This window comes from Ramlibacter sp., from assembly GCF_035627355.1.
Taxonomy (GTDB): domain Bacteria; phylum Pseudomonadota; class Gammaproteobacteria; order Burkholderiales; family Burkholderiaceae_C; genus Ramlibacter.
Map to the genome: position 1 here is coordinate 1 of NZ_DASPLW010000025.1, position 53786 is coordinate 53786.

Annotated in this window: 59 protein-coding genes and 1 pseudogene (1 of these 60 running past the window's edge); 36 read left to right on the forward strand and 24 right to left on the reverse strand. The window is 70.8% G+C overall.

The annotated features are described in order from the left end of the window. Window positions 1-207 (forward strand): annotated as a pseudogene (locus VEC03_RS06845) (tripartite tricarboxylate transporter substrate-binding protein); the annotation flags it as partial. 55 nt (window positions 208-262) lie between these two features. Beyond that, window positions 263-1144, forward strand: coding sequence for a site-specific tyrosine recombinase XerD (xerD, locus tag VEC03_RS06850; RefSeq protein ID WP_324913853.1), 882 nt, complete (start codon window positions 263-265; stop codon window positions 1142-1144). Between the two features lie 7 nt (window positions 1145-1151). Here the strand turns inward: xerD and VEC03_RS06855 are convergent, their stop codons facing one another. After that, entirely contained in the window at window positions 1152-1742 is a 591-nt protein-coding gene (locus VEC03_RS06855) for an NAD(P)H-dependent oxidoreductase (RefSeq protein WP_324913855.1), read from the reverse strand. A 114-nt stretch (window positions 1743-1856) separates the two neighbouring features. Here VEC03_RS06855 and VEC03_RS06860 point away from each other — a divergent pair, with 114 nt between their 5' ends. Beyond that, on the forward strand, window positions 1857-3029 hold the full coding sequence (locus tag VEC03_RS06860; protein ID WP_414708467.1) for an MFS transporter: 1173 nt from the start codon (window positions 1857-1859) through the stop codon (window positions 3027-3029). On the opposite strand, the gene VEC03_RS06865 is transcribed toward VEC03_RS06860, so the two are convergent. Both VEC03_RS06865 and VEC03_RS06870 read right to left on the reverse strand, forming a co-directional pair. Beyond that, window positions 3004-3462, reverse strand: coding sequence for a DUF7673 family protein (locus VEC03_RS06865; RefSeq protein ID WP_324913859.1), 459 nt, complete (start codon window positions 3460-3462; stop codon window positions 3004-3006). The two genes, VEC03_RS06860 and VEC03_RS06865, sit on opposite strands and share 26 nt — an antisense overlap. Window positions 3463-3775: 313 nt before the next feature. Continuing rightward, the gene (locus tag VEC03_RS06870) at window positions 3776-4555 is read right to left on the reverse strand and encodes a ferritin-like domain-containing protein (RefSeq protein ID WP_324913861.1); all 780 of its coding nucleotides are present in this window, start codon (window positions 4553-4555) and stop codon (window positions 3776-3778) included. Window positions 4556-4593: 38 nt separating this feature from the next. Here VEC03_RS06870 and VEC03_RS06875 point away from each other — a divergent pair, with 38 nt between their 5' ends. Then, complete coding sequence (locus VEC03_RS06875) at window positions 4594-5118, forward strand: gamma carbonic anhydrase family protein (RefSeq protein ID WP_324913863.1); 525 nt, start codon at window positions 4594-4596, stop codon at window positions 5116-5118. A gap of 34 nt (window positions 5119-5152) precedes the next feature. Continuing rightward, window positions 5153-6130 (forward strand): Hsp33 family molecular chaperone HslO, encoded by a 978-nt coding sequence (locus VEC03_RS06880; RefSeq protein ID WP_324913865.1) that lies wholly within the window; start codon window positions 5153-5155, stop codon window positions 6128-6130. A gap of 3 nt (window positions 6131-6133) precedes the next feature. On the opposite strand, the gene VEC03_RS06885 is transcribed toward VEC03_RS06880, so the two are convergent. From VEC03_RS06885 to VEC03_RS06915, 7 genes are read right to left on the reverse strand one after another with little or no spacing between them, the layout of a single operon-like run. Further along, entirely contained in the window at window positions 6134-6784 is a 651-nt protein-coding gene (locus VEC03_RS06885) for an ATP-binding protein (RefSeq protein WP_324913868.1), read from the reverse strand. Next, window positions 6781-7392, reverse strand: a complete 612-nt coding sequence (gene pnuC / locus VEC03_RS06890) for a nicotinamide riboside transporter PnuC (RefSeq protein WP_324913870.1) — start codon at window positions 7390-7392, stop codon at window positions 6781-6783. Before pnuC ends, VEC03_RS06885 begins: the two co-directional genes overlap by 4 nt. A gap of 49 nt (window positions 7393-7441) precedes the next feature. Continuing rightward, window positions 7442-7723, reverse strand: a complete 282-nt coding sequence (ftsB, locus tag VEC03_RS06895; protein ID WP_324913872.1) for a cell division protein FtsB — start codon at window positions 7721-7723, stop codon at window positions 7442-7444. A gap of 26 nt (window positions 7724-7749) precedes the next feature. Then, window positions 7750-9033: a phosphopyruvate hydratase gene (gene eno / locus VEC03_RS06900; protein WP_324913874.1), complete on the reverse strand. Its 1284-nt coding sequence runs from the start codon at window positions 9031-9033 to the stop codon at window positions 7750-7752. Window positions 9034-9067: 34 nt separating this feature from the next. Continuing rightward, on the reverse strand, window positions 9068-9373 hold the full coding sequence (locus VEC03_RS06905; RefSeq protein ID WP_324913876.1) for a DUF1330 domain-containing protein: 306 nt from the start codon (window positions 9371-9373) through the stop codon (window positions 9068-9070). Between the two features lie 17 nt (window positions 9374-9390). Beyond that, the gene (gene kdsA, locus VEC03_RS06910; protein WP_324913878.1) at window positions 9391-10248 is read right to left on the reverse strand and encodes a 3-deoxy-8-phosphooctulonate synthase; all 858 of its coding nucleotides are present in this window, start codon (window positions 10246-10248) and stop codon (window positions 9391-9393) included. A 1-nt stretch (window position 10249) separates the two neighbouring features. Further along, entirely contained in the window at window positions 10250-11929 is a 1680-nt protein-coding gene (locus tag VEC03_RS06915) for a CTP synthase (protein ID WP_324913880.1), read from the reverse strand. A 76-nt stretch (window positions 11930-12005) separates the two neighbouring features. Here VEC03_RS06915 and coaBC point away from each other — a divergent pair, with 76 nt between their 5' ends. The 3 genes from coaBC (at window position 12006) to VEC03_RS06930 (ending at window position 14386) form a co-directional block, all read left to right on the forward strand. Next, a complete protein-coding gene (coaBC, locus tag VEC03_RS06920) occupies window positions 12006-13232 on the forward strand; it encodes a bifunctional phosphopantothenoylcysteine decarboxylase/phosphopantothenate--cysteine ligase CoaBC (RefSeq protein ID WP_324913882.1) in 1227 nt (408 codons plus the stop codon). Next, window positions 13229-13675, forward strand: a complete 447-nt coding sequence (gene dut, locus VEC03_RS06925; RefSeq protein WP_324913884.1) for a dUTP diphosphatase — start codon at window positions 13229-13231, stop codon at window positions 13673-13675. Before coaBC ends, dut begins: the two co-directional genes overlap by 4 nt. A gap of 156 nt (window positions 13676-13831) precedes the next feature. Further along, on the forward strand, window positions 13832-14386 hold the full coding sequence (locus VEC03_RS06930) for a glycine zipper 2TM domain-containing protein (RefSeq protein ID WP_324913886.1): 555 nt from the start codon (window positions 13832-13834) through the stop codon (window positions 14384-14386). A gap of 108 nt (window positions 14387-14494) precedes the next feature. Here VEC03_RS06930 and VEC03_RS06935 read toward each other — a convergent pair whose 3' ends face one another. Beyond that, on the reverse strand, window positions 14495-14983 hold the full coding sequence (locus VEC03_RS06935) for a peptidylprolyl isomerase (protein WP_324913888.1): 489 nt from the start codon (window positions 14981-14983) through the stop codon (window positions 14495-14497). A gap of 32 nt (window positions 14984-15015) precedes the next feature. Between VEC03_RS06935 and VEC03_RS06940 the strand changes: the two genes are divergently transcribed. The 3 genes from VEC03_RS06940 (at window position 15016) to VEC03_RS06950 (ending at window position 17056) form a co-directional block, all read left to right on the forward strand. After that, a complete protein-coding gene (locus tag VEC03_RS06940) occupies window positions 15016-16143 on the forward strand; it encodes a JmjC domain-containing protein (protein ID WP_324913890.1) in 1128 nt (375 codons plus the stop codon). After that, complete coding sequence (locus VEC03_RS06945; RefSeq protein ID WP_324913892.1) at window positions 16140-16634, forward strand: hypothetical protein; 495 nt, start codon at window positions 16140-16142, stop codon at window positions 16632-16634. Before VEC03_RS06940 ends, VEC03_RS06945 begins: the two co-directional genes overlap by 4 nt. Before the next feature lie 155 nt (window positions 16635-16789). Then, window positions 16790-17056 (forward strand): hypothetical protein, encoded by a 267-nt coding sequence (locus tag VEC03_RS06950; protein ID WP_324913894.1) that lies wholly within the window; start codon window positions 16790-16792, stop codon window positions 17054-17056. Between the two features lie 103 nt (window positions 17057-17159). Here VEC03_RS06950 and VEC03_RS06955 read toward each other — a convergent pair whose 3' ends face one another. The 6 genes from VEC03_RS06955 to VEC03_RS06980 form a co-directional block, all read right to left on the reverse strand. Continuing rightward, a complete protein-coding gene (locus tag VEC03_RS06955) occupies window positions 17160-17933 on the reverse strand; it encodes an MBL fold metallo-hydrolase (protein ID WP_324913897.1) in 774 nt (257 codons plus the stop codon). Window positions 17934-17995: 62 nt separating this feature from the next. Further along, window positions 17996-19081, reverse strand: a complete 1086-nt coding sequence (bamC, locus tag VEC03_RS06960) for an outer membrane protein assembly factor BamC (RefSeq protein ID WP_324913899.1) — start codon at window positions 19079-19081, stop codon at window positions 17996-17998. A 25-nt stretch (window positions 19082-19106) separates the two neighbouring features. Further along, complete coding sequence (gene dapA / locus VEC03_RS06965) at window positions 19107-19994, reverse strand: 4-hydroxy-tetrahydrodipicolinate synthase (protein WP_324913901.1); 888 nt, start codon at window positions 19992-19994, stop codon at window positions 19107-19109. Window positions 19995-20002: 8 nt separating this feature from the next. Then, window positions 20003-20602, reverse strand: coding sequence for a class I SAM-dependent methyltransferase (locus VEC03_RS06970; RefSeq protein ID WP_324913903.1), 600 nt, complete (start codon window positions 20600-20602; stop codon window positions 20003-20005). A 214-nt stretch (window positions 20603-20816) separates the two neighbouring features. After that, window positions 20817-20954 carry a hypothetical protein gene (locus VEC03_RS06975; protein ID WP_324914067.1) on the reverse strand — a complete coding sequence of 46 codons (138 nt, stop codon included), beginning with the start codon at window positions 20952-20954 and terminating at the stop codon, window positions 20817-20819. Further along, window positions 20951-22168 (reverse strand): MFS transporter, encoded by a 1218-nt coding sequence (locus tag VEC03_RS06980; protein ID WP_324913905.1) that lies wholly within the window; start codon window positions 22166-22168, stop codon window positions 20951-20953. The genes VEC03_RS06975 and VEC03_RS06980 overlap by 4 nt, the downstream gene beginning before the upstream one ends. A 157-nt stretch (window positions 22169-22325) precedes the next feature. Between VEC03_RS06980 and VEC03_RS06985 the strand changes: the two genes are divergently transcribed. From VEC03_RS06985 to VEC03_RS07005, 5 genes are all read left to right on the forward strand, one after another. Next, window positions 22326-24299 (forward strand): DNA topoisomerase IV subunit B, encoded by a 1974-nt coding sequence (locus VEC03_RS06985; protein ID WP_324913907.1) that lies wholly within the window; start codon window positions 22326-22328, stop codon window positions 24297-24299. A gap of 22 nt (window positions 24300-24321) precedes the next feature. Beyond that, a complete protein-coding gene (locus VEC03_RS06990) occupies window positions 24322-24876 on the forward strand; it encodes a GNAT family protein (RefSeq protein WP_324913909.1) in 555 nt (184 codons plus the stop codon). 101 nt (window positions 24877-24977) lie between these two features. Beyond that, entirely contained in the window at window positions 24978-25814 is an 837-nt protein-coding gene (locus tag VEC03_RS06995) for a lytic transglycosylase domain-containing protein (protein ID WP_324913911.1), read from the forward strand. Window positions 25815-25869: 55 nt separating this feature from the next. Continuing rightward, window positions 25870-28230, forward strand: a complete 2361-nt coding sequence (parC, locus tag VEC03_RS07000) for a DNA topoisomerase IV subunit A (RefSeq protein WP_324913913.1) — start codon at window positions 25870-25872, stop codon at window positions 28228-28230. Beyond that, window positions 28227-28661 (forward strand): PaaI family thioesterase, encoded by a 435-nt coding sequence (locus VEC03_RS07005; protein ID WP_324913915.1) that lies wholly within the window; start codon window positions 28227-28229, stop codon window positions 28659-28661. Before parC ends, VEC03_RS07005 begins: the two co-directional genes overlap by 4 nt. Window positions 28662-28743: 82 nt before the next feature. Here the strand turns inward: VEC03_RS07005 and VEC03_RS07010 are convergent, their stop codons facing one another. Further along, a complete protein-coding gene (locus VEC03_RS07010) occupies window positions 28744-29199 on the reverse strand; it encodes a RidA family protein (RefSeq protein ID WP_324913917.1) in 456 nt (151 codons plus the stop codon). 127 nt (window positions 29200-29326) lie between these two features. Here VEC03_RS07010 and VEC03_RS07015 point away from each other — a divergent pair, with 127 nt between their 5' ends. Beyond that, the gene (locus VEC03_RS07015; RefSeq protein WP_324913918.1) at window positions 29327-29800 is read left to right on the forward strand and encodes an AAC(3)-I family aminoglycoside N-acetyltransferase; all 474 of its coding nucleotides are present in this window, start codon (window positions 29327-29329) and stop codon (window positions 29798-29800) included. Window positions 29801-29812: 12 nt separating this feature from the next. Here VEC03_RS07015 and VEC03_RS07020 read toward each other — a convergent pair whose 3' ends face one another. Both VEC03_RS07020 and VEC03_RS07025 read right to left on the reverse strand, forming a co-directional pair. Continuing rightward, window positions 29813-30697, reverse strand: a complete 885-nt coding sequence (locus VEC03_RS07020) for a c-type cytochrome (protein ID WP_324913920.1) — start codon at window positions 30695-30697, stop codon at window positions 29813-29815. Then, complete coding sequence (locus tag VEC03_RS07025; protein WP_324913922.1) at window positions 30694-31062, reverse strand: c-type cytochrome; 369 nt, start codon at window positions 31060-31062, stop codon at window positions 30694-30696. Before VEC03_RS07025 ends, VEC03_RS07020 begins: the two co-directional genes overlap by 4 nt. 289 nt (window positions 31063-31351) lie before the next feature. Here VEC03_RS07025 and VEC03_RS07030 point away from each other — a divergent pair, with 289 nt between their 5' ends. From VEC03_RS07030 to VEC03_RS07055, 6 genes are read left to right on the forward strand one after another with little or no spacing between them, the layout of a single operon-like run. Then, window positions 31352-32296: a cytochrome c oxidase subunit II gene (locus VEC03_RS07030; RefSeq protein ID WP_324913924.1), complete on the forward strand. Its 945-nt coding sequence runs from the start codon at window positions 31352-31354 to the stop codon at window positions 32294-32296. Further along, window positions 32296-33366, forward strand: a complete 1071-nt coding sequence (locus tag VEC03_RS07035; protein WP_324913926.1) for a hypothetical protein — start codon at window positions 32296-32298, stop codon at window positions 33364-33366. The genes VEC03_RS07030 and VEC03_RS07035 overlap by 1 nt, the downstream gene beginning before the upstream one ends. Then, the gene (locus VEC03_RS07040) at window positions 33363-35909 is read left to right on the forward strand and encodes a cbb3-type cytochrome c oxidase subunit I (protein WP_324913928.1); all 2547 of its coding nucleotides are present in this window, start codon (window positions 33363-33365) and stop codon (window positions 35907-35909) included. Before VEC03_RS07035 ends, VEC03_RS07040 begins: the two co-directional genes overlap by 4 nt. 3 nt (window positions 35910-35912) lie before the next feature. Next, window positions 35913-36260 carry a hypothetical protein gene (locus tag VEC03_RS07045; protein ID WP_324913930.1) on the forward strand — a complete coding sequence of 116 codons (348 nt, stop codon included), beginning with the start codon at window positions 35913-35915 and terminating at the stop codon, window positions 36258-36260. Window positions 36261-36285: 25 nt separating this feature from the next. Further along, complete coding sequence (locus VEC03_RS07050) at window positions 36286-38142, forward strand: glycoside hydrolase family 15 protein (RefSeq protein ID WP_324913932.1); 1857 nt, start codon at window positions 36286-36288, stop codon at window positions 38140-38142. Between the two features lie 14 nt (window positions 38143-38156). Next, entirely contained in the window at window positions 38157-39185 is a 1029-nt protein-coding gene (locus VEC03_RS07055) for an SDR family oxidoreductase (RefSeq protein ID WP_324913934.1), read from the forward strand. 29 nt (window positions 39186-39214) lie between these two features. On the opposite strand, the gene VEC03_RS07060 is transcribed toward VEC03_RS07055, so the two are convergent. Next, the gene (locus tag VEC03_RS07060) at window positions 39215-42802 is read right to left on the reverse strand and encodes an indolepyruvate ferredoxin oxidoreductase family protein (protein ID WP_324913936.1); all 3588 of its coding nucleotides are present in this window, start codon (window positions 42800-42802) and stop codon (window positions 39215-39217) included. Window positions 42803-42972: 170 nt separating this feature from the next. On the opposite strand from VEC03_RS07060, the gene VEC03_RS07065 reads away from it, so the two are divergent. Both VEC03_RS07065 and VEC03_RS07070 read left to right on the forward strand, forming a co-directional pair. Continuing rightward, window positions 42973-43473, forward strand: a complete 501-nt coding sequence (locus VEC03_RS07065) for an Lrp/AsnC family transcriptional regulator (RefSeq protein ID WP_324913938.1) — start codon at window positions 42973-42975, stop codon at window positions 43471-43473. Beyond that, window positions 43470-43859: a YchJ family protein gene (locus tag VEC03_RS07070; RefSeq protein WP_324913940.1), complete on the forward strand. Its 390-nt coding sequence runs from the start codon at window positions 43470-43472 to the stop codon at window positions 43857-43859. Before VEC03_RS07065 ends, VEC03_RS07070 begins: the two co-directional genes overlap by 4 nt. A gap of 19 nt (window positions 43860-43878) precedes the next feature. Here VEC03_RS07070 and VEC03_RS07075 read toward each other — a convergent pair whose 3' ends face one another. After that, complete coding sequence (locus VEC03_RS07075; protein ID WP_324913942.1) at window positions 43879-44235, reverse strand: hypothetical protein; 357 nt, start codon at window positions 44233-44235, stop codon at window positions 43879-43881. 132 nt (window positions 44236-44367) lie between these two features. Here VEC03_RS07075 and VEC03_RS07080 point away from each other — a divergent pair, with 132 nt between their 5' ends. The 3 genes from VEC03_RS07080 (at window position 44368) to VEC03_RS07090 (ending at window position 45756) form a co-directional block, all read left to right on the forward strand. Continuing rightward, window positions 44368-45060 carry a glutathione S-transferase gene (locus tag VEC03_RS07080; protein ID WP_324913944.1) on the forward strand — a complete coding sequence of 231 codons (693 nt, stop codon included), beginning with the start codon at window positions 44368-44370 and terminating at the stop codon, window positions 45058-45060. A gap of 97 nt (window positions 45061-45157) precedes the next feature. Beyond that, a complete protein-coding gene (locus tag VEC03_RS07085) occupies window positions 45158-45538 on the forward strand; it encodes a hypothetical protein (RefSeq protein ID WP_324913945.1) in 381 nt (126 codons plus the stop codon). After that, window positions 45535-45756, forward strand: coding sequence for a hypothetical protein (locus tag VEC03_RS07090; protein WP_324913947.1), 222 nt, complete (start codon window positions 45535-45537; stop codon window positions 45754-45756). The genes VEC03_RS07085 and VEC03_RS07090 overlap by 4 nt, the downstream gene beginning before the upstream one ends. A 50-nt stretch (window positions 45757-45806) precedes the next feature. Here VEC03_RS07090 and VEC03_RS07095 read toward each other — a convergent pair whose 3' ends face one another. After that, on the reverse strand, window positions 45807-46115 hold the full coding sequence (locus VEC03_RS07095; RefSeq protein ID WP_324913950.1) for a hypothetical protein: 309 nt from the start codon (window positions 46113-46115) through the stop codon (window positions 45807-45809). Here VEC03_RS07095 and VEC03_RS07100 point away from each other — a divergent pair. Then, window positions 46114-47391 (forward strand): PHB depolymerase family esterase, encoded by a 1278-nt coding sequence (locus VEC03_RS07100; RefSeq protein ID WP_324913951.1) that lies wholly within the window; start codon window positions 46114-46116, stop codon window positions 47389-47391. The genes VEC03_RS07095 and VEC03_RS07100 overlap by 2 nt on opposite strands. 46 nt (window positions 47392-47437) lie before the next feature. On the opposite strand, the gene VEC03_RS07105 is transcribed toward VEC03_RS07100, so the two are convergent. Further along, window positions 47438-48364 carry a LysR substrate-binding domain-containing protein gene (locus VEC03_RS07105; protein ID WP_324913953.1) on the reverse strand — a complete coding sequence of 309 codons (927 nt, stop codon included), beginning with the start codon at window positions 48362-48364 and terminating at the stop codon, window positions 47438-47440. Between the two features lie 152 nt (window positions 48365-48516). Between VEC03_RS07105 and VEC03_RS07110 the strand changes: the two genes are divergently transcribed. The 7 genes from VEC03_RS07110 to VEC03_RS07140 form a co-directional block, all read left to right on the forward strand. Further along, window positions 48517-49398, forward strand: a complete 882-nt coding sequence (locus tag VEC03_RS07110) for a polysaccharide deacetylase (protein ID WP_324913955.1) — start codon at window positions 48517-48519, stop codon at window positions 49396-49398. 3 nt (window positions 49399-49401) lie between these two features. Beyond that, window positions 49402-49731: a hypothetical protein gene (locus tag VEC03_RS07115; protein WP_324913956.1), complete on the forward strand. Its 330-nt coding sequence runs from the start codon at window positions 49402-49404 to the stop codon at window positions 49729-49731. Continuing rightward, window positions 49728-50816: a GTP-binding protein gene (locus tag VEC03_RS07120; protein ID WP_324913958.1), complete on the forward strand. Its 1089-nt coding sequence runs from the start codon at window positions 49728-49730 to the stop codon at window positions 50814-50816. Before VEC03_RS07115 ends, VEC03_RS07120 begins: the two co-directional genes overlap by 4 nt. Then, window positions 50813-51709 (forward strand): polysaccharide deacetylase family protein, encoded by an 897-nt coding sequence (locus tag VEC03_RS07125; RefSeq protein ID WP_324913960.1) that lies wholly within the window; start codon window positions 50813-50815, stop codon window positions 51707-51709. Before VEC03_RS07120 ends, VEC03_RS07125 begins: the two co-directional genes overlap by 4 nt. A gap of 8 nt (window positions 51710-51717) precedes the next feature. Then, window positions 51718-51918 carry a hypothetical protein gene (locus VEC03_RS07130; protein WP_324913962.1) on the forward strand — a complete coding sequence of 67 codons (201 nt, stop codon included), beginning with the start codon at window positions 51718-51720 and terminating at the stop codon, window positions 51916-51918. Beyond that, window positions 51911-53332, forward strand: a complete 1422-nt coding sequence (locus VEC03_RS07135) for an amidase (protein ID WP_324913964.1) — start codon at window positions 51911-51913, stop codon at window positions 53330-53332. Before VEC03_RS07130 ends, VEC03_RS07135 begins: the two co-directional genes overlap by 8 nt. A gap of 87 nt (window positions 53333-53419) precedes the next feature. Continuing rightward, window positions 53420-53786, forward strand: partial view of an ABC transporter substrate-binding protein gene (locus VEC03_RS07140; RefSeq protein WP_324913966.1) — the beginning only. 845 nt of this gene lie beyond the right edge of the window; the window shows 367 of its 1212 coding nt (coding positions 1-367); the start codon lies at window positions 53420-53422; its stop codon lies beyond the right edge, outside the window.

Consider the following 53786-nt stretch of genomic DNA (forward strand, 5'->3'; position numbering starts at 1 on the left):
GGCCCCAAGGGCCTGCCGAAGGACGTCGTCGACAAGGTGCATGCCGCCACCGTCAAGGCGCTGCAGGAACCGGCGGTGCGCAAGCGCATCGAGGACACCGGCTCGCTGATCATCGCCAACACGCCCGAGCAGTTCGCCGAGCAGATCAAGGCCGAGTTCGCCGTGTACCGCAAGGTGGTCGACAGCGCCAAGCTGCGCCTCGACTGACCCCGCTGCAGTGGCTGCCCAGGCCGCGCCCCGCAACAGGCCGCCCCCGGGCGGCTTGTTCGCTTCCGTCGACGAGTTCATCGACGCGCTCTGGCTGGAGGAAGGCCTGGCGCGCAACACGCTGGCCGCCTACCGGCGCGACCTGACGCTGTACGCGCAGTGGCTGCGGGGGCGCGGCGGCACGCTGGAGCGCACCACCGAGGCCGACCTGCTGGCCTACTTCGCGGCCCGCCACGACCGCACCCGGGCCAGCTCGGCCAACCGGCGGCTGGCCGTGTTCAGGCGTTATTTCCGCTGGGCGCTGCGCCAGCGGCTGGTCGATGCCGATCCCACGCTGAAGCTGCAGCCGGCCAAGCGCCCGCAGCGCATCCCGCGCACGCTGACCGAGGCGCAGGTGGAGGCGCTGCTGGCGGCGCCGGAGGTGGACACTCCGCTGGGCCTGCGCGACCGTGCCATGCTGGAGCTGATGTACGCCAGCGGCCTGCGCGTGAGCGAGCTGGTGACGCTCAAGGTGATCCACCTGGGCATGGCCGAGCACGTGGTCCGGGTGATGGGCAAGGGCAGCAAGGAGCGGCTGGTGCCCTTCGGCCAGGTGGCGCGCGACTGGATCGTGCGCTACCTCGGGCAGGCGCGCGCCGGGATCCTCGGCGGCCAGCAGAGCGAGGACCTGTTCGTCACCGCGCGCGGCAAGGGCATGACGAGGACCATGTTCTGGATGCTGGTGCGCAAGCACGCGCAGGCGGCCGGCATCACGGCGCCGCTGTCGCCGCACACGCTGCGCCATGCCTTCGCCACCCACCTGCTGAACCACGGCGCCGACCTGCGCGCGGTGCAGATGCTGCTGGGCCACGCGGACATCTCCACCACCACCATCTACACCCACGTGGCGCGCGAGCGGCTCAAGGTGCTGCATGCGCAGCACCATCCGCGCGGGTGATCGCTGGCTACGCCGCCTTCTCCCCCAGCCGCCTCAGCTTCTGCATCCACTTCGCGGCGTCCCCGGCCTCGAGGTTGCCGACGCCGCCGATCAGCGTCTCGTGGATGGGCGCCATGCCGACGAAGCCGAGGATGTTGCGTTCCAGCGAGCGGATGCTGTGGGCGCGGAAGTACCAGCGGTAGACCAGCGCCGGCATCCCCATGGTGCAGACCACCCGGGCCGAGCGGCCGGTGAGGCCCTTGCGGGTGAAGGCGGTGCCGCGCTCCGCGTACTCGAAGGCGAACCCGGGCCGCGCGACCTGTTCCAGGAAGGCCTTGACCAGCGCCGGCATGTCGCCCAGCCAGAGCGGGAAGACCAGCACCAGGTGCTCGGCCCAGCGGATGTCCTGCTGCGCGGGCGCCAGCGAGGGCGGCACCTGGCCGTGCTCCCAGTCGTGCTGGCTGCGCAGCAGCGGGACGTCGAGGCGGGCGATGTCCAGCGTGCGCACCTCGTGGCCGGCCTCTCGGGCGCCGGCCGCGTAGCTGTCGGCGAGCGCATGGCACAGGTGCGGCGCGCTCGCGTCGGGATGGCCTTGCAGGATCAGGATCTTGCGCTTCATGCAGCCATGCTAGCCAGCCCGCCGCGTGCGGCGCCTGCCCTGCCTCAAGTACAGTTGCTGTCCTTGGACCCGCACGCCACCTCAACGGAAGCCGGCCGCCGCACCGCCTGGGCCATGCTCATGGCACTGACCTGCGGCTTCGCGCTCAGCCAGGCCTACCGCACCGTCGCCGCCATCATCGCGCCGCCGCTGCAGCAGGAGTTCGGGCTCACGCCGGAACAGCTCGGCCTGTTCGCCGGCGCCTTCCATTTCTCGTTTGGCGCGCTGCAGCTGTTCATGGGCATAGGCATCGACGTGTGGGGGCCGCGCCGAACGGTGCTGGTGGCCTCGCCGCTGACCGTCATCGGCGCGTTGATGGCGGCCGGCGCCGACGGCTTCGCCCAGCTGCTGCTGGCACAGGTGGTGATCGGCATCGGCTGCGCCCCGGCCTTCCTGGTCTGCACGGTCTTCATCGCGCGCCGCTTCGAGGGCGACCGCTTCGCCGCCGTCTCGGGCGCGGTGCTGGGCATAGGCTCGGTCGGCCTGCTGCTCACCGGCACGCCGCTGGCCTGGCTGGTGGAGCTGGCATCGTGGCGGGCCGGCTACCTGGCCCTGGGCGCCTGTTCGGTCGCGGCGTGGCTGGGGATCTGGTGGCTGGTCGAGGAGGCGCCGGCGCCCGCGGGCTCGCCGGCGCCGCCCGGCGTGCTGGCGGCCCTGCGCGGCTACGGCGAGCTGTTCTCGCTGCGGCACACCTGGGGCATCCTGGTGCTGGCGACCTTCACCTATGCGTCCGTGCTGACGCTGCGGGGGCTCTGGCTGGGGCCGCTGCTGGTGGAGCGGCATGGCTTCTCGCTGGTGCAGGCCGGGCACGTGGCGCTGGCGGTCTCGGTCATGGGCATGCTGGGCCCGCCGCTGTTCGGCCGGCGCGATCCCGGCGGCGCGCGGCGGCGCCGCTGGCTGGTCGGCTACACGCTGGTCGTGGCCGCCATGTACGCGGCCATGGCGTTCAACCGGGCTGCCACGGTGGACGTGGTGGTGAGCATCGTCATGAGCCTGGTCTCCGGCTACATCGTGCTGCAGTACGCCGACGTGCGCTCGGCCTACCCGCCGCCCATGATCGGGCGCGCGATGGCGGTGTTCACCATGGCGCTGTTCCTGGGCGTGGCGCTGGTTCAGTGGCTCACCGGCTTGGTGGCCGCGGCGGCGCCGGCCTGGGGCCTGGAGACCTACGAGGCCGTGCTCGGCGCCATCGCGCTGATGCTGGCGCTGGCGGCCGTCGCCTTCAGGGTGCTGCCGGGGCCGCGCTGAGGCGGGGCTGCCACTTGCCCAGCACGCGCGCCACGCGCCGCGGGCCGCCCTCGACGTGCTCGAGCAGGTCGAGGCGGGCGAAGCGCCAGGCATCCAGCACCGCCAGCATGTCGTCGCCGGTCCCTATGTCCCGCCCACGCAGCGTGCCGATCGGCAGCGGCTGCTTGCCCCACAGCGAGGCAAGGAAGGCCGCCACCTCCCGCGCATGCGGCGAGCCGCATTCGTCGGCGACGTGCAGCAGGCGGTCGAGGGCCGCCAGCCCGGCCTCGGTGGCCTGGTGCGACCGGTACTCCTCGGCCACCAGGCGGGCCCGCTCCAGCAGCGTGCCTTCGTGGTCGACGCGCAGGCAGTCGCCACGGCCGACGACTTTCTGGATGCGGTTGATGCGTTCCAGGCTGGCCCGGTGCCGCCGCTCTCGATCCGCCTTGTCCATCGTCGGCCTCCGTCCGCGAGCGGGATTCGCGGATGAGTCCTTGTACTGCGGAAAGTCGCGGCCGTGAATCGGGACTGCCATGCGGAGGGCGCCGGGCCGGTGCTGCGGCAGCGCGGCCGTGTCGCGGCGGCCACAATGGCCTCGGACGCGGCGGCGTGGAAAGCAGACACGCACCGAAGCCGGCGGCGGCGCAGCCTCCCCGAACAAGCGCAGGGCTGAAGGGCCTGCGTGCGCCCCGCGGGATAAGGGCGGCCTAACGACCGTTCGCCGGAGTAGCGCCCGGCCCGCGTCCCTCCGAGGTCGCCGGTGGACGTCAGCCCTGCAGGGCGGCCAGTTCCGGCTCCTCGAAACCGGCGCGGCGGCGCGCCTCGAGGTTGAAGGGGCCGCGCAGCCGCGGCGCACCGTAGCGCGCGGCCAGGTCGGCGTAGGCCTGGATGGGGTCCAGCCCGCGCTCCGTGCACAGCACGCGGTACCAGTGGTTGCCCACCGCCACGTGGCCGATCTCGTCGCGCAGGATGATGTCCAGGATCTCGGCGCCGCGCCGGTCGCCGGCCTTGAGCAGCTTGGCCTTGATCGGCGGCGAGGCGTCGAGGCCGCGCGCCTCCAGGGTGCGCGGCACCAGCGCGAGGCGGGCGAGCAGGTCGCCGCGGGTCTTCTGCGCCATCTCCCACAGGCCGTTGTGCGCGGGGAAGTCGCCGTAGTCGTGTCCCATGGTCTGCAGGTGCGCGCGCAGCAACTGGAAGTGCAGCGCCTCCTCCTGCGCGATCGCCATCCACTGCCGATAGAACAGGGGCGGCAGCCCGGCGAAGCGCCAGACGATGTCGGCGGCCAGGTCGATGGCGTTGAGCTCGATGTGGGCCAGCGCGTGGATCAGCGCGGCGCGGCCTTCGGGCGTGTGCACCGAGCGCGGCTTCAGCTCGGCGGGTGCCACCAGTCGCGGCTGCGCGGGCCGGCCGGGAATACCGGCCGGCTCGGCGATCGCTTCGGCCTCGCCGAGCTCGCCATCGGCGCGCAGCGCACGCGCCATGTCGGCCTTCAGCCCCGGCTCGGGCTGCAACAGCACGGCCAGTGCCTCCTGTCGCGCAGTACGCATCCCTACAATTCTAGGTTTCAGCATCAACGAACCCTTCCATGGCCCTCTACGAACTCGATGGTGTCGCGCCCCGGCTGGGCGAGAGCGCCTGGATCGCCGACAGTGCGCAGGTGATCGGCAAGGTCGAACTCGGCGACAACGCCAGCGTGTGGTTCAACACCGTGATCCGCGGCGACACCGAGACCATCCGCATCGGCAACGGCAGCAACATCCAGGACGCCTGCGTGCTGCACGCCGACGAAGGCAAGCCGCTGACCATCGGGGCCAACGTCACGGTGGGCCACCAGGTCATGCTGCACGGCTGCACGGTGGGCGACAACTCGCTGATCGGCATCCAGTCGGTGGTGCTCAACGGCGCGAAGATCGGCCGCAACTGCATAGTCGGCGCCGGGAGCGTGATCACCGAAGGCAAGGAGTTCCCCGACAACTCGCTCATCATCGGCGCGCCCGCCAAGGTGGTGCGCACGCTGGACGAGGCCGCCGCCGCCAAGCTGGCGCGCAGCGCCGAGGGCTACGTGAACAACAGCCGGCGCTTCGCCAAGGGCTTGAAGAAGATCGGCTGATCGCCATCTGCCCCGGTTTGGGCCAACTTCCCGCATGTCGGAGCTCCACAAATTCATCTTCGAAGGCCTGCCGGTGCGCGGAGCGCTGGTCCGGCTGACCGACGCCTGGACCGAGATCCTGGCGCGGCGCCAGGCCAACAGCGCCACCGGGGCCTGGCCTCCGGCCGTGGCCGAGCTGCTGGGCGAGATGGCCGCCGCCGGCGTGCTGATGCAGTCCAACATCAAGTTCAACGGCGCGCTGGTGCTGCAGGTGTTCGGCGACGGACCGGTCAAGGTGGCCGTCGCCGAGGTGCAGCACGACCTCAGCCTGCGCGTCACGGCCAAGGTGCTGGGCGACGTGCAGCTGAACGACCGCCTGCCCGAACTGGTGAACGTGCACAACAAGGGCCGTTGCGCCATCACGCTGGACCCGCGCGACAAGCTGCCGGGGCAGCAGCCCTACCAGGGCGTGGTGCCGCTGCACGGGGACCGCGGCGAGAAGCTGGAGCGGCTCAGCGACGTGCTGCAGCACTACATGCTGCAGTCCGAGCAGCTCGACACCACGCTGGTGCTGGCGGCCGACGCCAAGGTGGCGGCCGGGCTGCTGATCCAGCGGCTGCCGCTGGAAGGCGAGGGCAACCTGGCCGGCTCCATGGTGTCCAAGGCGAACGAGGACGAGATCGGCCTCAACGAGCACTACAACCGGATCGCGACCCTGGCGGCCACCCTCCAGCGCGACGAGCTGCTCGAGCTGGATGCCGACACCGTCCTGCGCCGGCTGTTCTGGGAGGAGCGGCTGATGCGCTTCCCCACCCAGGTGCCGCGCTTCGCCTGCACCTGCAGCCGCGAGCGCGTCGCCAACATGATCCGCAGCCTGGGCCGCGAGGAAGCCGACAGCATCGTCGAGGAGCAGGGCGGCATCGAGGTCGGCTGCGACTTCTGCGGCCAGCAGTACCGCTTCGATGCGGTGGATGCGGCGCAGCTGTTCGCCTCGCCCGGCGACCAGCCGCCGGTGACGACGGCGGTGCAGTGACGCCTAAAGCCCTGGATCCCCGCTTGCTCGGGGATGACGGAGGCCAGTGAAGAGGCGGTGCTCGCAATCCGGGTCGCTGCACTTGTCGCAGCCCCATTTCCACCGGCTGGCACCTGGACTCGTTGGCTGCTCCCCCAGCAGCGCCAGCACCGGTGCCAGCGCGTTGCGCGTGCGTTCCTCCCCGTGGCCGTAGACCACCCGGTAGGGCACGCCCGCCTTGGACAGGCCCTCGCGCACCAGCGCGTCGACCGGCTCGCGCACGTGCGGCCCGTCGCGCTGCAGGCCGTCGGCCACCCAGGGCAGGTCCAGGCCGGTGACCAGCGTCAGGTCGTAGCCGCGCTGGCGCTCCAGCGCGAAGCGGTACAGCGTGCCGTCCTCGAACAGCATGGCGCTGTAGATCGCCACCATCAGCGCCGTGGTGTCGGCGATCACGATGTCGTGGCCGGCCGCCGCGGCATCCACCCGCTGCTCCTGCGCCTGCGCGATCGGCAGCTGCTCCTCGGGCCGCGGCGTGCGGCCTTCGCGTGCGCACCACTCGCGAAGGACCTCGGGAACCACGGCGACGCGATGGCCGCGCGCACGCAGCGCTTGCGCCATCCGCTGCGAGAGCTCGGTCTTGCCGGTGCTCTCGGCGCCGAGCAGGGCGATCTTCATGCGGCGGCCGCCCGCACGCGCCAGGCCCGCCAGCCCGCGACGCTCAGGGCGATGAACACGAGGTACAGCGCGGCCGTCAGCCACAGGCCCTTGTAGGCGAACAGGGCCACGCTGACCGCATTGACCGCGATCCAGGCCAGCCAGTTCTCCAGCAGCTTGCGGCCCAGCAGGAACTGGCCGACCAGGCTGAGCGCAGTGGGGAAGGCGTCCCACCAGGGCACGTCGGTATCGGTGAAGGTCCGCAGCACCCAGCCGAGCGCCGGCCATGCCAGCGCGAACGCCAGCAGCGAGGCGGCCCAGCCGCGTGCCGTGAGCCGGTGCACCCGCAGCGGCGCGCCGTCGCTGCCCCGGCCGCGCAGCCACTGCGCCCAGCCCCACAGCGCGACCACCGCGAAGGCGACCTGCAGCCAGGCCTCGCCGTACAGGCGGCTGCGCCAGAACAGCAGGAAATAGAGCAGCGAGGCCACGATGGCGAGCGGCCAGCCCCAGTGGATCTCGCGGATGTTGAAGCCGACCATGGCCAGGGACAGCACGACGGCCACCAGCTCCAGCCAGGTGACCGGCGAGCCCCACAGGGTGAACGCCGACAGGAGCAGGAACTCGGGCATCAGCCGGCCCGCCGCGCGCTGCGCCGGCGCCCCACGAAGCCGCTTCGCCTCACCGGGGCTTCACGACGTTGACGAAGATTTCGTCGGGCTTGACCATGCCCAGCTCGGCGCGGGCCTTCTCTTCCACCATCTCCAGGCCTTCCTTCAGGTCGCGCACCTCGGCCGCGAGCCGTTCGTTGGCCTGCTGCGCCTGGAGATTGGCGGCCTTCTGCTGCTCCAGCTTGCGCTGCATCTCGGCCACGCTGCCCACGCTGCCCCGCCCGAACCAAAGCTGCGCATGCACGATGGCGAGCAGCGCGACCAGCAGCAGCGGAACGAGGCGGGAGGACATGGCCGTGTCCGCTGGGCGGGCGGTGGCTAGCGCAGGTTGTAGAAGGCGGCGCGCCCGGGGTACTGCGCGATGTCGCCCAGGTCTTCCTCGATGCGCAGCAGCTGGTTGTACTTGGCCATGCGGTCCGAGCGCGACAGCGAGCCGGTCTTGATCTGGCCGGCGTTGGTGCCCACCGCGATGTCGGCGATGGTGCTGTCCTCGGTCTCGCCCGAGCGGTGGCTGATCACGGCCGTGTAGTTGGCGCGCTTGGCCATCTCGATGGCGGCGAAGGTCTCGGTCAGGGTGCCGATCTGGTTGATCTTGATGAGGATGGAGTTGGCGATCTTCTTGTCGATGCCTTCCTTCAGGATCTTCGTGTTCGTGACGAACAGGTCGTCGCCCACCAGCTGCACGCGCGAGCCCAGCTTGTCGGTGAGCTGGCGCCAGCCGTCCCAGTCGCCTTCGGCCATGCCGTCCTCGATGCTGATGATCGGGTACTTGTCGCACCAGGACGCCAGGATGTCGCCCCAGGCGCCGGCTTCCAGCACCTGCCCTTCGGCCTCGACGTGGTACTTGCCGTCCTTGAAGAACTCGCTGGAGGCGCAGTCCAAACCCAGCGCAACCTGCTCGCCCGGCCGGTAGCCGGCGGCCTCGATCGCCTGCAGGATCATGCCGATAGCGGCCTCGTGGTTCTCCACGTTGGGCGCGAAGCCGCCCTCGTCGCCGACCGCCACGCTCATGCCCTTGTCGTGGATGATCTTCTTCAGGGCGTGGAACACCTCGGCACCGTAGCGCAGCGCCTCGCGGAAGCTGGGAGCCCCCACCGGGATGATCATCAGCTCCTGCAGGTCGAGGTTGTTGTTGGCGTGGGCGCCGCCGTTGACCACGTTCATCATGGGCACCGGCAGCTGGCAGCCGTTCATGCCGCCGAAGTAGCGGTACAGCGGCAGCCCCGATTCCTCGGCCGCCGCGCGCGCCACCGCCATGGACACCGCCAGCATGGCGTTGGCGCCCAGCTTGCTCTTGTTCTCGGTGCCGTCCAGGTCGATCAGCGTCTTGTCCAGGAAGCCCTGCTCGGAGGCATCCAGGCCCAGCACGGCCTCGGAGATCTCGGTGTTGATGTGCTCCACCGCGCGCAGCACGCCCTTGCCCAGGTAGCGGGCCTTGTCGCCGTCGCGCAGCTCGATGGCCTCGCGCGAGCCGGTGGACGCGCCGGAGGGCACGGCCGCGCGGCCCATGGTGCCGGACTCCAGCAGCACGTCGCATTCCACGGTGGGGTTGCCGCGCGAATCCAGGATCTCGCGGCCGACGATGTCAACGATTGCACTCATTCAGGCTTCTCTCGGTTTCTTGGGGAATTCGGTTTCAGACCGGCGCGGCGACGCCCTCGACCAGCACCATGTTGAAGAAGGAGGTCGCGCCGGCGCGCAGCTGGCGCGCCTGGGTGTACTGCGCGTCGTCGTAGAAGGCCTTGGCCTGCTCGAAGCTGGGGAAGCGCAGCATGGCCATGCGGGCCGGCTTCCAGTCGCCCTCCAGTGTCTCGTGGCGGCCGCCGCGCACCAGGTACTCGCCGCCGAAGGCCTTGACGGCCTCGGGCGCGCGCGCCATGTATTCCTTGTAGCGCTCCGGGTCGGAGATGTTCATGTCGACGATGACGTAGGCGGCAGGCATGCGTTTCTCCTTGGCGCTCAGGCGCTGAAATCGTTCTCGAGGAATCCGTTCTTCTTGGTGACCCGGTCGAGCGCCAGCAGGGTCTCGAGCAGGGCCTGCATGTGCTTGAGCGGCACCGCATTGGGGCCGTCGGACAGGGCCTTGGCCGGGTCCGGGTGCGTCTCCATGAACACGCCCGCCACGCCCACGGCGATGGCCGCGCGTGCCAGCACCGGCACCATCTCGCGCTGGCCGCCGGAGCTGGTGCCCTGGCCGCCGGGCAGCTGCACCGAGTGCGTCGCGTCGAACACCACCGGCGCGCCGGTCTCGCGCATGATCGCCAGCGAGCGCATGTCCGACACCAGGTTGTTGTAGCCGAAGCTGGCGCCGCGTTCGCAGGCCATGAAGCTGTCCTCGGGCAGGCCCTTCTCGCGCGCGGCGGCGCGGGCCTTGTCGATGACGTTCTTCATGTCGTGCGGCGCCAGGAACTGGCCCTTCTTGATGTTCACCGGCTTGCCCGACTGCGCCACGGCGCGGATGAAATCGGTCTGGCGGCACAGGAAGGCGGGCGTCTGCAGCACGTCCACCACCTTGGCCACCTCGGGGATCTCCGCTTCGGTGTGCACGTCGGTGAGCACCGGCAGGCCCAGGTCCTTCTTCACCTTGGCCAGGATCTCCAGCCCGCGCGCCATGCCGGGGCCGCGGAAGCTGGTGCCTGAGGAGCGGTTGGCCTTGTCGTAGCTGCTCTTGAAGATGAAGGGAATGCCCAGCGCGGCCGTGATCTCCTTCAGCCGGCCGGCCGTGTCCATCTGCAACTGCTCGCTCTCGACCACGCAGGGGCCGGCGATCAAGAAAAAGGGCCTGTCCAGGCCCACGTCGAAGCCACAGAGCTTCATTTCAGGCAACCGCCTTCAGTTTGTTGCTGCCCGGCTTCTTCTGCGCCTGGTGGTCCAGCGCGGCCTTGATGAAGGCGTTGAACAGCGGGTGGCCATCCCAGGGGGTGGACTTGAATTCGGGGTGGAACTGCACGCCCATGAACCAGGGGTGCGCCTCCTGCGGCAGCTCGACGATCTCGGTCAGGTGCTCGCGCTGGGTGAGCGCGGAGATCACCAGCCCGGCGTCGCGCAGGCGGTCCAGGTAATGGACGTTGGCCTCGTAGCGGTGGCGGTGGCGCTCGTTCACCACGTCGCCGTAGATCCGGTGGGCCAACGTTTGCTTGGCGACGTCGGAGCTCTGCGCCCCCAGCCGCATGGTGCCGCCCAGGTCGGACTGCTCGGTGCGCGTCTTGATGGTGCCGTCGGCGTCCTGCCATTCGGTGATCAGCGCGATCACCGGGTGCGGCGTGTCCGGCTCGAACTCGGTGCTGTTGGCGTCCTTCAGGCCGGCCACGTGGCGCGCGTACACGATGGTCGCGACCTGCATGCCCAGGCAGATGCCCAGGTAGGGCACCTTGTTCTCGCGCGCGAAGCGGGCGGCGGCGATCTTGCCTTCGATGCCGCGCTTGCCGAAGCCGCCGGGGACCAGCACGGCGTCGTACTGGGCCAGCTGCTTGACGCTGTCGGGCGTGAGCATCTCCGAATCGAGGTAGTCGATCTTCACCCGGACGTGGTTCTTCAGCCCGGCGTGCTTGAGCGCCTCGTTCAGCGACTTGTAGCTGTCGGACAGGTCGACGTACTTGCCGACCATGGCGATGCTCACCTCGCCCTGCGGGTGCTCGACCTCGTACACCAGGTCGTCCCAGCGCTTGAGGTTGGCAGGCGGCGTGTTCAGGCGCAGCTTGTCGCAGATCAGGCCGTCCAGGCCCTGCTCGTGCAGCATGCGCGGCACCTTGTAGATGGTGTCCACGTCCCACATCGAGATCACGCCCCACTCGGGCACGTTGGTGAACAGCGAGATCTTGGCCCGCTCTTCCTCGGGGATGCGGCGGTCGGCGCGGCACAGCAGGGCGTCGGCCGAGATGCCGATCTCGCGCAGCTTCTGCACCGTGTGCTGGGTCGGCTTGGTCTTGAGTTCGCCGGCGGCCGCGATGAACGGCACGTAGGTGAGATGCACGAAGGCGGTGCGGTTGGCACCCAGCCGCAGGCTCATCTGTCGCGCCGCCTCGAGGAAGGGCAGCGACTCGATGTCGCCCACCGTGCCGCCGATCTCCACGATGGCCACGTCGGCCGCATCGGCCTCGCCGACGTGGGCGCCGCGCTGGATGAACTCCTGGATCTCGTTTGTGACGTGCGGGATGACCTGCACGGTCTTGCCCAGGTAGTCGCCGCGCCGTTCCTTCTCGAGCACCGACTGGTAGATCCGGCCGGTCGTGAAGTTGTTGACCTTGCCCATGCGGGTGGTCACGAAACGTTCGTAGTGGCCCAGGTCCAGGTCGGTCTCGGCGCCGTCGTCGGTGACGAACACCTCGCCGTGCTGGAACGGCGACATCGTGCCCGGGTCCACGTTGATGTACGGGTCGAGCTTGATCAGGGTGACTTTGAGGCCCCGCGACTCGAGGATCGCAGCGAGGGAGGCTGAGGCGATTCCCTTGCCCAGGGAGGACACCACACCGCCGGTGACGAAGACGAATTTGGTCATGTCGATCGGAAGGCCGCTTCCGAATGGTGGTGGTAAAGCAGGATTATAGGGAAGGGGCGCCGCTTACACTCGCGCCATGAACGACCTGCAGGGCAAACGCCTCGTCCTCGGCCTGACCGGCGGCATCGCCTGCTACAAGGCGGCGGAACTGTGCCGGGCGCTGGTGAAGGAGGGCGCCTCGGTGCAGGTCGTGATGACCGAGGCGGCCGAGCGCTTCATCACTCCGGTCACGATGCAGGCGCTCTCGGGGCGCGCCGTGTTCACCTCGCAGTGGGACGCGCGCGAGCCGAACAACATGCCCCACATCAACCTGTCGCGCGAGGCCGATGCCATCGTCATCGCGCCGTGCAGCGCCGACTTCATGGCCAGGCTGGCCGTGGGCCGGGCCGACGAGCTGCTCAGCCTGATGTGCCTGGCCCGCCCGATCGGCCGGGTCCCGCTGCTGCTGGCGCCGGCGATGAACCGCGAGATGTGGGCCCACCCGGCCACCCAGCGCAACATGGCGCAGCTGGCGCAGGACGGCGCGGTGCTGCTCGGCGTCGGCCGCGGCGACCAGGCCTGCGGCGAGACCGGCGACGGCCGCATGCTGGAGCCGCAGGAGCTGCTGGAGGACATCACCGCCTTCCTGCAACCCAAGCCGCTGCGCGGCAAGCGGGTGGTGGTCACCGCCGGCCCGACCTTCGAGGCCATGGACCCGATCCGCGGCATCACCAACCATTCGTCGGGCAAGATGGGGTTCGCCATCGCGCGGGCCGCGCGCGAGGCCGGCGCCGAGGTCACGCTGGTGGCCGGCCCCGTGCACCTGCCCACCCCCCGAGGCGTGCAGCGGGTCGACGTGATGTCGGCGCGCCAGATGCTGCAGGCCACGCTGGCCGCGGTGCCGCAGGCCGACGTGTTCGTCGCCACCGCGGCCGTGGCCGACTGGCGCCCGTCCAGCGAAGCCGGCGAGAAGATCAAGAAGGACGGCTCGGGCCAGCCGCCGGTGCTGGCCTTCACCGAGAACCCGGACATCCTGCTGACCGTGGCACAGGGCGAGCGGGCCCGCAGCGGCGCGCTGTTCTGCGTCGGCTTCGCCGCCGAAAGCCACGACCTGCTGGCCCACGCTCGCGCCAAGCGCGAGCGCAAGGGCATCCCGCTGCTGGCCGGCAACATCGGCCCGCTCACCTTCGGCCTGGACGACAACCAGCTGCTGCTGGTGGACGAGCACGGCGAGCAGGAGCTGCCGCGCGCCCCCAAGCTGCAACTGGCGCGCATGCTGGTCGCCGAAATCGCACGCCGGCTGCCCGGCACCCTTCCCGCATGAAAGTCGACGTCAAGATCCTGGATCCACGCATGGTGGACCAGCTGCCCACCTATGCCACGCCCGGCAGCGCCGGCCTGGACCTGCGCGCCTGCATCGAGCAGCCGCTGGAACTGCCGCCCAACGACTGGAAGCTGGTGCCCACCGGCATCGCGATCTGGCTGAAGGACCCCGGCTACGCGGCGATGATCCTGCCCCGCTCGGGGCTGGGCCACAAGCACGGCATCGTGCTGGGCAACCTGGTCGGCCTGATCGACAGCGACTACCAGGGGCAGCTGATGGTCAGCTGCTGGAACCGGAGCGGGACCCCGTTCACCCTGCAGCCGATGGAGCGCCTGGCCCAGCTGGTGATCGTGCCGGTGGTGCAGGCCGAATTCAACGTGGTCGCCGAGTTCCCCGCCACCCAGCGGGGCGAGGGCGGCTACGGCTCCACCGGCAAGGGCTGAGGCGCACGCGCCGGCCCGACGAGCTCCTACACCCTCTCCCGCAGCCTCCTACAGCCATGCGCGGCGACGGCGGCGGCACGCCGGGAGCCGGACTGCCTGTAATGAAAAGCACGTGGCGCGCCTCGGCACGCCTGTTCGCATTTCAAGGAGAGTTCCATGGGCAACCGCTTCCTCAGCATCGCCGGTGCGACCGTCGTCGCCACCGGGCTCGTCGCCTGCGCCAACCCGACACAGCCGGTGGCCAGCTACCCCAGCACGCCGGTCTATCCGAGCGTGAGCACGGCGCCGTCCTCGTCGTACCCGAGCGCCACCACGGCGCAGACCGTGCCGCAGGGCGTGGAGTACGGCCGCGTGACCGACATCCAGACCGTGCAGATGGGCGCGACCAGCGCCACCAACCCCAGCGCCCGCAACGCGGTGGTGGGCGGCATCATTGGCGCGGTGGTGGGCAACATCGCCGGCAAGCACATCAACGACGGCGACAACCGCAGCGCGGCCACCGTGCTGGGTGGCGCGGCCGGCGCGATCGCCGGCAACCGCATCGGGCAGCGGCAGGAGAGCACGGCTGCGGCCGGTGCGGCCGGCCCGGCCTACCGCGTGACGGTGCAGACCGACCAGGGGCAGTGGCGCACGTACGAAGTCGGCGCGCTGGGCGACCTGCGGGTGGGCGACCGGGTGCGGGTGGAGAACGGCGTCATCTACCGGTCGTAGGCATCTACGCCGCAATCGTCCTGGTCATTCCCGCGAAGGCGGGAATCCAGGGCCTCCTGCCGCACTGCGCGCGGCCGACGGGCCCCGCGTCCGCGGGGATGACGGGTTTCACCCCACCCGGAAGAACCCCGTCCCCGCCGAGCCGCGGCCGATTTCCTCCTCGGTGGCTTCGCGCACGCCTTCCAGTTTCAGGTGCAGGCGCAGCGCGATGCCCGCCAGCGGGTGGTTGCCATCGACCACCACGTGCTCGGGATAGATCTCGGTGACCGTATAGAGCCGGTCGGCCGGCGCCTGGGGGTTGGCGCCCTTGGGCAGGCCTTCGAAGGTCATGCCTTCCTCCAGTTCCGCCGGGAACAGGGTGCGCGGCTCCAGGAACACCAGCTGGTCGTCGTAGTCGCCGAAGGCGTCCTCGGGCTCCAGGTGAAGGTCCAGCCGCGCGCCGGGCTCGTGTCCCTGCAGGGCCTCCTCGATGCGGGCGAGCAGGTCGTCGCCGCCGACCAGGAACTCCACGGGTTCCGACAGGGAGTCGAGTTCATCGCCGAGCGTGTCCTTGAGCGTCCAGGTCAGCGCGACGACGCATTGCGGGGTGACTTGCATAGGCGAGAATTCTCGCAGTTCCCCCGCCCTCGATGGACGTCCACCTGCCCCTGCCGCTGCTTGGCGGCCTCTCCCCGCGCCAGTTCATGAAGCGCCACTGGCAGCGCAAGCCGCTGCTGGTGCGCGGCGCCGTGCCCGCCTTCCAGCCGCTGCTGAGTCGCAGCGAGCTGTTCGCGCTGGCGGCGCGCGAGGAGGTGGAGTCGCGCATCGTCGAGCAGCGAGCGGGCGCGAAGTGGAACCTGCGGCGCGGTCCCTTCGGTCGCCGCGCCCTGCCGCCGCTGGCGCGGCCCGGCTGGACGCTGCTGGTGCAGGGCGTGGACCTGCACCTGGACGCCGCCCATGAGTTGCTGCAGTCGTTCCGCTTCGTGCCGCAGGCCCGCCTGGACGACCTGATGATCAGCTACGCCACCGACGGTGGGGGCGTAGGCCCCCATTTCGACAGCTACGACGTGTTCCTGCTGCAGGCGCAGGGGCGACGCCGCTGGCGCATCGGCCGGCAGGAGGACCTCTCGCTGCAGGAAGGCGTGCCGCTGAAGATCCTGGCGGCCTTCGAGCCGGAGGAGGAATACACGCTGGAGGCCGGCGACATGCTCTACCTGCCGCCCCGCTACGCGCACGACGGCATCGCCGAGGGCGAGTGCCAGACCTACTCGATCGGCTTCCGCTCGCCGCAGCGGGCCGAGCTCGCGCGCGAGCTGCTGCTGCGGCTGGCGGAAGAGGACGCCGGCGCCGCGGGCGAAGCCGTCTATCGCGATCCGGGCCAGGTCGCCGTCCGGGCGCCCGGTGAAGTCCCGGCCGAGCTGCAGCGCTTCGCGCAGGAGGCGTTGCGCGCCGCGCTGAAGGATCCGCAGGCGCTGCCGCGCGCGCTGGGCGAATACCTGAGCGAGCCCAAGCCCGACGTCTGGTTCGACGCGGGGCACGCGCCACGCGCGTGGCGCTCGGTCCGCCTGGACCGCCGCACCCGCATGCTGTACGACGGCCGCCACCTGTTCATCAACGGCGAGAGCTGGCATGCGTCCGGGCCGGACGCGCGCCTGATGCGCAAGCTGGCCGACGAGCGCCGGCTGGGCCCGACCGAACTCGCGCGTGCGAGCGAAGAGGCGCTGCAGCTGCTGGCCGGCTGGTGCGAGGCCGGGTGGGCCCACGAGGAGCCGGCGTGAGCGAGCCGGCGCCGCTGCCGCAGGGGCGCTTCGAAGGGCGCGAGGCGTTCGCGCAGCGGGTGCGCGACGCGCTGGCCTGCGCGGCGCGCGAGGGCTGGCGCGAGATCATCCTCAGCGACCCGGGGTTCGCCGACTGGCCGCTGGGCGAACGGGCGGTGGCCGAATCGCTGCAGGCCTGGTCGGCCAGCGGGCGCCGCTGCGTGCTGCTGGCGCGCCGCTACGACGAAGTGCCGCGCCGGCACGCGCGCTTCGTGACCTGGCGACAGACGTGGGCGCACATCATCGAGGCGCGCGCCTGTGCGTCGGCGGACGAAGGCGAGATCCCCAGCGCGATCTGGAGCCCGGGCTGGGTGATGCAGCGGCTGGACCCGCAGCGCTGCATCGGCGTGAGCGGTTGCGAGCCCGCGCGCCGCCTGGCACTGCGGGAAACGCTGGACGAATGGCTGCAGAAAAGTGCGCCCGCTTTTCCTGCAACAACACTGGGACTGTGAGGCCTTCTGCCAACAGGGTCGGCCACTCGAAAAGAGGTTCACACCTATAATTTTTTGCTGGACAGAGAGGGCTCGGGTGCCATCTGTTCCAGCGGTGCGCCAACCGGTTTGCGCCGCCGATTCGAACTACTACTACGACCCAAAGGATCATCCCAATGAAGAACTCGCTCGTCCTGGCCTCGCTGGTGGCCGCCGTGGCCCTGAGCGCCTGCGGCAAGACCGAAGAACCGGCCCCGGCTCCCGCGCCGGCTGCGGCTCCCGCCCCGGCTCCTGCCCCGGCCCCCGCTCCCGAGCCGGCCGCCGCTCCGGCCGCTGCCCCTGCTTCCGACGCCGCTGCCGCCGCTCCGGCTGCTGCCCCGGCCTCCGATGCGGCCGCTGCTGCGCCCGCCGCTGCCCCGGCTGCTTCCGCCGCCAGCAAGTAAGCGCATCGCGCTCGCTGCAGGAAGCCGCCTCCGGGCGGCTTTTTGTTTTCCGACGGTGAAGTCGAACGGTCGCCGCGCTACCAGGCGCTGCGACGTCGTGCCGTCAGGCCGACAGCCAGCCGCTGCCGCTCGGACCGTCGGCGACGTGGATCTCGACGGCCGTGCCCAGCGCCGATTCGAGCGCGGCCCGTGCGAGCTCGGGCCGGTTGTTCTGCTCGCTCAGGTGCGCGGCCACGACCTGGCGCAGCCCGTGCGCGAGCAGTGCCTGCGCGATGGCGGCGGCATCGCCGTTGGCCAGATGGCCCCAGTCGCCACCCACGCGCTTCTTCAGGAAGAAGGGGTAGGGCCCGGCCTGCAGCAGGTCCGGATCGTGGTTGCACTCCAGCAGCATGGTGGAGCAGCCGGCGAGCTGCGCCAGCACGTGCGGCGTGGCGTGCCCAAGATCGGTCAGCACGCCCAGTTGCGCCGCGCCGTCGGTGCAGCTCAGTTGCAGCGGCTCGCGCGTGTCGTGCGGGACGGTGAACGGCCGCACCCGCAGGTCGCCCAGCTCGATGTCCACCCCGTCGGCCGCGATGCGCAGCAGCCCGTCGAAGTCGGGCTGGCCCAGCCCCAGCCAGGTGCCCTCGGACATCCACACCGGGATGCGTTCGCGCAGAGCCAGCGAGCGCGCGCAGCCGATGTGGTCAGCGTGTTCGTGGGTGATGAAGATGGCGTCGATCTGCTCCGCCAGCATGCCGGCCTGGCCGAGCCGCTTGCCGAGCTGGCGGATGCCCAGCCCGCAATCGATCAGCAGGTGCGTGAGGGTGGTGCCGCTGCGCGCCTGGACGATCGTCGCGTTGCCCGAGCTGCCACTGCCCAGGCTCTTGAAACGCAGCATGAAGGGAGGAGGGCGTCGGGCGCCTGCGGGGGGCCGGCGGCGCCGGCCCGTTCCCGCGTGGCTTATTTCAGGTCGTCCGCGATCACCTGGACGATGCGTTGCGCATCGGCCGACGCTTCCGGCGCGCCCTGTGCGTTCAGCACCGAGACGGTGGTGGAGTCGCCCTGGCTGCGCACCGCGATGCGATATTTCAGCGGCGGTGCCGCCTGCTCGCTGCGACCGAAGTTGAGCAGCTTGCCCAGGAAGCTCGGCTCCTTCTTGTCCGGGTTCGGCGCCACGTAGCGCACGAAGTAGGTGCCCTGGCTGCGGTCGCGGTCCTCCACCGTGAAGCCGGTGCGGTCCAGCGCCAGGCCCACGCGGCGCCAGGCGCGGTCGAAGCCCTCGTCGATCTGCACGACCGGCGAGTTGTTGACGGTGGCCACGCGCGCGATAGGCTTGCTGGCGCCGGCGGCGACCAGCGCCCTGGACTGCTCCTGCGACACGCCCAGCTCGACCATCAGGCGGCGCAGGAATTCAGTCTCCAGCTCCGGGTCGGCCGGACGCGGCTGCCACACCGTCTGGTCCTTCTGGGTGTTGCTGTAGACCTCGACCATGCCGCGGTGGCTGATGTAGATCTCGGTGCCGCCGCTGGGGCTGCGCTCGAAGCGGGTGCGGAAGCGGTCGCGCTCGGCGGTGGAATAGACCGAGTCGATCAGCTTGCCCAGCGTGTTGCGGATGATGTCCTGCGGGATCTTGGCCCGGTTCTCGGCCCAGTCGGTTTCCATGATGCCCAGGTTGGGCTGGTCCATGGACAGCAGGAAGCCGTTCTCCTGCCAGAAGTCGCGCACCGGGCCCCACAGCTGGTCGGCCGGGCGGTTGACCACCAGCCAGCGCTTGTCGCCGGCGCGCTCGATGCGCACGTCCCCCACCGTGTTGGCGGCGGTGGGCACCCCGGGCGCGGCCTGTCCGACCTGGTAGGCGCTGGCCGTGACCGGGCCGCCGGGCACCTGGTAGCGCGAGTCGCGCGCGAGCTGCGTGAGGTCGGGCGGCACTTCCAGCGACGGGCCCTTGCTGGCCGACTTGTAGTCGATCCGGTCGTTCTCGAGGATCGAACAAGCCGCCAGCGCGGCGCAGGCGGCCAGCACGCCCAGCTTTGCAAATCGCTTCACGTCTTCGGGTCCTTCTCTTGGGGGTTCAGGCCAGCAGGCCGGTCGAGCGCAGCGCGGCTTCCACCTGGGCGTGGTAGGCAGGCGCCAGGGGCGTCATGGGCAGGCGCAGCGTCGGGCCGCACAGGCCCATGCGCGCCATCGCCCACTTCAGGGGAATCGGGTTGGCTTCCACGAACAGCTGCTTGTGCAGCGGCAGCAGTCGGTTCTGGATCTCCATCGCCTGGCGGGCCTGGCCCTTGACGGCCGCCACGCACAGCTCGTGCATCAGGCGCGGCGCCACGTTGGCGGTGACGCTGATGTTGCCGTCGCCGCCGCACAGCATGAGCGCGACTGCGGTCGGATCGTCGCCGGAGTAGACCGAGAAGCCTGCCGGCCGGTCGCGCAGCAGCCACTGGGCGCGCTCGATGTTGCCGGTCGCTTCCTTGATGCCGACGATGCCGGGCACCTGGGCCAGCCGCATCACCGTGTCGTGCTGCATGTCGGCCACGGTGCGGCCGGGCACGTTGTACAGCACCATCGGCAGGTCGCCCACCGCCTCGGCGATGGCCTTGAAGTGCCGGTACTGCCCTTCCTGGGTGGGCTTGTTGTAGTAGGGCACCACCTGCAGCTGGCAGTCGGCGCCCACCTTCTTCGCGAACTTCGCCAGCTCGATCGCCTCGGCGGTGGAGTTGGCGCCGCAGCCGGCCATGATGGGCACGCGCCCCTTGGCCTGCTCGACCGACACGCGGATGATCTCCTGGTGCTCCTGCACGTTGACCGTGGGCGATTCCCCGGTGGTGCCGACCACGCCGATGCAGTCGGTACCCTCGGCGATGTGCCAGTCGATCAGCTTGCGCAGGGTGGGGTAGTCCACGCTGCCGTCGTCCTGCATCGGGGTCGCCAGGGCCACGATGCTGCCAGTGATGGGGGTCATTGTCGGGTTCACTCGGGAATGGCGGATTCTATCTGGAGGCGGTGGCGAGCCCTTCCGTCGGCAGGGCCCGTCCGCACGGCGGCGACACGCTGGACGAACCGCGGCGGTGCGTCCAGGAAACCGTCCTCGTAGGCCACGATCCGCAGGCCCCGGCACAGTTCCAGCAGCTCGCCGTTGCGCAGCAGGAAATCGGGCCGCGAGGGCTTGCCGACGGTCTCGTTGCCTTCGGCAAAGGTCTCGTAGAGCAGCACGCCCCCCGGCGCCAGGCTGCCCAGCAGGGCCGGCCACAGCGGGCGCCACAGGTAGTTGGTGACGACCACCGCGTCGAAGGTTTCACCCGCGAACGGCCAGGGCCCGTTCTCGATGTCGGCCTGGACCGTCCGGCCGGCACCCGCGGCGACGGCCAGCGCCTCGGCGTCGCGGTCGACGCCCGTCACCTTGTGGCCGAGCTGGGCGAACCAGCCCATGTGGCGGCCGGCCCCACAGGCGGCGTCGAGCACGGTGCCGCCGGCCGGGACGAGGTGGGACCAGCGGAGGATCCACGGGGAGGGGGCTAGGGTGCCGTGCATGGGGTTGACGTCATTCCTGGGCGGCCGGTCGACTGTCATTCGTTGACTCGTCATTCCCGCGAAGGCGGGAATCCAGGGCGTCCGCATTCAGGGCTGGAGGTCTGGATCCCCGCCTTCGCGGGGATGACAGCCTTCGCTGCGCGAACACAGCCATGGATCCCGCCTGCACGGGGATGACAGCCTTCGCTGCGCGAACACAGCCAAACTGGATCCCCGCCTGCGCGGGGATGACAGCCTTCGCTGCGCTCGGCTGTCAATTGAAACAGGCCCAGACCTGGTCGGCGAGCATCACCGCCACGTGCGGTTGGGTATAGAGGGCAAACACCGCCACCAGCACGGCCGCGGCGGCGGCCCAGGCCAGCAGCTTGCGGGTGCGGGCGGCCATGCTCATGCGGGCTGCGCCACCGCGGCGCGGCGGATCGGCGCCTCGCGCACCGGCAGGTTGACCAGGGCCGCGAACACGCCCAGGGCGATCGCCAGGTACCAGACGATGTCGTAGCTGCCGGTGCGGTCGTACAGCAGGCCGCCCAGCCAGACGCCCATGAAGGAGCCGATCTGGTGGCTGAAGAACACGAAGCCGCTCAGCATGGACAGGTGGGCGATGCCGAAGATCTGCGCCAGCGTGGCATTGGTGGGCGGCACGGTGGACAGCCACAGCAGGCCGATCACGGCCGAGAACACGTAGACCGACATCGGCGACAGCGGCGCCCACAGGAAGGCCACGATGGCCACCGAGCGGCCGAAGTAGATCGCGGCCAGGATCTTGCGGCGGGCGAACTTCTGTCCCAGCACGCCGACGGCATAGGTGCCGAACACGTTGAACAGGCCGATCAGCGCCAGCGCGTAGCTGGCCACCTGCGGCGGCAGGCCCATGTCCTTCAAATAGCTGGGCATGTGCACGCCGATGAAGACCACCTGGAAGCCGCAGACGAAGTAGCCGGCCATCAGCAGCTGGAAGCTCGGGTAGCGGAAGGCCTCGCGCAGCGCCTGCACGATGGTCTGCTCGCGCGGGGCAGGAGCGCCCGACTGAAAGCCCGGCTCGCGCAGGCCCCAGGCGAAGGGGCCGATCAGCAGCACCAGCGCCGACAGCACCAGCAGCGCCTGCTGCCAGCCCAGGCCGCTGATCAGGAAGCCCTCCACCGGCACCATCAGGAACTGGCCGAAGGAGCCCGCGGCCGCCGCCACGCCCATGGCCCAGGAGCGCCGGGTCGGGTCGATCTGCCGGCCGATGACGCCGTACACCACGGCATAGGTGGTGGCCGCCTGGGCCGCGCCGATCAGCACGCCGGCCGTGAGCGCGAACAGGAAGGCGTTGGGCGAGAGCGCCATCCCGACCAGCCCCAGCGCATACAGCACCGCCCCGCCGGCCAGCACCTTGAAGGCGCCGAAGCGGTCGGCCAGCATGCCGGCGAACACGCCGAACAGGCCCCAGGCCAGGTTCTGCACCGCCAGCGCGAAGGCGAAGGTCTCGCGGGTCCAGCCCTGGGCCTGGGTGATCGGCTGCAGCCACAGGCCGAAGCCGTGGCGGATGCCCATGGAGAGCGTGACGACCATGGCGCCGCACAGCAGGACCTGGCGCATGGAGAGGCGGGCGGGAGAAACCATCGCGCGAATGTAGCGAATCGGCCCGGCCGGCAACCGTCGCCGCGCTGACAACCCCATGAAATCGCAGCCCGGGATTGATGCGTGGCGTTCATCGATGCAGGCCAGGGCTGTGGATCCATACAGGCCGGACGGGGTGCCCGACTACAATCCGCCTCCCATGGCATCGCGTTCCTCCCTCGCCACCGACTATTCGGAAGGCTCCATCCGCGTCCTCAAGGGCCTGGAGCCGGTCAAGCAGCGGCCGGGCATGTACACCCGCACCGACAACCCGCTGCACGTCATCCAGGAAGTGCTGGACAACGCCGCGGACGAGGCCCTGGCCGGCCACGGCAAGCGCATCAAGGTCACCCTGCACGCCGACGGCTCCGTCAGCATCGAGGACGACGGCCGCGGCATCCCGTTCGGGATGCACCCGGAGGAGAAGGCGCCGGTGATCGAGCTGGTGTTCACCCGGCTGCATGCGGGCGGCAAGTTCGACAAGGGCAAGGGCGGCGCCTACAGCTTCTCCGGCGGCTTGCACGGGGTCGGCGTGTCGGTGACCAACGCGCTGGCCAGGCGCATGGAAGTCACCAGCCACCGCGAGGGCCAGGTCGCCACCATCGTGTTTTCCGGCGGCGACGTGGTCGAGGAATTGAAGGTGCGCAGGCTGGCCGAAGGCGAGCGCCGCCAGGGCACCACGGTGCGCGTGTGGCCCGAGGGCAAGTACTTCGAATCCAGCCAGCTGCCCATGGCCGAGCTCCAGCACCTGCTGCGCAGCAAGGCGGTGCTGATGCCCGGCGTGGCGGTCTACCTGGTCAACGAGAAGACGCGCGAGAACCAGAGCTGGCAATACAAGGGCGGCCTGCGCGACTACCTGCTGCAGACGCTGACGGGCGACCCGGTGATCCCGCTGTTCGAGGGCGAGGGCTTCGCCGACAACAGCGAGACCTTCGCCGAGGGCGAAGGCGCCGCCTGGTGCGTGGCCTTCACGGAGGACGGCCACCCGGTGCGCGAGAGCTACGTCAACCTGATCCCCACCAGCGCCGGCGGCACCCACGAGAGCGGCCTGCGCGACGGCCTGTTCAATGCGGTCAAGGGCTTCATCGAGCTGCACTCGCTGCTGCCCAAGGGCGTCAAGCTGCTGCCCGAGGACGTGTTCGCCCGTGCCAGCTACGTGCTCTCGGCCAAGGTGCTGGACCCGCAGTTCCAGGGTCAGATCAAGGAGCGGCTGAACTCGCGCGATGCGGTGCGGCTGGTCTCCAGCTTCGTCCGCCCGGCGCTGGAGCTGTGGCTCAACCAGCACGTCGAGTACGGCAGGAAGCTGGCCGAGCTGGCGATCAAGGCGGCCCAGACCCGGCAGAAGGCCGGCCAGAAGGTGGAGAAGCGCAAGGGCTCCGGCGTGGCCGTGCTGCCCGGCAAGCTGACCGACTGCGAGAGCCGCGACATCTCGCACAACGAGGTGTTCCTGGTCGAGGGCGACTCGGCCGGCGGCAGCGCCAAGATGGGCCGCGACAAGGAATGCCAGGCGGTCCTGCCGCTGCGCGGCAAGGTGCTCAACACCTGGGAGGTCGAGCGCGACCGCCTGTTCGCCAACACCGAGATCCACGACATCGCGGTGGCGATCGGCGTCGACCCGCACGGGCCCAACGACGAGCCCGACCTGTCCGGCCTGCGCTACGGGAAGATCTGCATCCTGTCGGACGCCGACGTCGACGGCTCGCACATCCAGGTGCTGCTGCTGACCCTGTTCTTCCGCCACTTCCCCAAGCTGATCGAAGCCGGCCACGTGTACGTGGCACGGCCGCCGCTGTTCCGGGTGGACGTGCCGGCGCGCGGCAAGAAGCCGGCCGGCAAGGAATACGCGCTCGACGAGGGCGAGCTGACCCGCATCCTCGACAAGCTGCGCAAGGAAGGCGTCCGGGAAGGCGGCTGGACCATCAGCCGCTTCAAGGGCCTGGGCGAGATGAGCGCGGAACAACTGTGGGAAACCACGCTCAACCCCGATACCCGGCGCCTGCTGCCGGTGCAGCTGGGCCGGATCGACTTCGCCGGCACCGAACACCTGATCACCAAGCTGATGGGCAAGGGCGAGGCGGCGGCCCGGCGCGAGCTGATGGAACTGCACGGCGACGCAGTAGAGGTCGACGTCTGACCCCGGCCGACGAGATCACCGCATGCTGCCCGCCGCCGACGCCACCCGCAAGCCAGCGCCGGCCCGCGTGCGCCTGCGTCCGACCATGCAGAGCGACCTGCCGTTCGTGCTCTCGATCGAGCGCGACCCGGCCAACCTGCCGTTCATCACGCCCTGGGAGCGCACCCAGCACGAGGCGGCCATCCGCTTCCCGGACTTCCGCCACTTCATCGTCGAAGGCGGCGACGACCTGGCCGCGGTCGGCTTCCTGATCCTGATCGGCTGCAAGAGCCCCAACCAGTCGCTGGAATTGAAGCGCATGGTGGTGCAGTCCAAGGGCGAGGGCTACGGGCGCGCGGCCCTGCGGGTGGCCAAGAAGGTCGCCTTCGACGACCTGGGCGCGCACCGCTTCTGGCTGGACGTCAAGCACCACAACCTGCGCGCCAAGGCGCTGTACGACAGCGAGGGTTTCGTGGTCGAAGGCACCCTGCGCGAGTGCGTGCGCGGCGCCGAGGGCTTCGACTCGCTGATCGTGATGTCCCTGCTGCAGGCCGAGTTCGGGGCCCGGCGGGCGCAGGGGCTGGAGTTGCCGGCGTGAGGCGCCTTCCGTTCCAGTTCCCGTCATTCCCGCGGAGGCGGGAATCCAGTGCGTCCGCCTCGTGGCCGGCCCGGAAGCCCTGGATCCCCGCCTTCGCGGGGATGACCAACAGCGCATGGCGCTGTGCCGTTGCCGCACTCGGGTTCGGCCTTGCCGTCTCCGCCGCCCACGCCGACGTCTGGGGCTACGTCGACGCCAAGGGCGTGGCCCACTTCGCGTCCGAGCGTCTCGACGAGCGCTACGAGCTGTTCTTCCGCGGCGGCGAGAGCTTCGACACGGCCGAGGGAGTGGCCCCCCTGCAAGCCACACCGCGCCCGGTGACGGTCCCTTCACGTAGCGGCTCCCGACTGATCGCCTTCTTCGAAGTCTCGCCCGGCTTCAAGCGGGTTCAGCACCACCTGCGCGAGGCCGCCAGCACCCACGGCATCGACGTCGAGCTGCTCAAGGCCCTGATCGCCACCGAGTCCGGCTTCGACGCCGCCGCGGTCTCGCCCAAGGGCGCGGTGGGCCTGATGCAGGTGCTGCCCTCGACGGCGCAGCGCTACGGCGTGACGGCCGACCGCCGGCAGAGCGTGGAGAAGAAGCTGGCCGACCCGCGCACCAACATCCGCACCGGCGCCCGCTACCTGCGCTACCTGCTCGACCTGTTCCCCGGCCAGCTGGAGCTGGCGCTGGCCGCGTACAACGCGGGCGAGGGCGCCGTGCAGCGCGCCGGCAACCGCATCCCGAACTACCGAGAGACCCGCAACTACGTGCAGACGGTGCTGCAGCTGTACGCCATGCTGAAGCCGCCCGCGCGGGTGGCCTCGGGGCGCAGCGTGCCGCACCGCGTGCGGATCGAACTGTCCGGCCCGCCCGGCGGCGCGGCCGGCCGCGGCAACCTGCCACCGGCGCTGGCGTCCCGCCCGCCCGAGTTGGCGGCGTCCGACACCGACTAGAACCGAACCCGCGCGTCCGACGCCATCGTGGCCGGGCGCGCCCTGGACCTGACCGATGAGCGACCAAGAACAACTGATCTCCCTGGACGACGGCGGCAGCGACGACCAGATCGACCTGGCCAGCTACGCCCAGCGCGCCTACCTCGAATACGCCCTCAGCGTGGTCAAGGGCCGCGCGCTGCCCGACGTGAGCGACGGCCAGAAGCCGGTGCAGCGCCGCATCCTGTATTCGATGTGGCGCATGGGCCTGGGCTTCGGCGGCGGCGCCGGCGCCAAGCCGGTCAAGAGCGCCCGCGTGGTGGGCGACGTGCTGGGCCGCTTCCACCCGCACGGCGACCAGGCCGCCTACGACGCGCTGGTGCGCATGGCGCAGGACTTCAGCCAGCGCTACCCGCTGATCGACGGCCAGGGCAACTTCGGCAGCCGGGACGGCGACGGTGCCGCGGCCATGCGCTACACCGAGGCGCGGCTGGCCAAGATCACCAACCTGCTGCTGGAGGAGATCGACGAGGGCACGGTGGACTTCGCGCCCAACTACGACGGCAGCACGCAGGAGCCGCTGCAGCTGCCCGCGCGCCTGCCGTTCTCCTTGCTCAATGGCGCCAGCGGCATCGCCGTCGGCCTGGCGACCGAGATCCCCAGCCACAACCTGCGCGAGGTGGCCGACGCCTGCGTGGCGCTGGTGAAGAACACGAGGCTGACCGACGACGAGCTGTTCGCCCTGCTGCCCGGGCCCGACTACCCGGGCGGCGGCCAGATCATCAGCAGCGCCGCCGACATCGCCGAGGCCTACCGCAGCGGCCGCGGCTCGCTCAAGGTGCGGGCCCGCTGGAAGATCGAGGAACTGGCGCGCGGCCAGTGGCAGATGGTGGTGTACGAGCTGCCGCCCGGCGTCAGCGCCCAGCGCGTGCTGGAGGAGATCGAGGAGCTCACCAACCCCAAGGTCAAGTCGGGCAAGAAGGCGCTGCTGCAGGAGCAGTTGCAGCTCAAGCAGACCGTGCTGGCGGTGCTGGACGCGGTGCGCGACGAATCGAGCAAGGACGCCGCGGTCCGCCTTGTGTTCGAGCCCAAGACCAGCCGCATCGACCAGAACGAGCTGATCACCACGCTGCTGGCGCACACCAGCCTGGAGACGTCGGCTCCGATCAACCTGACCTCCATCGGGCTGGACGGCAAGCCGGTGCAGAAGCCGCTGCGGCAGATGCTCGCCGAGTGGGTCGAGTTCCGCCAGCGCACCATCGAGCGCCGCTCGCGGCACCGCCTGGACAAGGTGCTGGACCGCATCCACATCCTCGAGGGCCGGCAGCTGGTACTGCTGAACATCGACGAGGTGATCGCCATCATCCGCGGCAGCGACGAGCCCAAGCAGGCGCTGATGGACCGCTTCCGCCTGTCGGACCGCCAGGCCGAGGACATCCTGGAGATCCGGCTGCGGCAACTGGCCCGGCTGGAGGCGATCCGCATCGAGCAGGAGCTGAAGAACCTGCGCGAGGAGCAGAAGAAGCTGGAGGAGATCCTGGGCAGCCCGGCCGCGCTGCGCCGGCTGATGGTCAAGGAGATCGAGCAGGACGCGAAGCAGTTCGCCGATGCGCGCCGCACGCTGATCCAGGCCGAGAAGCGCGCCGTGGCCGAGGTGCGCGTGATCGACGAACCGGTCACCGTGGTCGTCTCGCAGAAGGGCTGGGTGCGCGCCCGCCAGGGCCACGGCCACGAGGCCGGCAGCTTCGCCTTCAAGGCCGGCGACGGGCTGTACGGCACCTTCGAGTGCCGCACGGTCGACACGCTGCTGGCCTTCGGCAGCAACGGGCGCATCTACTCGATCCCGGTGTCCGTGCTGCCCGGCGCGCGCGGCGACGGCCAGCCGGTCACCACCTTCATCGACCTGGAATCGGGCACACAGGTGGTGCACTACTTCGCCGGCGCCGCCGGCGCGTGGCTGCTGCTGTCGCAAAGCGGCGGCTACGGCTTCCTCGCGACGGTGGAGAACATGACCGCGCGCCAGCGTGGCGGCAAGGCCTTCATCAGCTGCGGCCCGGGCGAGACGGTGTGCAAGCCCTCGCCGGCCAACGTGCCGGCCGCTTCCGGCGCGGCCGCCACCGGCCTGCATGCGCCCGCCACCCACGTGGCCTGCGCGTCCACCGGCGGCCGCATCCTGACCTTCGAGATCGGTGAACTGCGCCCCCAAGCCAATGGCGGGCGCGGGCTGGTGCTGATCGACCTGGAGCCCAAGGATGCGCTGGCCGGCGCCGCCGCCTACACGCGCAGCGTGCGGCTGGCCGGCCTCGGCCGCGGCGGCAAGGAACGCGAGGAAACGCTCGAGATCCGCTCGCTGAACAACGCGCGCGGCGCACGCGGCCGCAAGGGCAAGGCGGCGGACCTGGGCTTCAAGCCGGTGATGATCGAACGGGTGGAATGAGGGGCAGCGCAGTGAACAAGCCGGGCAAGCAGGCGATCGCGGACTTCATCGCGACGGAATTCCCGCAGACGCGGGTACAGGTCCTGGAGGTGGGCGAGCGCTCCGCCACCGTGGTCCACGAGGTCGGGTTGGCCGAACTGCGGCCGGGCGGCACCGTGGCCGGGCCGGTGATGATGGCCACCGCCGACGTGGCGCTGTACGTCGCCATCCTGGGCGAGATCGGCATCGTGCCGCTGACGGTGACCACCAGCCTGAACTTCAACTTCATGCGCAAGCCGGTGGCCGATCGCCGCATCGTCGGCGTCTGCAAGCTGCTCAAGCTGGGCCGCACGCTGGCGGTCGGCGAGGTGTCGCTGTACTCGGAAGGCCTGCCCGACATGGTGGCGCACGCGGTCGGGACCTACGCGATCCCGCCGGACGCGCGGCGGTGAGGTGGGGGCGGCGATCGAGGGCAGCGCCCTGCGACGTTGAGAGCCGCAAGCACTGGATTCCCGCCTTCGCGGGAATGACGGCCTAAGCCACTTCCGCGATCAGCTCGATCTCCACGCACGCCCCCAGCGGGATCTGCGCGACGCCGAAGGCGGCGCGGGCGTGGGCGCCCTTGTCGCCGAACACCTGGGCGAACAGCTCGCTGGCGCCGTTGATCACCAGGTGCTGCTCGGTGAAGTCGGCGGTGGAGTTCACCAGCCCGACCAGCTTGACGATGCGCACCACCTTGTCCAAGTTGCCGACCGCGGCGTTCAGGGTGCCCAGCAGGTCGATGGCGACGGCGCGCGCCGCCGCCTGGCCCTCCTCGGTGCCCATGGTCTTGCCCAGCTGCCCGACCCAGGGCTTGCCGTCGCGGCGCGCGATGTGGCCGGAGGCGAACACCAGCTGGCCGGTCTGCACGAAGGGCACATAGGCGGCGGCCGGCGTGCCCACGGGGGGCAGCGCGATCCCGAGTTCCTTCAGCTTGTCATTGACGCTCATGTGCAGCTCCTTGTTCGTCGTGGATGGCCGGGGCCTCGGCCCGCGGCAAGAATGCCGGTTGGCGGGCGCCATTGTGGCAGTGGGCCTATGCCCCGACGCCCGTCCCGACGATGAGGAGATTCGCCTGATGTCCAAGCCGCACTCCGTCCGCACCCTCGGTCCCGGCGACGTCGACGCCATGCGCGCCATGCTCGAGGTGTTCGGCCGCGCCTTCGACGACGTGCCCACCTTCTGCGCCGCCCAGCCCGACGATGCGTGGCTGCAGCGGCTGCTCGAGTCCGACACCTTCATCGCCGTGGCCGCATTCCAGGGCGGTGCCGTGGTCGGCGGCCTGGCCGCCTACGTGCTGCCCAAGTTCGAGCAGGCCCGCAGCGAGGTCTACATCTACGACCTCGCCGTGGCCGAGGCGCAGCGCCGGCAAGGGATCGCCACGGCCATGATCCGCCACCTGCAGCAGGAAGCCGCTGCCCGTGGCGCCTGGGTGATCTTCGTGCAGGCGGACTACGGCGACGACCCGGCCATCGCGCTGTACACCGGGCTGGGCATGCGCGAGGACGTGATGCACTTCGACATCCCGGTGCCGCGCACGCCCGGCGCGTGAGCGGGGCACCAGCTACTTCCCCTCGACCTTGTCCAGCGTGAACAGGAAGGCCGCGATGTCGCGGGCATCCTGTTCGGTCAGACCGAGCGCCGGCATGGCCGACAACGGATCGACGGCCTGCGGGTCGCGCAGGAAGCGCACCATGTTCTCCGGCGAGTTGGGCAGCACGCCGCCGATGTAGGCGCGGCCGGCGATGCCGCCCAGCGGCGGGCCGACGTGCTGGTTGGCGCCGACCACGCCGGGGATCACGTGGCAGGTGGCGCACAGGTACTGCTGGGTCGCGAAGCGCCCGGCGTCCACGCGACCGGGCCGCGTGGCCGGTCCGTCCGGCGCCGGCTGCGGCGGCGCCGGCACGGGGGCGGCAGCCTGGGCCGTACCAGGCAGCGATCCGGCCAGTTCCGCATAGGCGCGCGGCGACAGCCGCGGCATGGCCTGCACGAAGGCGACCAGGTCCCAGATCTCCTCCTCGCTGAGCCGCCAGCCCCAACCGGGCATGCCCGTCATCTTGACGCCGTTGGCCACCACCCACTGGATCTCGCTGGGCGGCCAGGTGCGCCCCGCGTGCAGCAGGTTGGCGGGCGCGGGCGTGAGCCCGAAGGCCAGGGCCTCGGGCGCCACGCCCGGCGCTCCGTGGCATTGCAGGCAATGGCGCTGGAACTGCGCCAGCCCGGCGCGCACGCGACGCTCCTCGCCGAGGTCGCCGGGCGGCACGGCATCGGCGCGCACGTCGATCGCGCGCGCCATCGCGAAGTCGAGCAGGTGGAACACCGGCTTGGTGTGCTGCCGCATTGCCGAGATGTCGTAGAAGCCCATGTAGACCAGCACCGCGCCGCCGACGACCCCGGCCAGTAGCATGGCCACGAAACCGAGCACGAGCGTGCGCAACCGCAGGGTCATCGGTGCTGCGAGTAGAGGTAGGCCGCGATGTCCAGCGCCTCGTCCTGCGACACGCCGAGGTTCGGCATCGCGGTGCGCGGGTCCACCCCGGGCGGGTCGCGCAGCCAACGCACCATGTCCTCGGGCGTGTTGGGCAGCACCCCGGCCAGGTAGCCGCGCTGCGACAGGCTTACCAGCGGCGGGCCGACGTTCGCGCCGTACGAGGCCAGGCCGGGGATGCTGTGGCAGGCCACGCAGCCATAGCGCTCGATCAGCTCGCGGCCGCGCTGCGCGTCGCCGCCGGCGACGTGGACCGGGTGGGGCTCCGGCGAACCGCAGCCGGCTGCGAGCAGCGCCAGCAGCAGCACCGGAAAGGGTCGGGGCAAGGACGGTCGGCGGGCGGGCAGGGGCATGGACGCTGGACTTCCTGCGCCCGCTGCGGCCGGCGCATCGCCGTCCATTCTGGGCTGCGGTCCCGCAGCCGTGGGCCCGGCCAGCGCTGCTGTAGCAAATTGAGGAAAAAAAGGGGCCCGGTTGGGCTGCGCCGCGGCCCACGGCGCGCCGTGCCTCGGGGAAGATGGCCGTGGCCCGCGCCTCGCGAAGGTGCGGATCACGGCCTGCCGGCCGAGCCCGCCCGAACGCCCCTTCCACCGCCTCGTGTCGAGTCCCGCCCACGTGCCCGCCCAAGTCGCGCAGTCCACGCTGCAGGCCCATGGCGAGCCGGCGGCGCAGATCCTGGGCATCACCTGGGTGCTGTTCATCGGCGGCGCGCTGGTCTTCGTGGTGGTGATGGCCCTCTGTGCGGTCGCGATCGCGGGCCCGGCGCCGCTGCGCAGCTGGCTGAGCCAGCGCCGCTTCGTGGTCGCCGCCGGCATCGTCTTTCCCGTGCTCGCCCTGACGGCGCTGCTGGTCCATACCTTCGGCATCGCCGCGCAGATGGTGCGGTCCCAGGCGCAGCCGGCCGCCACCCGCATCCAGGTGACCGGCGAGCTGTGGTGGTGGCGCGTGCGCTATCTCGATGCGGATGGCCACGTGCTGCTGGAGACGGCCAACGAGATCCACGTCCCGGTCGGCGAGCCGGTGGACCTGCTGCTGGCCTCGGCCGACGTGGTGCACAGCGTCTGGCTGCCCAGCTTGGCCGGCAAGCTCGACATGCTGCCCGGCCACGTCAACCGGCTGCGCCTGCGCGCCGACGCGGCCGGTGTCTACCGCGGCCAGTGCGCCGAGTTCTGCGGCGCGCAGCACGCGCGCATGGCGCTGCACGTGGTGGCGCAGCCGCCGGAGGCCCACGCACGGTGGCTGCAGGACGCACGGCAGCCGGCCGCCGATCCGCAGCCAGGGCCCGCGCAGCGGGGCCGGGCGCTGTTCGAGCAGGCCCGCTGCAGCGTGTGCCACACGGTCCGCGGCAGCGGCGCCAACGGCACGCTGGGCCCCGACCTCACGCACGTGGGCAGCCGCCTCACGCTGGCCGCCGGCACGCTGCCCAACGGCATCGGCTCGCTGGAAGCCTGGATCGCCGATCCGCAGCACGCCAAGCCCGGCGTCCGCATGCCCTCCTACCGCCGCTTCTCGGGCGAGGAACTGCGCGCGCTGGCGACCTACCTGGAGGGGCTGCGCTGATGGCGTGGCTGGATTTCTCGCAGTACGCGGCGGGCTTCAACGCGCTGGCCTTCCTCGCGTGCGCGGCGCTGGTGTGGATCGCCGGCAGCCGGCTGGCCGTGAACGCCGACCGGCTGGCCTCGGCCAGCGGGCTGGGGCAGGCCCTGGTCGGCATGGTGGTGCTGGCGGCCCTGTCCTCGCTGCCGGAAACCGCGGTCACGCTGGATGCCGCGGTGGCCGACACGCCGGACCTCGCGATCAACAACCTGCTGGGCAGCATCGCGGTGCAGATCACGCTGCTGGCGGTGGGCGATGCGATCGTCGGCCGCGATGCGCTGACGGTGGTCGCAGGCCATCGCACCGTGCTGCTGCAGGCCACCTTCGTGGTGCTGATGCTGCTGGTGCTGGCCCTGGGGCTGCTGGCCGGCGACGTGGCGCTGCTGGGCGCCGGCGCCTGGACCTGGGGCCTGCTGCTGCTGTATCTCGTCAGCGTGCGCACCATCGCGCGCGAACGGGGCCGGGCCGCCTGGCAGGCGCAGCCCACCGAGGCGCAGCGCAGCCGCGGGGAGGAGGACCCCCTGGCTGCACAGGCGCCGCCCCCGCCGGCGGGCGAGCCTGTGCGCCCGCTGCTGCTGAAGCTGGCCGCGGCGGGTGCGGTGATCCTGGCGGCCGGGTTCCTGCTCGCCCGCAGCGGCGAGGCGATCGCGCAGCAGACCGGACTGGGCGCCAGCTTCGTCGGCGTGGCCCTGACCGGCGTGGCCGGCTCCCTGCCGGAGATCAGCACGGTGGTGACCTCCATGCGGCGGCGCCGCTACCAGCTGGCCCTGGCCGGCATCTTCGGCGGCAGCCTGTTCAACGTGATGCTGGTCTTCGTCGCGGACCTGCTGTACGGCGGCGGGCCGGCGCTGCGGGAGGTCGGCCGCTTTGCCCTGGCGGCCAGCTTGCTGGGCGCGGTGCTGTCGGCGATCTACCTGGTCGGGCTGCTGGAGCGGCGCGACCGGACCATCGCGCGCATGGGGATCGACTCGGTGACGGTGCTGTTCTGCTACGCGGCCGGCCTGGTGCTGCTCTACCGCCTGCGCGAGCCATGAGCGATCCGAGCGCCACCGTCGACTATCCGAACCCGCTGCCGCGGCCGCCGGGCGAGTTCGAGCAACTGCAGCGGGCCTGGAAGCCGCCCACCGGCATCCGGCTGCTCACGCGGGTCAACAACACCTATGTCGGCGTCTACTACGTCGGCACCTCGCTGCTGTTCTTCCTGCTGGCCGGCGTGCTGGCGCTGGTGATGCGCACGCAGCTGGCGGTGCCGGAGAACACGCTGGTCGGCCACGACCTGTACAACCAGCTGTTCACCATGCACGGCACGGTGATGATGTTCCTGTTCGCCGTGCCGGCGGTGGAGGCCATGGGCGTGCTGATCCTGCCCAACATGCTGGGCGCGCGCGACCTGCCGTTCCCGCGGCTGTCCATGTACGCCTTCTGGGCCTATGCGATCGGCGGGCTGATCTTCTTCGCCACCATCTTCTGGGGCCTGGCGCCGCGCGGCGGCTGGTTCATGTACCCGCCGCTGACCAGCTACGAGTACGCGCCCGCCGACAACGCCGACTGGTGGCTGCTGGGCATAGGCTTCATCGAGATCTCGGCCATCGCCGGCGCGATCGAGATCGTGGTGGGCGTGCTGCGCACGCGCGCGCCCGGCATGACCCTGGGCCGCATGCCGGTCTACGCGTGGTCCATGCTGGTGATCGCCGGGATGATCATCTTCGCCTTCCCGGCCATCATCCTGGGCACGCTGCTGCTGGAGATCGAACGCAGCTTCCAGTGGCCCTTCTTCGTGGCGGCCAAGGGCGGCGACCCGCTGCTGTGGCAGCACCTGTTCTGGTTCTTCGGCCACCCCGAGGTCTACATCATCTTCCTGCCGGCCGCCGGCATGGTCTCCATGATCATTCCGGCGATGGCCGGCACGCCGCTGGTGGGCTACCGGCTGGTGGTGCTGGCACTGGTGGGCGCCGGCTTCCTCAGCTTCGGCCTGTGGGTGCATCACATGTTCACCACGGGCATCCCGCAGCTGTCGTTGAGCTTCTTCTCGGCGGCCAGCATGGCGGTGAGCATCCCCAGCGGCATCCAGGTGTTCGCCTGGATCGCGACCCTGGCGGCCGCGAAGCGCCTGCGGCCGCTGAAGGTGCCCATGCTGTTCGTGCTGGGCTTCTTCTTCATCTTCGTGCTGGGCGGGCTCACCGGGGTGATGGTGGCCGTGGTGCCCTTCGACTGGCAGGCCCACGACAGCTACTTCATCGTGGCGCACCTGCATTACGTGCTGATCGGCGGCATGGTGTTCCCGCTGTTCGGCGCCCTCTACTACTGGACCCCCTACATCAGCCGCAAGGCGCTGTCCGAGCGCATGGGCCAGTGGGCGTTCTGGCTGATGTTCGTGGGCGTGAACCTCACCTTCTTCCCCATGCACCTCACCGGGCTGATGGGGATGCCGCGGCGCGTCTACACCTACGCCGACTACCCGGGCTGGGCCGAGCTGAACCTGCTGTCCACCGGCGGCGCCTTCCTGATCGCCGCCGGCGTGCTGGTGGTGGTGGTCGACATGGCGCTGCACCTGCGCATCGGCAATCCCAACGCCGGCAACGTCTGGGGCGCGGGCACGCTCGAATGGCTGCCCAACGGCGACTACGGCAACCGCAGCATCCCGATCGTCCACAGCCGCGAGCCGTTGTGGGACCAGCCCGGGCTGTCCGAGGACGTGAAGGAGGGTCGCTACTACCTGCCCGGCACGGCCACCGGCGGGCGCGAGACCATCGTCACCAGCGCGATCGACGCCAGGCCGCAGTACCTGCTGCAGATGCCGGGGCCGGGCTGGTCGCCGCTGCTGGCGGCGGTCGGCACCGCCGGCTTCTTCCTGCTGCTGACGGTGAAGCTGGTGCTGCCCGCGCTGCTGTTCGGCGCGCTGGCGCTCGCCTCCGTCGTGTGGTGGCTGTGGGGGAGCGACCCCGGTCCCAGCCACCCGCCGGTGGACGTAGGCGGCGGGCTGCGGCTGCCGGTGCAGATGACCGGCCCGGATTCGCATTCGTGGTGGGCCATGGTGGTGCTGATCCTGGTGTGCGGCTCCATCTTCGGCTCGCTGGTGTTCAGCTACCTGTTCCTGTGGACGGTGTCCCCGGACGTGTGGCCGACGGCAGTCGAGGCCTTGCCGGGGCTGGGCTCGCCGGCGGCCTCGGCCGGCCTGCTGCTGGCCAGCGCGCTGGGCGTGCGCTGGTGCAGCCGCCGGCTGGCGGCCGACCCGGCCCGGAGCGCCGGGCCGCTGCGCGGGGTGCTGGCGGTCGCCGTGCTGCTGTTGTGCGCCTCCCTGGTGGTCGAGGTCGAGGCGCAGCAGGACGCGGGCCTGTCGCCGCGCGAGACCGCCTATGGCGCCGTGGTGTACGGGCTCGCGGCGCTGCAGGGGCTGTTCGTCGCCATCAGCGCCACCATGGGCCTGTACACGCTGGCGCGGTCCTTCGCCGGGATGCTGTCGGCGCAGCGCCGGCAGACCTTCGACAACACGCGCCTGTTCTGGAACTACACCGTGGTGCAGGGGCTGGTCGCGCTGGCGCTGGTGCATGGCTTCCCGCGCCTGCTCCTGGGGTGATGCATGCGATTGCCCGTTGCCACCCACGACCTGCTGCTGCTGTTCGCCGGGCCCATGGTGTGGGCGGCCCACTTCGTGCTGATCTACGGCCTGAACGGCATCGCCTGCGCGCGCAGCGGTTCGGCGGCCCGCTGGGGCGGCCTGCCGTGGGAGGCCTGGGCCATCGTCGCGGCCGGCGCGCTGGCTGCGGCCGTGCTCGCGGCCTGCGCCGCCGCCCGGCCCCGCAGCGAATCGGAGCACAGCCGGCGCTTCGTGCGCTGGACCTCGCTGGCGCTGCTGGCCCTGGCGCTGCTGGCGATCGCCTGGGAGACGATGGCCGTGCTCCTGGTGCCGGCGTGTTCCGGCGCCTGAGGAGAGCCGTCGCCCCGGAGCTGCCATGACTGCCTTCATCCCCTTCCCCGACCCGGTGGCGGACTGCTCGATCGCCGACTACGGCGCGATCGGCGACTGCCGCACCGTGGCCCTGGTGTCGCGCTTCGGTTCGATCGACTGGTGGTGCTCGCCCGATTTCGCCAGCCCGTCCTGCTTCGCGTCGCTGCTGGACCGCGAGCGCGGCGGCCGCTTCGCGCTGACGCCGCGCGGCGTGCGCGAGGCGCGCCAGGCCTACCTGCCGCGCACCAACGTGCTGCAGACGCGCTTCACCTGCGAGGGCGGCGAGCTGGAGCTGACCGACTTCATGCCGCTGCCCGAAGCCGGCGGCGCCGGCGCGCACGGCGAATCGCCGCAGGAGATCGTGCGCCGGGTGCGCTGCCTGCAGGGCGAGGTCACGCTGGAGGCGCTGTTCGACCCGCGCCCGGACTACGCCCGGGCCCGCGTGCGCATCGACGGGCTGGGCAACGGCCAGTGGCGTTGCAGCGGCGGCGGCTTCGAGGCGCAGCTGAGCACCACCTTGCCGCTGGAGCCGGCCGGCGGGGGTGCGCTGCGCGGTTCGCTGCGCATGCGCGCCGGCGAGGTGGGTGTCGCCCTGCTGCATGCCGGCGCCGTGTCGTCCAGCTCGCCGGATGCGGCGCACGAGGACGTGCACGGGCGGCTCGCCGCGACCGTCGCCTGGTGGGGCGCCTGGTGCGACCTGTGCACCTACCGGGGCGAGTACGCCGGGGACGTGATGCGCTCGGCGCTGGCGCTCAAGCTGCTCGCGCACCGGCCGACCGGCGCCGTAGTGGCAGCGGCCACCACCTCGCTGCCGGAGAGCGAGGCCGGCGGTCGCAACTGGGACTACCGCTACTGCTGGCTGCGCGACACCTCGCTGGTGCTGCACGCCTTCACCGACCTGGGCTATTCGGCCGAGAGCCGGGCGTTCTCGCACTGGCTGCTGCATGCCACGCGCGCCACGCGGCCGAAGCTGAACGCGCTGTACGGCGTGCATGGCGAGACCGACCTCGCGGAGGTGGTGCTGCCCCACCTGCGGGGCTACCACGGCATCGGCCCCGTGCGCATCGGCAACGCGGCGGCCGGCCAGCTGCAGCACGACGCGTATGGCGAGGTGATCCTGACCAACTGCGACGACATCGAGATGGGCGGCTCCCTCGACGAGCACGAGAAGGACCTGCTGGCCGAGTTCACCGACCAGGTCTGCCGCATCTGGCGCCAGCCCGACCACGGCATCTGGGAGATCCGCCTGCCGCCGCGCCACAACGTCCACTCCAAGCTGATGTGCTGGGCGGCGCTGGACCGCGCGCTGCAGCTGCACCGGGACCATGGTTTGCCGATCGACGCGCAGCGCGTCGCGCGCGAGCGCGAGGCCGTGCGCGCCGGGATCGAGGCGCAGGGCTGGAACGACGCCGTGGGCAGCTACGTCGGTTACTACGGCAGCGACGCGCCGGACACCAGCGTGCTGCTGATGCCTCGCCTGGGCTACATCGACGCCCGGCACCCGCGCATGCGCGGCACGGTGGACCACGTGCTGCGCACGCTGTCGTCCCAGGGGCTGCTGTACCGCTACCCGCCGGGCACCGACTACGACGGCGTCGCCGGGCCCGAGCACCTGTTCGCGATCAGCGGCTTCTGGTGCGTCGACTGCCTGGCGCGGCAGGGGCGGCTGCAGGAGGCGCGGGCAATGTACGAGCGCCTGCTGGCACTGCGCAACCCGCTGGGCCTGTTCGCCGAGGAGTACGCGGCGAGCGACCTGCGGCCGATGGGCAACTTCCCGCAGGCGTTCAGCCACGTGGGGGCGATCACCGCGGCGCTCTCGCTGGACCGGGCCGGTCGCGGCGAGCCGGCGGGCCAGTGGTGAGGAAGGAGCAAGGGATGGATGGACGCGAACCGGGCGTGGTGGTGGTCACCGGCGCATCGGCCGGCATCGGGCGTGCGATTGCGCGCGAGTTCGGCCGGCGGGGCTGGCGGGTGGCGCTGCTGGCGCGCGGCGCCGACGGGCTGGAGGCGGCGCGCCGCGAAGTCCAGGCGCTGGGCGGCCAGGCGCTGGTGCTGCCGACCGACGTGGCCGACGAGCAGCAGGTGGAGGCCGCCGCCGCTGCCGTCGAGGCGCAGTGGGGTGCGATCGACGTGTGGGTGAACAACGCCATGGCGACCATCTTCTCGCCGGCGATGCAGGTCGACGCCAGGGACTTCCGGCGCGCCACCGAGGTGACCTACCTGGGCGCGGTGTGGGGGACGCTGGCCGCGCTGCGGCGCATGAAGCCGCGCGACCGCGGCACCATCGTGCAGGTCGGATCGGCGCTGGCCTACCGGTCGATCCCGCTGCAGGCGCCGTACTGTGGCGCCAAGGCGGCGCTGCGCGGCTTCACCGATTCGCTGCGCAGCGAACTGGCGCACGACCGCAGCCGGGTGCGGCTCAGCATGGTGCAGCTGTCGGCCTTCAACACGCCGCAGTTCGAATGGGGCCGCACCACCTTGCCGCGCCGCCCGCGGCCCATGGGCAGGATCTTCCAGCCGGAACTGGCGGCCCGCGCGGTGTACCTGGCGGCGACGCGGCCGCGGCGCGAGTTCTGGGTCGGCTGGCCGGCGGCGCAGGCCATCCTGGGCAACCGCCTGGTCCCCGGCCTGCTCGATCGCATGCTGGGCCGGCGCGCGGTCGAGGGCCAGCAGGACCCCGACCCGCTGCCCAGCCCGCGCCCGGACAACCTGTGGCAGCCGGTCGCCGGCGATCACGGCGCCCACGGTCGCTTCGATGCGGAGGCGAAGGACGGCAGCTTCCAGTTCTGGCTGGATCGTCATCGCGGCCCGGTGCTGCTCGGCGCGGCGCTGGGCTTGTGCGTGGCGGCCGCCGCGCTGGTGCGCGGGCGCGTTGCGCCGGATCCCCCGCCTGCGCGGAGATGACGGGGTGGGGCGGCGGCCGACGGGGACGCCTACGCCGCCACCACCCGGATGCCGCGCAACTGCCCGGCACCCGCCGGCCCGGAGGGCTTGGGGTACTTCGCCGGGTCGAACCGGTGCAGCAGTTCGGCCTCGCGCAGGCGCGCCGCGTCCACCGCGGCGCGCTTGACGGGTCCGTAGCCGCGCATCGACAGCGGCACGCGGGCGATCTCGGCGGCCAGCGCCAGCCGCTCCGCCGACAGCTCCGGCAGCAGCGACTCGATCCGCTGGGCGTACTCGCGCACCAGCGCGCGCTCCAGCGTCCTTTCCTCGGTGTAGCCGAAGACGTCGAGCACCGTGCCGCGCAGGCGCTTGCCGTGCGCCAGCAGCTTCATCGCCGGCAGCATCCAGCCGCCCAGCCGGATCTTGCGCGGGCGCTGCCCGTCCCTGGCCCGCGAGAGCAGCGGCGGCGCCATGTAGAACTCCAGCTGCGGATCGCCTTCGAACTGCTGGTGCAGGGACTGCAGGAACTCGCCGTCGGTGTACAGGCGCGCCACCTCGTACTCGTCCTTGTAGGCCATCAGCTTGAGCAGCGACTGCGCCACCGCGCGGGTGAAGGGCAGGCTGCTGTCGGCGCCGAGCGCGGCTTCGCGCGTGCGCACGCGGGCGACGAAGTCGGCGTAGCGGCGCGCATAGGCCTTGCCCTGGTAGCCGGTCAGGTGCTGCACGCCGCGGGCCACCAGGGCCTCCAGCGTGTCGCCCGCAGGCGCGGCTTCGGCCTGCGGTTCGCGCAGCAGCGCGGCCACGGCCTGCGGATCGGCGGCGGCCAGCCGGCCCAGCGAGAACGCCAGCTGGTTGTTGGCCACGCCGACGCCATTCAATTCAATCGCCCGCGTCAGCGCCGCCAGTCCCACCGGCACCAGTCCGCGCTGCCAGGCATAGCCCAGCGCCAGGATGTTGGAGACGATGGCGTCGCCGATGAAGGCCTCGGCCAGCGCCTGCGCATCCAGCGTCTCGACGCGGTCGGCGCCGGCGGCGAAGCGCAGCTTCTCCAGCAGGGCCGGCACCTTCAGGCTGGCATCCGGATTGCGCAGGCTCTCGGCCACCGGCACCTGGTGCGTGTTGGCCAGGATGCGGGTGCGGCCGTGGCGCACCGTGGCCAGGGCATCGGCCGAGGCGCCCACCACCAGGTCGCAGGCGAGCAGGGCGTCGGCCTGCTGGGTGTCGATGCGCACCTGGTTGAGGCGCGAGGGCACGTCGGCCAGGCGCACGAAGCTCAGCACCGAACCGCCCTTCTGCGCGAAGCCCATGAAGTCCAGCACGCTGGCGCTCTTGCCCTCCAGGTGGGCCGCCATGGTGATCAGCGCGCCGACGGTGACCACCCCGGTGCCGCCGACGCCGGTGACCAGCAGGTCGTAGGGAGCGGTCCAGGTGTGCGGCGCGGGAGCGGGCAGGGCGGCGACATGGCGGTTGAAGTCGGCCAGCCCGGCGCCGAGCGCGCCGACCCGCTTCTTCAACTGGCCCCCGATCACCCCCACGAAGCTGGGGCAGAAGCCCTGCACGCAGGAGTAGTCCTTGTTGCAGCTGCTCTGGTCGATCTTGCGCTTGCGGCCGAGGGACGTCTCCAGCGGCTGTACCGCCACGCAGTTGCTCTGCACGCTGCAGTCGCCGCAGCCCTCGCAGACGCGGTCGTTGATGAACACGCGCCGGGCCGGATCCACCAGCTCGCCCTTCTTGCGCCGGCGGCGCTTCTCGGCGGCGCAGGTCTGCTCGTAGATCAGCACGGTGACGCCGGCCACCTCGCGCAGCCGGCGCTGCACGGCGTCGAGCTGGCTGCGGTCGTGGAACTCGGTGCCGGCGGGGAAGCGGCCCTTGATCGCGTCGTACTTGCCGATGTCGTCCGAGACCACCACCACCTGCTTCACGCCCTCGGCCTCGACCTGGCGGGCGATGCCGTCGACGCTGATGATCCCGTCCACCGGCTGCCCGCCGGTCATGGCGACGGCGTCGTTGAACAGGATCTTGTAGGTGATCGTCGACTTCGCGGCCACCGCCTGCCGGATGGCGAGGTAGCCCGAGTGGTAGTAGGTGCCGTCGCCCAGGTTCTGGAACACGTGCGGAACCTTGGTGAACATGGCGTGCGAGACCCAGTCCACGCCTTCGCCGCCCATCTGGATCAGGCCCTCGGTGTCGCGGTCCATCCAGCTGGCCATGAAGTGGCAGCCGATGCCGGCCTGGGCATGCGAGCCCTCCGGCACGCGGGTGCTGGTGTTGTGCGGGCAGCCGGCGCAGAAGTAGGGCAGGCGCTTGACGCTGTCGCTCTCGTTGGACAGCAGCTCGGGCAGCGTGAAGTCGCGCACCAGGTGGCGGCGGTCCAGGTCGGGGTAGTGGGCCGCCAGCCAGTCGGCCACGATGGCGATCAGGCGCGACGGCCGCAGCTCGCCCAGCGCCGACACCAGCGGGGCGCCGCCGGCATCGGTCTTGCCGACGATCACCGGGCGCTCGGGCGCGTTGTAGAACATGGCCCGCAGCTGCTCCTCGACCACCGGCCCCTTCTCCTCGATCACCAGCACCTCGTTCAGCCCGCGCACGAACTCGCGCATGCGGGTGGGCTCGATCGGGTAGGTGAGGCCCAGCTTGTAGATGCGCACGCCGTGCTGCGCCAGCGTCCCGGGCGCGATGTCCAGCCGGCGCAGCACCTCCATGAAGTCGTAGTGCGCCTTGCCGGCAGTGACGATGCCCACCGTGGCGTGCTCGCTGCGCACGATGTGCCGGTCGATGCTGTTGATGCGGGCGAAGGCACGCACCGCCTCCAGCTTGGCGTGCAGGCGCTCTTCGATCACGAGCGAGGGGAGGTCGGGCCAGCGGTAGTGCAGGCCGCCGGGCGGCGGCGTGTAGCCGGTCAGCTGGCGCACCGTGTCGCCGTCCTGCCAGGCGGCGACGCGGGCGTTGACGAGGTCCAGGTCCACGGTCGACGCGCTCTCCACCACTTCCGACAGTGCTGTGAAGCCGACCCAGTTGCCGGAGAAGCGCGAGAGCTGCCAGCCGTACAGGCCGAACTCCAGGTACTCGGCCACGCTCGCCGGCGAGACGATGGGCGCATGCCAGGACTGGAACGCCTGGTCGCTCTGGTGCGGCATGGACGAGGACACGCAGCCGTGGTCGTCGCCGGCCACCATCAGCACGCCGCCGTGCGGCGAGGCGCCGTAAGCATTGCCGTGCTTGAGGGCGTCGCCGGCCCGGTCCACGCCGGGTCCCTTGCCGTACCACAGCGCGAACACGCCGGCGCAGGTGCGCTCGGGGTCGGCCTCGACCCGCTGCGTGCCCAGCACGGCGGTGGCGCCCAGTTCCTCGTTGATCGCGGGCAGGAAGCGCAGGCCGGCCTCGTCGAACTTCTTCCCCGCCTTCCACACCGCCTGGTCCAGCATGCCCAGCGGCGAGCCGCGGTAGCCGCTGATGAAGCCGCGCGTGTCCAGCCCGGCGGCGGCGTCGCGCTGGCGCTGCATCAGCATCAGGCGCACCAGCGCCTGGGTGCCGGTCAGGAAGATCGCGCCGCTGCGCGCCCACAGGCTGTCGCTGAGCTGGTAGTCGGGGCGGGCGAGCGCGGGCGCTTCGCGGGTGGGCGTGGCTGTGGTGTCCATGGCGTCTCCTCTGCCGTGTCGCGCCGCTCACCCCCGCCGCGCCGGTTCACGCCGGGATGGCATGCGCTGTAGGGGAGAGGCTACCTCTCGCGAGCCGGAAAAGGGTTCTTCATTTCCGTTCCCCTCGGTGCCGTGGAGAATAAGATTCTCAGGAACAGCGAAATCGAAGAATGGACGACCTCGACCGCCACGACGTGCTGCTGCTGGCCGAACTGCAGCGCGATTCGCGCCAGACGGTGCAGCAGCTGGCCGCCGCCGCCGGCCTGTCCAGCACCCCGTGCTGGAAGCGCGTGAAGGAGATGGAGGCCGCCGGCATCATCCGCGGCTACACGGCGCTGGTGGATCGCGAGAAGGTCGGCCTGTCGTTGTGCGTGCTCGCCGAAGTGAACCTCACCCGCCACCACGAGGACGACGTACGCCGCTTCGAGGAAGCGGTGGCCGCCGAACCGCGCATCGTCAGCTGCTACGCCACCACCGGCCAGGCCGACTACGTGATCAAGGTGCTGGTGCCCGACATCAAACGCTACGAGAGCTTCCTGCACGAGACCCTGTTCAAGCTCGCCGGCGTGACCCACGTGCGATCGAGCGTGGTGCTCAAGGAGGTGAAGGCGGAGACGCGGCTGCCGCTGGAGGCCCCCGGCGGTCGCGTGCCGGCGCGGAGGAGCCGGTGAAGCCCTGTCCCTGCGGCCGCACCGACCGCCGCGGCCGACCGCTGCCCCAGGACCAGTGCTGCGGTCCCTGGCTCGCCGGGGCGCCGGCGCCGGATGCCGAGGCGCTCATGCGTTCGCGCTACACGGCCTACGTGCTGGGCGACGAGGCCTACCTGCTGGCGACCTGGCACCCGCGCACGCGGCCGGCCGACGTACGCCCGGATCCGGCGGTGAAGTGGCTGGGCCTGGAGGTGCGCGATCACCGGGTGCTGGATGCCTCGCACGCCGAGGTCGAGTTCGTCGCGCGCTACCGCGTGCAGGGACGCGGGACGCGCCTGCACGAGCGCAGCCGCTTCGTGCGCGAGGACGACGGGCGCTGGTACTACGTGGACGGCGACGTCCGCTGAACGGGGCCCGGCGCCGGCCTCACTTGGTGGCGGCCGGCTTGCGCGTCCGGCGCGCGGCCTCGATGGCCGCGGCCTTCTCCGCATGCTTCTCGGCGCGCGACATGCGCGCCTTCGGCTTCTTGACGTCCTTGGTGGCTTGCGCGTCCTTGCCGGCCTTCGGCTTGTCCCTGGGCTGGGCGTGGTGCGTGCGCAGCAGCTTGTCGACTGCGCTGGGCTTGGGTTGCAGCGCCTGCGCCTTGCGCTTCTCGCGCTCCTCCTTCAGCTGCTGGCGCTCCTCGGCCAGCGCCTCCTCGGCGGCCAGGGGCTTCTGGTCCGCGCCACGGCGCATCTGGGCGCGATGCAGCGCCTGGCCATTCGCCGAGATCCGCTTGGACAAGGATGCAGTACGAATCGGCATGTCTCACTCCGGGTGGTCGGGCGGGAAGGCCACTCTAGGCCAAGCCGGCGCACGATGCCAGCGCATCCGAAGCGGCGACCCGGCGCCAGCTCTGCGTTACGCTCTCGCGCCATGATCGTCGTGCACCACCTCGAAACGTCCCGCTCCCAGCGCGTCCTGTGGTTGCTGGAGGAACTGGGCGTCCCGTATGAGATCAAGACCTGGCGGCGCGACCCCCGCACGCGCCTCGCGCCGCCGGAACTCAAGGCCATCCACCCCATGGGCAAGTCGCCGGTGGTGTGCGACGGCGACGTGGTGATCGCCGAATCGGCCGCGATCCTGGAGTACCTGGCGTATGCCCATGGCGCCCAGGCCGCGGGCGACCTCTCTCTGCAGCCGTCGCCCGGCACCACGGAATGGCTGGCGGTGCGCTATTGGATGCACTTCGCCGAAGGTTCGCTGATGAACTGGCTGGTGATGAAGCTGGTGTTCATGTCCATCCCGACCCAGCCCATGCCCTTCTTCGTGCGGCCGATCGCGCGCCGCCTGTGCGGGCAGGTGCAGCAGAAGCTGGTCGACCCCAACGTCGCGAACGCCGTGCAGATGATCGATGCGCACCTGGCCGGCACCCCCTGGTTCGCCGGCGACCGGCTCACCCTGGCCGACTTCCAGATGAGTTTCGCCGTGGAGGCCGCGCTGTCGCGCAGCCCGGAGGCCCGCCGCCTGCCGCACCTGCAGGCCTACCACGAGCGCATGCGCGCACGTCCCGCCTACCAGCGGGCGCTGGCCAAGGGCGGGCCGGTGGTGCCGGAAGCCGTGGCGTGAACGTCGACGGCGCCGGTTCTTCCCGAGTGAGCCGGGGCCGCGTAAAGGTTTGTGTGCCGAAGCCGCGCGACGGTCGTTCTCGCGCATGCTTACGTCCATGGACAAGGCAGACAGGCGCTCTGCGCGCAGGATGCACGACGGACACAGCCGCGAAGAGGCAGGGCTCCAGCGCGCGCAGCAGGAAGGTGCGGGCGAGTCGCACCATCCGGTGCAGGACATGCCGGCCCATGGCGCCCAGCCCGTCGGGCACGAGGGCATCGACATGCTCCGTCGCCGTTACGAAGACGCCCAGCGCCGGGAGGCGGTTGCGTGGAGTCGCCTCCAAGGGCTTCCCGGCGATGCCGGGTTCGCGGAGGAGGCCTGGGAAGACTGGAGGGACGCGGTCGAGGAGCGGGAGCGGGCGACCCGGCTGATGATCAACAGTGCGATGGACCTGCTGTCGCGCGAGCAGGCCCGTTTGCCGGAGCAGCCTTCATGACCACCCAGCCCAGCGAGTTCGGCGGCGTCGAGGAACGACTCCTGGAGAGCGCGCTAGAGGCCGTCGAGGCACAGATCGCGCAAGCGGAGCAGATCGTGGCCATGCATTTCCCCGCGCTGGACAGCGACGCCAGGGCACGGCTGACGGTCGCGGTGGTCCAGTCCATTGCGGTCAACTACCTGGCAGCGGCGACGATCCGCAACCTCCCCAAGGGCTGAGTCGACGGTCCCTGTCGGAATCCCCGGGCCGCAGCGCGCGCTTGGCCCCTTCAGTCAGGGCGCAAGCCGCTGGCCGGCAAGGCCGGCGGGGGCTCGTCGGCCTTCATGCGTTCCTTCACCAGTTCGTCCAGTTCCACCGAACTGGACGAAGCCCTGCAGCCAGCCGCCGTGAGTGCCAGGGTGCCGACCGGCATCCCGCAGACCCTGGAGGCCACGTCGGCCGGGACCAGCATGCTCAGCGGCATGAGGCTTTCGTCGAGGCTGTTCCGTTCCGCCAGCTGGCCGGACACATCGCTGAGGTCCACGCTGACCAGGGCCTGCTGCGATTGGGCAGCGCTCGTCGCCAGGCAGGCGGCCATGGCCAGCGATGAAGGGGCGTTGCGCAAGTGCATGTCGGTTTCCGGGATTCGGGCAACCACCCTACGCCGATCGACGGCCCCGCGCGGCGATTGCACCATCGGTAACAGTCGCAGGCCGGAATGGCAACAAGACGCGTTGACGCCCTTGCACGGCGGCGCGCCGGCTCAATCTGCTTCGGTGCGGGCTGCTTTTGGCCCGCGCCATGACCCCGACCCCATGCACGAAGACTTCCAGCGCCTGATGCAGGACGCAACCCGGCTCACCCGCGCCGGTCGCCTCGACGCGGCCACTGCCGTCATCCGGTCCGCACTGATGTCGCGGGCGGGTGGCGTGGATCCGGCCGTCATCGACGTCGAGGCCAGGGTGGTGCCCGGGACGGATGGCGCCGGCAGGTTCGGCCCGGCCCCCGCGCTCCGTGGGGGCGAGCCGCAGCCGGCGCGCGCCGACGAGTCGTCCTTCATCGAGGGCCGCTTCGGCACCGGAACCGCCGGGCGCAGCTACAAGCTGTACGTACCGCCGGGTGCCGGCTCACAGCCGATGCCGCTGGTGGTGATGCTGCACGGCTGCACCCAGGATCCGGACGACTTCGCGGCGGGCACCGGCATGAACGTTGCCGCGCGCGAGAGGGGGTTCTTCGTGCTCTACCCGTCGCAGTCGCGAAAGGCCAATCCCCAGCGGTGCTGGAACTGGTTCAAGCACAGCCACCAGGCTCGGGGGCGCGGCGAGCCTGCGATCCTGGCCGGCATGGTCCAGGACGTGATCGGCCGCTACGCCATCGACCCCGCGCGCGTGTACGTGGCGGGCCTGTCCGCGGGCGGTGCCATGGCCGCGGTGCTCGGGCACGCGTACCCGGAAATCTTCCGGGCCGTCGGCGTGCACTCCGGCCTGCCCGTGGGCTCGGCGCGGGATGTGCCGTCGGCACTGAAGGCGATGAAGGAGGGGCCGGCCCGATCGGCCGGCTCGCCGCCGGCGCCGAACGTGCCCACCATCGTCATCCACGGCGACGCGGACAAGACGGTCCATCCGTCGAATGCGGATCACCTGTTCGCAGCCGAAGCCGACTGGCGCACCGAGTCCGGCAGCGTGCCGGGCGGGCGGTCATGGACGCGCCGCGTTCGCCTGGATGCCGACGGCAAGCGAATGGCCGAACACTGGCTGGTGCATGGAGCGAAGCATGCGTGGTCCGGTGGCAGTCGCAAGGGCAGCTTCACGGACCCCGCCGGGCCGGACGCCACCGCAGCGATGCTGGACTTCTTCTGGGAGCATGGCGGTTGAGCCCCTGGATCCAGCCCAGGCGCTGACGGCCCTGCCGGCGGCACGTTCAGAGCGACTTCAGCCAGTCCCGGAACAGCTTCACCTCGGGGAAGCCGGCCCGGTCCTTCGGATAGAGCAGGTAGTAGGCCCCGGCGCTCTTGACCTCGCTGGTGAAGGGCCGGACCAGTTCGTCGCGCCACTCCACCTTGTCGATCTCGATGGTGGGCACGCAGGCGATGCCCAGGCCGTTGCGGGCGGCGTTCACGCCGAGGAAGGAGTGCCCCACCACCAGCGTGGAGGCCCCCTGGACCCGCGCGGCGCCATTGGCGGCCAGCCAGGACGGCCAGGCGTCGGCGCGGGCCTCGTTGTGGATCAGGCAGAAGCGGTCGAGGTCCAGCGGTGACCGGATCGGGCCTTCCCGCTCCAGCAGCGCCCGGCTGCAGACCGGGGTCAGGTAGTCGTCCCACAGGTGCGTGGCCGTCACGCCGGCCCAGCTCTCGACCATCTGGAAGCCGATGTCCGAATGGTCGCAGGGGTAGTCCTGCCAGGGCAGCTTGCCGACCCGGATCGCCAGGTCCACGTGGTCGCGGCGGAAGTCCACCGGCTCCAGCGAGCTCGAGACGTGCAGCCGCACTTCGGGGTAGGCGCGGTTGAAGTCGGTCAGGCGCTGCATCAGCCACAGGCTGCCCATGGACGGCAGGATGCTGATCGACAGCGAGTGGGTCCGGTTGACCAGGCTGCTGGTCGCTTCCTCGAGCGTGTCCAGCGCGGAGGTGACGGCCGCCAGGTAGGCCTGGCCGAAGGGCGTGAGCTCGACGTTGCGGGTCAGCCGGTTGAACAGCGAGGTGTTGAGGTAGCCCTCGAGGATCTTGATCTGGCGGCTGATCGCGCCCTGGGTCACGTTCAGTTCGTCGCCGGCCTTGGAAAAACTCAGGTGCCGGGCGGCGGCCTCGAATGCGCGCAGTGACAGCAGCGGTGGAATGACTCGTTTCATCGCCCGGACGCATCAGTTTGGCTCATGGGAGCGCGCAAACAAATCGTTTGTCGAAGCCTCCGACCGCGTCCCATAGTCGGTGAACCGCAGAATAACCCAGCCGCTCCTGTTGCCAGGCAGCGGCTGCCCTGCGGCAACGATCGGGAGCACGCATGGGCAAGAGGATTCGCTGCGGATTCGGCGTCGACGTGGATGCGGTCGCCGCCTGGCTGGGCACCTTCGGCGGGGCCGACTCGCCGCACGACATCTCGCGCGGGCTGTTCGCCGGCGAGGTCGGCTCGGTCCGGCTGCTGGACCTGTTCGACCACTACGGCATCAAGACCACCTGGTTCATCCCCGGCCATTCGATCGAGACCTTCCCCGAGCAGATGGCGCGCGTGGCCGAGCGCGGCCACGAGATCGGCCTGCACGGCTACTCGCACGAGAACCCGCTGGCGATGACGCCGGCCCAGGAAGCGGACGTGCTGGACAAGTGCATAGGCCTGGTGGAGAAGCTCAGCGGCCGGCGCCCGCGCGGCTATGCGGCCCCCTGGTGGGAGCTCAGTGCGACCACGCCTTCGCTGCTGCTGGAGCGGGGCATCCGCTACGACCACAGCATGATGCACCGCGACTTCGAGTGCTACCGGCTGCGCAGCGGCGACAGCTGGACGCCGATCGACTACTCGCAGCCGGCCGAGTCGTGGATGAAGCCGCTGGTGCGCGGCAAGGAGACCTCGCTGGTCGAAGTGCCGGTGAGCTGGTACCTGGACGACCTGCCGCCGATGATGTTCATCAAGAAGGCGCCCAACAGCCACGGCTTCATGAACCCGCGCGACATCGAGGAGCTGTGGCGCGAGCAGTTCGACTGGGTGTACCGCAAGATGGATGACGCGGTGTTCACGATCTGCCTGCATCCGGACGTCGCGGGCCGGCCCCAGGTGCTGGCGATGCTGGAGCGCCTGATGGACCACATGCTGGCCCACGGCGGGGTGGAGTTCATGACGCTGGAGGCGATTGCCGCGGCCTACGACCGGGAGCACCCGCTGGAGGGCTGACGCATGTGCGGGCTGTGCGGCCTCTGGGGCAACGTCGCGCACTGGAGTTCGGCCTCGTCGCGGGCCGTGTCGGGCGGGGCGGCCGGCGGGCTGAATCCCTTGCGCGAGCGGGCCCTGCAGGTCCGCTTGCTCGACCGTGTCGCCGGCCTGGCCGGTGCGCAGGTCGAGGACTGGGCCGGCTCCTCCTGGATCGTGCGCGGTGCGTCCGGGGCGACCGAGATCGTGGACGCCTTGCCCCTGGTCTGGCCGGCGCTCGAGCGTCTGGCCGGCAAGCCGATCGATCCCCTGTCGGATGCGGTGATCGAGCGGCTCTGGCAAAGGCAGCAGCCATGAGCGGCGTGCGCGACCCCCGCCTGCCGGTGCTCATCCTCTCCGGATTCCTGGGCAGCGGCAAGACGACGTTGCTGCGGGCTGCCCTGCAGCGCAGCGACCTGCGGCGTACGCTCGTGATCGTCAACGAGGTGGCCGACCAGGGCGTGGACGACCGGCTGCTGGCGACCAGCGGCGAGCCCGTTCGGCTGCTGGGCAACGGCTGCCTGTGCTGCAGCGCCGACGACGGGCTGGGCCGGTCGCTGCTTCGGATCGCCGAGGACGAGGCGCTGCTGCGATCGGTCGACCGCATCGTCATCGAGACCAGCGGGCTGGCGGATCCGGCGCCGGCGTTCGCCGCGCTCGCGCGCGCCGGCCGGGTGTCCGCACGGATGCGCCTGCACGCGATCGTGACCCTGGTCGACGCCATGCATGCCGGCGCGCAGGCCGGGGAATCGCCGGAGTTCGCGCTGCAGCTGCAGGCGGCGGACCAGGTGCTGGTCAGCAAGCTGGGACTGCCCGGCGCGGCCCCGCTGGCGGCGGTGCGCGAACTGGTCGAGGGGATCAACCCGGTCGCGCCCGTCGCGGCCGCCGACGCGGCCACGCTCGCAGCGCTGGTCCACCGCGAGGGATCCTCGCGCGCCGACCGGATCGCGGCGGACTGGTTGCCGGCTGGCCCCGCGCAAGCCAACGCGGGTCACCGGATCCGATTGCCCGGGACGCCATCGCGCCGCCACGACGGCGACGTCCGCTCGTTCTGCCTCGAATTCGACCAGGGCGTGGACTGGAATGCGCTGTCGGTGTGGCTGTCGCTGATGCTGCACGTGCACGGCAACCGGCTGCTGCGCATCAAGGGCTTCGTCGCGGTCGAGCAGGGCAGTGCGCCCGTCGTCATCCACTGCGTGCGCCACGTCGTCCATTTCCCGGAGCACCTGGCCGACTGGCCGGACGAGCGCCGCACCTCGTACCTGGTCTTCATCGTGCGCGACCTCGAGCCGGAGCAGGTGCTGCGTTCCTTCCTCGCGTTCACCGGCCGGCCGGGCGCGCGCATGGCGGGCGGGCCGGCGCCCGCGCCCCATCACCATCCCACGGAGGCAGCCACCGCATGAGGCAGAGCGCGACCGACCTGACGCAGACCCGGCACTACGACTACGTGCCCATCATCGACCGGGCACCGCTGAAGCTGCCCGACGGCCACCGCATCGCGGTGGTCACGTACGTGAACATCGAGCACTTCCCGGAGGCCATCCCCGGCACGGCGCTCGTGCCCGGCACCGCGCAGCACCGCCCGGACCCCCTGAACTACGGCTGGCGCGATTACGGCAACCGGGTCGGCCTGTGGCGGATGATGGAGATCATGGATGCACTGGGCATCCGCGGCACCGTGTGCCTCAACTCCGATGCCATCCGGGAGTACCCCCGCATCATCGAGGAGGGCCAGAAGCGCGGCTGGGCCTGGATAGGCCACGGCATCAACAACGCGCCGGCCAACTTCCTGACCGGGATCGAGGAGGCGCGCGAGCGCGAGATCATAGGCACCGTGCTGCGGGAGATGGCGGCCGCGCTGGGGACCCCGACCAAGGGCTGGATCGGGCCCTTCCTCAGCGAGACCATGAACACGCCGCACATCCTGGCCGACATGGGCGTGCAGTACCTGTGCGACTTCACGGCCGACGACCAGCCCTTCCGGTTCAACACGCGCACCGGCTCGCTGATCTCGGTGCCGTACACGCTGGAGCTGAACGACGTGCCCGCGTTCCTGAACCTGGGCCAGTCGGCCGAGGCCTTCGGCGACATGATCATCGACCAGTTCGACGTGCTCTACGAGGAGAGCGCCGCCAACGCCCGGATCATGCCGATCTGCCTGCACACCTTCCTGGCCGGGCAACCGTTCCGCGCCAAGCACCTCAAGCGTGCCTACGAGCACATCGCCTCGCACCCGGGCGTCTGGCATGCGACCGGCGACGAGATCAACGACTGGTACCGAGCCAACTACCTGTAGGAGCCCCCGTGGACCGCGACGTCTTTCCCCCTCTGGTCGACCTCGGGGCCGCCGGCTTCGAGCCCGCGGACGCCGGGCGCATCGCCGCGGCTGCCGCCGCCAGCGACGCGCCCGCAGCGCGAGCCGCGTTGCAACTGCTGGACCTGACGGACCACGTGCACTCGTTCGCGGCCTGGTGCGATGCGCAGGCGGAGCCGAGCCATGGCTGATCTCGAAAAGCTCGATCTGGTGGGGGTGGCCGATGCCATCGCCAGGCGCGACGTGTCTGCGCGAGACGTGACCCGCTGGTCGCTGCAGCGGCTGGAAGGCACCGGCCGGCGCCTCAATGCCGTGTTCCGCATCGACCATGAGCAGGCAATGGCCCGCGCGGCCGAGCTCGACGAATTGCAGGCGCGCAAGGGCGTGTGCGGACCCCTGCACGGCGTGCCCCTGGCCCACAAGGACCTGTTCCAGGTGGCGGGCCGCGAATGCCACTGCGGCTCGATCCTGCTGCGCGGCCGCACGGCGGAACGGACGTCGATTGCCCTCGCGCAACTGGATGCGGCCGGCCAGGTCAATACCGGCTCGCTGCACATGGCCGAGTTCGCCCTCAGCCCGACCGGCTTCAATGGCCATTACGGCCCCGCGCTGAACCCCTGGCATCCCGATCACGTGTGCGGCGGATCCTCCAGCGGCTCCGGCGTGGCAGTGGCCGCGCGACTGGTGTTCGGTTCGCTCGGCAGTGACACGGCGGGCTCGATCCGCATGCCGGCCGCCATGTGCGGCGTGACCGGCCTGAAGACCACCTTCCGCCGCATCAGTGCCGAGGGCTGCGTGCCGCTGTCCGCCTCCCTGGACAGCATGGGGCCGATCGCCCAGACGGCGCGCGACTGCGCCCGGCTGCTGACCCACGCCAGCGGGCCGAACGCCGCCGATGGGCTTTGCACGGGAGTTCCCAACCAGGACTACGAAGCGGTACTGGATGGCCGTCTCCAGGGCGTGCGCATCGGCGTGCCGGAGGCCTATTTCCGCAGCGAACTCGATCCGGAGGTCGGCGCGGCCCTGGATGCGAGCCTGGAGGTGCTGAAGCGGCTCGGCGCGGCGATCGTGCCGGCCGTGGTGCCGGACATGGAACGGGTGAACTCCCTGGCCCGGGTGCTCATGACCGTGGAAGCGGCCACGCTGCACCGGCGCTGGATCCGCGAGCAGCCCGAGGCGTACTCGACCCAGGTGCGGGCCCGCATCGAAGAGGGCTTTGCCTACCCGGCGGTGCGCTATGCCGAGGCCCTGTCGCTGCGCCGCCGGATCGCCGACGAGTTCCTGCGCACCGCCTTCGCCGGCTGCGACCTGCTGCACGTGCCGGTCCTGACCATGCAGGTCCCGACCATCCGGGACACGACCGAGGGGGAGCCCGCGACCGTGCTGCGCACCATCGCCCGCATCACGTACGCGGCCCGCGGTGTCAACTACCTGGGACTGCCGGCCATGAGCGTGCCGGCGGGGCTCTCGGCCGCGGGTTTACCCCTGGCCTTCCAGCTCATCGGAAAGCCGTTCGCGGAAGCGGCCCTGCTGCGCGTCGCCGATGCGTACCAGCGCGAGACCGACTGGCACCGGCGGATGCCGCCGGCCGCGCTGCCGGCATGAGTATTCCTGATGCATCACGCCAAAAGAATCGTTTGCCCGCTTCCGGCACCCATGGATAAATACCGCACACCCCACTGGAGGTTCACCATGCGCGCAATCCACGTTCTAGCAGCCGGCCTGTTCGCGGTTTCCGCCGGCGGCCTGCAGGCCCAGGGCCAGGGCTTCTCCGACAACGCCATCAACCTGGGCGTGCTCACCGACATGTCCGGCGTGTACTCGGACTTCTCCGGCCGCGGTTCCCTGGCCGCCGTGCAGATGGCGGTGGAGGACTTCGGCGGCAAGGTGAACGGCGTGCCCGTCAAGGTCGTCTACGCCGACCACCTGAACAAGGCCGACGTCGGCGCCAGCATCGCGCGGGAGTGGTACGACGTGGGCAAGGTCGACGCGATCTTCGACACGTCCAACTCCGCCGTGACGCTGGCCGTGATGGGCGTGACCCAGGAGAAGAACCGGG

Bases quoted from the DNA above. Each gene is read 5' to 3' on its own strand.
- VEC03_RS06940 (WP_324913890.1), top strand. From the start codon at position 15,016: ATGGACGTCCACCTGCCCCTGCCGCTGCTTGGCGGCCTCTCCCCGCGC.
- VEC03_RS06930 (WP_324913886.1), top strand. From the start codon at position 13,832: ATGGGCAACCGCTTCCTCAGCATCGCCGGTGCGACCGTCGTCGCCACC.
- VEC03_RS06990 (WP_324913909.1), top strand. From the start codon at position 24,322: ATGCTGCCCGCCGCCGACGCCACCCGCAAGCCAGCGCCGGCCCGCGTG.
- VEC03_RS07005 (WP_324913915.1), top strand. From the start codon at position 28,227: ATGAGGGGCAGCGCAGTGAACAAGCCGGGCAAGCAGGCGATCGCGGAC.
- VEC03_RS06995 (WP_324913911.1), top strand. From the start codon at position 24,978: ATGACCAACAGCGCATGGCGCTGTGCCGTTGCCGCACTCGGGTTCGGC.
- VEC03_RS06980 (WP_324913905.1), bottom strand. From the start codon at position 22,168: ATGGTTTCTCCCGCCCGCCTCTCCATGCGCCAGGTCCTGCTGTGCGGC.
- VEC03_RS07090 (WP_324913947.1), top strand. From the start codon at position 45,535: ATGACCACCCAGCCCAGCGAGTTCGGCGGCGTCGAGGAACGACTCCTG.
- VEC03_RS06935 (WP_324913888.1), bottom strand. From the start codon at position 14,983: ATGCAAGTCACCCCGCAATGCGTCGTCGCGCTGACCTGGACGCTCAAG.
- VEC03_RS07080 (WP_324913944.1), top strand. From the start codon at position 44,368: ATGATCGTCGTGCACCACCTCGAAACGTCCCGCTCCCAGCGCGTCCTG.
- VEC03_RS06970 (WP_324913903.1), bottom strand. From the start codon at position 20,602: ATGACAGTCGACCGGCCGCCCAGGAATGACGTCAACCCCATGCACGGC.
- VEC03_RS06975 (WP_324914067.1), bottom strand. From the start codon at position 20,954: ATGAGCATGGCCGCCCGCACCCGCAAGCTGCTGGCCTGGGCCGCCGCC.
- VEC03_RS07115 (WP_324913956.1), top strand. From the start codon at position 49,402: ATGTGCGGGCTGTGCGGCCTCTGGGGCAACGTCGCGCACTGGAGTTCG.
- VEC03_RS07085 (WP_324913945.1), top strand. From the start codon at position 45,158: ATGGACAAGGCAGACAGGCGCTCTGCGCGCAGGATGCACGACGGACAC.
- VEC03_RS07100 (WP_324913951.1), top strand. From the start codon at position 46,114: ATGGCCAGCGATGAAGGGGCGTTGCGCAAGTGCATGTCGGTTTCCGGG.
- VEC03_RS06915 (WP_324913880.1), bottom strand. From the start codon at position 11,929: ATGACCAAATTCGTCTTCGTCACCGGCGGTGTGGTGTCCTCCCTGGGC.
- VEC03_RS06865 (WP_324913859.1), bottom strand. From the start codon at position 3,462: ATGGACAAGGCGGATCGAGAGCGGCGGCACCGGGCCAGCCTGGAACGC.
- pnuC (WP_324913870.1), bottom strand. From the start codon at position 7,392: ATGCCCGAGTTCCTGCTCCTGTCGGCGTTCACCCTGTGGGGCTCGCCG.
- coaBC (WP_324913882.1), top strand. From the start codon at position 12,006: ATGAACGACCTGCAGGGCAAACGCCTCGTCCTCGGCCTGACCGGCGGC.
- VEC03_RS06955 (WP_324913897.1), bottom strand. From the start codon at position 17,933: ATGCTGCGTTTCAAGAGCCTGGGCAGTGGCAGCTCGGGCAACGCGACG.
- VEC03_RS07055 (WP_324913934.1), top strand. From the start codon at position 38,157: ATGGATGGACGCGAACCGGGCGTGGTGGTGGTCACCGGCGCATCGGCC.
- VEC03_RS07060 (WP_324913936.1), bottom strand. From the start codon at position 42,802: ATGGACACCACAGCCACGCCCACCCGCGAAGCGCCCGCGCTCGCCCGC.
- VEC03_RS07095 (WP_324913950.1), bottom strand. From the start codon at position 46,115: ATGGCCGCCTGCCTGGCGACGAGCGCTGCCCAATCGCAGCAGGCCCTG.
- VEC03_RS07135 (WP_324913964.1), top strand. From the start codon at position 51,911: ATGGCTGATCTCGAAAAGCTCGATCTGGTGGGGGTGGCCGATGCCATC.
- VEC03_RS07035 (WP_324913926.1), top strand. From the start codon at position 32,296: ATGGCGTGGCTGGATTTCTCGCAGTACGCGGCGGGCTTCAACGCGCTG.
- VEC03_RS06875 (WP_324913863.1), top strand. From the start codon at position 4,594: ATGGCCCTCTACGAACTCGATGGTGTCGCGCCCCGGCTGGGCGAGAGC.
- VEC03_RS07040 (WP_324913928.1), top strand. From the start codon at position 33,363: ATGAGCGATCCGAGCGCCACCGTCGACTATCCGAACCCGCTGCCGCGG.
- VEC03_RS07110 (WP_324913955.1), top strand. From the start codon at position 48,517: ATGGGCAAGAGGATTCGCTGCGGATTCGGCGTCGACGTGGATGCGGTC.
- ftsB (WP_324913872.1), bottom strand. From the start codon at position 7,723: ATGTCCTCCCGCCTCGTTCCGCTGCTGCTGGTCGCGCTGCTCGCCATC.
- eno (WP_324913874.1), bottom strand. From the start codon at position 9,033: ATGAGTGCAATCGTTGACATCGTCGGCCGCGAGATCCTGGATTCGCGC.
- VEC03_RS06885 (WP_324913868.1), bottom strand. From the start codon at position 6,784: ATGAAGATCGCCCTGCTCGGCGCCGAGAGCACCGGCAAGACCGAGCTC.
- VEC03_RS07050 (WP_324913932.1), top strand. From the start codon at position 36,286: ATGACTGCCTTCATCCCCTTCCCCGACCCGGTGGCGGACTGCTCGATC.
- VEC03_RS06855 (WP_324913855.1), bottom strand. From the start codon at position 1,742: ATGAAGCGCAAGATCCTGATCCTGCAAGGCCATCCCGACGCGAGCGCG.
- VEC03_RS07125 (WP_324913960.1), top strand. From the start codon at position 50,813: ATGAGGCAGAGCGCGACCGACCTGACGCAGACCCGGCACTACGACTAC.
- VEC03_RS07015 (WP_324913918.1), top strand. From the start codon at position 29,327: ATGTCCAAGCCGCACTCCGTCCGCACCCTCGGTCCCGGCGACGTCGAC.
- VEC03_RS07105 (WP_324913953.1), bottom strand. From the start codon at position 48,364: ATGAAACGAGTCATTCCACCGCTGCTGTCACTGCGCGCATTCGAGGCC.
- VEC03_RS06880 (WP_324913865.1), top strand. From the start codon at position 5,153: ATGTCGGAGCTCCACAAATTCATCTTCGAAGGCCTGCCGGTGCGCGGA.
- VEC03_RS06905 (WP_324913876.1), bottom strand. From the start codon at position 9,373: ATGCCTGCCGCCTACGTCATCGTCGACATGAACATCTCCGACCCGGAG.
- VEC03_RS07020 (WP_324913920.1), bottom strand. From the start codon at position 30,697: ATGACCCTGCGGTTGCGCACGCTCGTGCTCGGTTTCGTGGCCATGCTA.
- VEC03_RS07045 (WP_324913930.1), top strand. From the start codon at position 35,913: ATGCGATTGCCCGTTGCCACCCACGACCTGCTGCTGCTGTTCGCCGGG.
- kdsA (WP_324913878.1), bottom strand. From the start codon at position 10,248: ATGAAGCTCTGTGGCTTCGACGTGGGCCTGGACAGGCCCTTTTTCTTG.
- VEC03_RS06985 (WP_324913907.1), top strand. From the start codon at position 22,326: ATGGCATCGCGTTCCTCCCTCGCCACCGACTATTCGGAAGGCTCCATC.
- VEC03_RS07010 (WP_324913917.1), bottom strand. From the start codon at position 29,199: ATGAGCGTCAATGACAAGCTGAAGGAACTCGGGATCGCGCTGCCCCCC.
- parC (WP_324913913.1), top strand. From the start codon at position 25,870: ATGAGCGACCAAGAACAACTGATCTCCCTGGACGACGGCGGCAGCGAC.
- VEC03_RS06950 (WP_324913894.1), top strand. From the start codon at position 16,790: ATGAAGAACTCGCTCGTCCTGGCCTCGCTGGTGGCCGCCGTGGCCCTG.
- VEC03_RS06870 (WP_324913861.1), bottom strand. From the start codon at position 4,555: ATGCGTACTGCGCGACAGGAGGCACTGGCCGTGCTGTTGCAGCCCGAG.
- VEC03_RS06860 (WP_414708467.1), top strand. From the start codon at position 1,857: ATGCTCATGGCACTGACCTGCGGCTTCGCGCTCAGCCAGGCCTACCGC.
- dapA (WP_324913901.1), bottom strand. From the start codon at position 19,994: ATGACCCCCATCACTGGCAGCATCGTGGCCCTGGCGACCCCGATGCAG.
- dut (WP_324913884.1), top strand. From the start codon at position 13,229: ATGAAAGTCGACGTCAAGATCCTGGATCCACGCATGGTGGACCAGCTG.
- VEC03_RS07120 (WP_324913958.1), top strand. From the start codon at position 49,728: ATGAGCGGCGTGCGCGACCCCCGCCTGCCGGTGCTCATCCTCTCCGGA.
- VEC03_RS07065 (WP_324913938.1), top strand. From the start codon at position 42,973: ATGGACGACCTCGACCGCCACGACGTGCTGCTGCTGGCCGAACTGCAG.